This window comes from Acinetobacter sp. F-1 (genome assembly GCF_022869025.1).
In the GTDB taxonomy this organism is placed as follows: Bacteria; Pseudomonadota; Gammaproteobacteria; order Pseudomonadales; family Moraxellaceae; genus Acinetobacter; species Acinetobacter pseudolwoffii.
The window spans coordinates 1-57,671 of sequence record NZ_JAJKFX010000008.1 but is presented as its reverse complement, the minus strand read 5'-3'; the positions used below and the strand labels follow the sequence as shown (position 1 = coordinate 57,671).

The following is a 57,671-nucleotide window of genomic DNA, read 5'->3' as shown; positions in this document are numbered from 1 at the left end:
TGTGAAATTCAGAAAATCACAAGATATTTTAGGCGAGATTAAGAACGTCACAATCTCAAAGCATGTTGGTAAGTGGTATATCTCTTTTGGTGTTGAAAACACAATAGACGCACCAATCCATCCATCGAAATCAGCGATTGGCATTGATTTAGGTGTTAAAAAGTTAATTACAGCGTCTAGTGGTCAGGTATTCGACCCGATCAATAGTTTTAAAGCCAATCAGGTAAAAATAGCCAAATTCCAACGCAAGTTGAGAAAGAAAACCAAGTTCAGCCAAAATTGGAAAAAGCTCAATTTAAAGATCAATAAACTGCACCATCATATTGCCAATATTCGGCATGACTACTTGCATAAAGTCACCACAACTCTCAGCAAAAAACACGCAATGATCGTAGTTGAGGACTTAAAGGTAGCCAATATGTCGAAATCAGCACAAGGCTCAATCGAGAAAAAAGGAAAGAATGTGAAAGCCAAATCAGGCTTGAACAAGTCAATCCTAGATCAAGGTTGGTCAATGCTTGTTGGCATGTTGGGGTCCCCCACTTGAGGTAAAGCGAAAGTGGTGGGAGTATGTCAACAAGAATAGACCAATACCGCCGCAGAGCTGGGCAATAATTTCGAGCACAATTTCCCCAAGGTGTTTTTAGCATCAGCATACCGTCTGATCTAGGCGATGTCATTAACAACAATCCCAGGCATAGGCTTTGGTAGCAGGTATTTGGACCACACGCTGAGATCGAAGGCCCGATAGGACAGCAACAAAATACAATCCACACAAAAAATCACAAAATCTTCATCTTCGTTTTTTTAAGATGAGTTTGGTCAGCTTGATCTGACCCAGACAGAGAGAGATAGCGTTAAATTTTATCGCTCAATTTTTATTTTAAAAATGAAAGTAAACAGAGGTATGTGGTGCGTCAAGTAATTGAATATGTGGGAGCAGATCTGTCAAGGATCATTGAAATGGCCTGGGAAGATCGCACCCCATTTGAAGCCATCCAGCGTGAGTTTGGCTTGAATGAAACTGCAGTGATTCGCTTGATGCGGAAAAATATGAAAGCATCAAGTTTTAAAATGTGGCGTGAACGAGTCACCGGCCGAAAAACTAAACATCTGCAACTGCGTTCCCCCGATGTCATTCGGGCTTATTGTGCGCGGCAGTATAAACGTTTCTAAGCGCTTTGTTTTGAACGCCGTTTGGACTCACGTTTACATCGTTCAGAACAGTATCTGACTTCCTCCCAGCAGCGTTGCCATTTTTTGCGCCAAGTAAAAAGGCGCAAGCAGTGAATACAGGTTTTTTCAGGGAGATGCTGTTTTTTCATGGTTTATAACTCATCTATCTGGCTAAGAAGCTGTTGGGCATGGGTGGATTATTTGTTCCGCAACTTTAAGTTTATCCCGCTGCCGATAGAAATCACTAGCAAATCGTCCTCACGTGAACGCAAGTTCATTTATCTAGCTAAAATCTTACTCATTTTATAAGCCTTATTTTTAATGATTTCTTAACTCATAAACGATGTGAAAATTATGTGATTTTAATCAAAAAGATACAAATTATTATAGTTGTAATTCAGGCAGCCTGCGCCTAGTATCTTCCATGAAGTTACTCCATGTAAGCTTCCTTAGTTTTGTCCCATACACCCCTCTGTATGGGATTTTTTTTAATCCGGGGATTGTCATGAGCATGCATTCAAAAGCATATATTTTTAGACAGCAGCAATTGCTGGTGGATGATCATTTCCAGTTGCCGCAAGTGGAAAGACTGCAGCACGACCTGAACCTGTCGGAAAATGGCCAGGTCATTGCACGGGATCTAAAAGAAGATGAACCAGTACCCGAGGGTTATCAACTGATCCCGATTCGGCAACTGGTGCAGGTCTGGAGCAGGCCGCAGTTTGAACAGGCCAGCCTTGCCGTACAGTTACTGGAGTGGCGCCGTAATCACTGCTTTTGCAGCAAATGTGGCCATGCCACCCAGCAGCACGCCAGCCAGTATGCCATGGTCTGTCCATCTTGTGGCTATAACCAGTATCCCCGGGTGAATCCCTGCGTGATTACCATCATCACCCGGGGTATAGATGAAATTCTGCTGGCGAAAAATGCCCGCAATAAAACCCAGATGTACAGCCTGATTGCTGGATTTGTTGAAGTCGGCGAAACCTTGGAGGAGGCAGTACGCCGTGAGACGCAGGAAGAAGTCGGCCTGCAGATCAAGAATATTCAATATCTGGCCAGCCAGCCGTGGCCGTTTCCCAGCAACCTGATGATGGCCTTCAGGGCAGAGTATCACTCGGGTGAGATTCAGATTCAGGAAGATGAACTGAGCGACGCGCAATTTTTCAAGTTTGATCAGTTACCTGAGATTCCCTTCAAGGGCAGTATCGCTTATGCCATGATTCAGCATGTGATGCATGATACCCCTGTAGCAGATGACAGCAAAGAATGGCTTTAACCTAGAAAATAGCCTAGGGCTTTTCAGCAGCACGCCTGCTAGATCACATGATTTTGTCTTCACGCTTTGTTCACATCCACCTGGGTTATCTTAGTCCTGAAATCATTCAAGGCTTAAAAATGAATACTCTATTCAAGTCAGTTTTTGCGGTTACGGCACTGACCCTCATGAGCTTAAGCATGCTGACTCGAGCGGAAACGGTTGCGCCTCAGGCAGTCGATCAGGTGGATATCCAGCAGTATGCAGGCAAGTGGTATGAAATTTCGCATTTACCGATGTATTTTCAGCGTAAATGTGTATCGGATATCTCTGCACAATATGAGGTCAATGCCGATCAGACCATGAGTGTGTTAAATAGTTGTCGGATTGCCAATGGTGAGATGATTAGCTCTGAAGGAGTGGCTTATCCGCAAAATAAGGGCAACAGTAAACTCAAGGTCAGCTTTTTACCTCCAGGTTTAAGGTGGATCCCGTTTACTAAAGGTCATTACTGGGTATTACGCGTGGATCCAGAATATAAAGTGGCACTGGTCGGTGGACCAAGTAACAAATACCTGTGGATTTTGTCGCGTGAACCACAACTGGACGAAGCAACTTATCAGTCCTATCTGGAGACTGCGAGACACTATGGCTACGACATCACAAAGTTAATCAAATTACCGCATTAATCTGCTACCCTTTGGCCGAACTGCTTAGTCTCTTACAGTTCGGCTTTTTTTCACTTCACATAAAATTCATATCTGACTGATTAGTCTCATCAAATGGAATAAAGACAGTTGCTCGAAATAGGATGAGTCCATGTTGAAAAGTCTGATGCGATGGATAGATAGCTGGTCTATATCGACACCAACCGAAACACTGACGGCTGAAAATAGCAAGATTCAGTGGGTCCGGATTTTACCCTTTATTCTGCTGCATCTGGCCTGTTTCGCTGTGTTCTGGGTCGGTGTGTCATGGTTTGCGCTTGGCTTTATGGTCGCGTTCTACTTGATCCGCATGTTTTCCATCACGGCTTTTTTTCATCGCTATCTGTCGCATAAAACTTTTCAGACCTCACGCCCGATACAGTTCCTGTTTGTATTGCTCGGCACCATGAGTGCGCAGCGTGGCCCGCTATGGTGGGCAGCTCATCACCGTTATCACCACCGCTATACCGATACCTTGCAAGACCCACATTCATCCACGCATGGTTTTTGGTATAGCCATGTCGGCTGGTTTCTGAATGAATATAATTTTGCTACGCGTAAAGAGGTGATCAAGGACTGGCTGAAATATCCAGAACTGATTTGGCTGGACCGTTTTAGTTTGATTGTGGTGTTGCTGACTGCGGGCGGGATTTATGCACTAGGCGAATGGCTGGCCATCACTTGGCCGCAACTCGGGACGTCCGGCCTGCAATTGCTGGTCTGGGGCTTTGTGGTTTCCACGGTGTTATTGATCCATGCGACCTTGTGCATCAATTCATTGGCGCATCATTATGGCAGCCGTGATTTTGAGACGGATGACCACAGCCGTAACAATTTATTTCTGTCACTCATCACCTTAGGCGAAGGCTGGCATAACAATCATCATTACTATGCTGGTAGTACCCGGCAGGGTTTTTACTGGTGGCAGATTGATGTGACCTATTACTTGCTGAAACTCATGTCCTGGCTGGGACTGGTCTGGGGCCTCAAGCCCATTCCGGCACGGATTTATGAAGCCAGTAAAATCGCTCAGGCTCGAAAACATAAAAAAGCTGCTACTGCCGACACTCACACGATTCAATCGAAGGAATCACCATGAAAATTGCAATTATTGGTTCAGGTATTTCCGGTCTGTACGCTGCCTGGAAACTCAGCAAAGTGCATGAAGTCACAGTCTTTGAAAAGAATAACTACTTTGGTGGTCATACCGATACCCATCAGCTGAATATCGAGGGTGAACAGGTTGCGGTGGATAGTGGCTTTATTGTGTTTAATGAGCATAACTATCCGCTGTTTTGCTCGATGCTAAAAGAACTAGGGATTCAATCGCAAAGCAGTGACATGGGCTTTTCGGTGAATAATCAGGTCAGTGGCTTACAGTACAATCCTTCAAAAAAATTCTCGCTGTTGTTCCGACCTCAAAACTTTCTTAATACTGATTTTCGCGCGATGTTGTCGGATCTGTTCCGTTTCTATGCAGCCAATAAAGATCTGGATGTGGAACAGGTCGATACACAGCTCAGTATTGATGATTATTTAAATCAACATGGTTATAGCGATGCCTTTCGTCAGGAACATCTCTATCCGATGTGTGGAGCGCTGTGGTCCTGTCCGGTGGAACAGGCTGGACAGATTCCCTATAAATTTGTGGTGAGCTTTTTCCAGCACCATCGCATGTTGCAACTGAAAGACCGGCCGTTATGGCTCACGGTGAAAGGTGGATCGGCTCGCTACGTTCGTGCGATTCAGTCCCAGACGAATATTATTTTCCGCAAAACGGGTGTGCTCCATGTATCCCGTAGTGCCAATGATGTACTGGTTGAAACAGCACAGGGCAGTGAGCGTTTTGACTGGGTGATCTTTGCCAGTCATGCTGACGACAGCCTGAAACTGCTTAAAGACCCGACAGCGCAGGAGCTGGACGTGCTGGGCAAGTTCCGCTATCAGGCTAACCGTATGGTGGTGCATTCAGATACCCGCATCATGCCCAAATCCAGACGTCAGTGGGCCAGCTGGCATGTGCATGTGACCCCGAGTCAGGCAGCTGAACAGACACCTTTCCAGCACAGTGGTATGCACTATGGTTTCAGTTACTGGATGAACCAGTTGCAAAACCTGCAATGCAAGACTCAGGTCTTTGCCACTCTGAATCCTAATTTCACCCTCGATCCGAAAAAAATCTGGGTAGAACAGCATTACCGACATCCGGTGTTTGATGCCTCCGCGATTGAAGCACAACAACGCTGGGCTGAAATCAATAGCCAGAACCGCACCTCATACTGTGGCGCTTACTGGGGCTGGGGCTTTCATGAAGATGGTGCCCGTAGCGCTGCATGGGTGGTCGATCAGCTCTTAAAACAGGCCGAGCAGGCCGCCTAGGAGGATATGATGCAAATGTATCCACTGGCGATTGCCTCTGCCGAAATCCGGCATCGCCGTTTCTTGCCCAAAGCGCATGCTTTTGAGACCCGGCTGAACTATCTATACTTTGATCCTGATCAGCTCTCAAGCTTTACTGAAAAATCCTGGCTCTGGTCTTGCAATCGCTGGAATTTCCTGACCCTGGATGAACGTGATTTTCTGACCATGGAATGTGGTTCGATTCGGCAGAAGGTCGCACGTCTGCTGATCAAGCGGGAAAATTATCTGCTAGCGCATGCTGCGTCCATCCGGGTTCTGGCCTTGCCACGTACACTCGGATTTCGCTTTAATTCTGTGGTGTTTTATCTGGTCTTTGATGCCACCGACCAGCTGATCTTTATCCTCAGCGAAATTACCAATACGCCATGGAATGAACGTCAGGTCTATATCCATGACTGCCGGAACAATGTGACCGAACATACGCCGTACCAGAGCCACCAGTTTGATTTCAAAAAGGCCTTTCATGTATCGCCCTTCATGCCGATGGCGCTGGATTACCGCTGGCGATTCAGCTTTTCCGATCAAAGCAATGTGATTCATATGCAGCTGTTCCAACAGGGAATATTGCAATTTGATGCCACCATGCAATTTCCGTTGCAAGCCATCACAGTTCCTTCACAACAGCATCGCTATGCTGTGCTGAAAGTTCTTGAGCCCTTCAGGATGGTCGGTGGAATTTATCTGCATGCCTTTCGCTTATGGAAGAAAAAAATTCCATTTTACCGGCATCCTCGCAAAGAAAAAGGAAACACCTTGTTATGAAAACACTGTTTATGGGAGAAGAAAGCACACTGCCGGTGGTACTGCGCCATCTACTGAAATTACGTCATGGTCAGCTGATTTTTAAAGGCGTCTGGAACGGGATTGTGGGAGAGAGCAGTGATCTGTATGCCGTGATTCAGGTGCATGATAGCCGCCTGATGGATCTACTGTTCCGCAATGGTGTACTCGGTGCTGCAGAAGGTTTCATTCGCGGCTACTGGAGCAGTGAAGATCTGGTCAATGTGATTCGCATTCTGGCGCGCAATCGCGATGTGTTGGACCGGATGAATCAGAACACCTTGGCGAAAGCCAGCCAATTCTTCCTAAAGACTTGGTACAAATCCCGCAAAAACTCGATTGATGGCAGCCGTAAGAATATTGCCGAGCATTATGACCTGAGCAATGACTTTTTCAAGCTGTTCCTGGATTCCAGCATGATGTATTCCAGCGCGGTATTTAAAGAGCCGGGCATGAGCCTGGAACAGGCCTCCGATTATAAAAAAGAACTGATTTGCCAGAAACTGCAGCTGCAACCAATGGATCATTTGGTCGAAATTGGCAGCGGTTGGGGTGGTTTTGCCATTTATGCCGCGCAGCATTATGGCTGTAAAGTCACCACCATTACCATCTCCCAAGCACAATATGATGAAGCGGTCGCGCGAATAGAGGCAGCAGGATTATCCCATCGCGTGGATGTCCAGCTGAAAGACTACCGTCTGTTGAAAGGCAAATACGATAAGCTGGTCTCGATAGAAATGATCGAGGCCGTGGGTGAGCAATACTTAGCGACCTATTTCAACAAATGCCGTGAATTGCTGAAACCGAATGGTCTGGCCCTGATTCAAGCCATCACCATTGAAGATGCCCGCTATGCCAAAGCCTTGAATACCGTGGACTACATCAAGCGTTACATTTTCCCGGGAAGTTTTATTCCCTGCATCAGTATCATGACCCAGTCCGCTTCCGAGCAAAAACTGCGTCTCAAGCATCTTGAAGATATCGGCCAAAGTTACGCCCAAACCTTGCACTGCTGGCGTCAGCGCTTCTTGGAACAACGTGAACAGGTACTGCAACTCGGCTTCGATGAGCGCTTTATCCGTATGTGGGATTTTTATCTATGCTATTGCGAGGGTGGTTTCCGCGAAGGCGTCATCAGTGATGTACATCTGCTGTTTGAAGCCAGTGCTTACTAGGCCACGATAAAACAGGAGGACTGATATGCTGCTGGATTTATTTTTGCTGAATGTCTTCATCATGCTGTGTAGCTGGGTACTGGTGACCTATAACCGCAGAGCGGGTCTGGTGGATGTGGCCTGGAGTTTCAGTATTGCGCTTAATGTCATCATTGCGGCTTGGGTCATGGAAACTGCACCGCTGCTGGTTCGGGTATTTCTGGGTGTATTTAGCGGCATCTGGTTTTTACGCTTAACCTGGCATCTGCTGCGCCGTTATGCCAATGAAACCCGGGAAGATACCCGCTATGCCAATATGCGCCGTGCCATGGGCAGTTATCAGCATCTCGGTTTTCTGGCCTTTTTTATGTTTCAGGCCGGGCTGGTGGCACTGTTTTCCTACCCGATGCTGGAATTGCTCAATATTCCGGTCCAGCAGTGGAATGACTGGACACAGGCTACAGTGCTGGTGGCAGGCATGATCATGCTGTTGGCGCTGATCGGGGAAAGCACAGCCGACCAGCAACTCTACCGTTTCAAACTGAATCCACAAAACCAAGACAAAACCCTGGACCAAGGCTTATGGAAATATTCACGTCATCCGAATTATTTTTTTGAATGGTTGCACTGGTTTGCCTATCCGGTTCTCGGTCTGGCAGCAGGTGTGTATGGATTATGGGTTTATCCGCTGCTGATGTGGCTGTTTCTGTACTACATCACCGGAATTCCGTTTAGTGAACAACAGGCGCTGGCACATCGCGGCGACAACTATAAAGACTATCAACGACGAACTTCAATGTTTATTCCGTGGCCACCCAAAGAGTAGGTAAATACATGGACTTTATGATTCAAAAATCTTTAAAACTGATCGAAAGCGGCAAAGTGCCCGACCCGGTGATTCGCGCAGGCATTCGCACTTTAAGCAAAAAACGTTTGGCACAGGAAGGGCGCTTTGACCCGGCACTGGCGGCACAGCGTTATATGGATGTGCTGCATATGCTGAAAAACAGCGAAATTGCCATCGAGACCGACAAAGCCAATGAACAGCACTATGAACTGCCCACCGCATTTTTCCAGGCGGTGCTGGGCAAGCGGCTGAAGTACAGCGCCAGCCTGTTTGAACAGGCGCATACCACACTGGATCAGGCCGAAGAAGCAGCATTGGCCAGCTATTGTCAGCGTGCACAGTTACAGGATGGACAGGATATTCTGGAAATTGGTTGCGGCTGGGGCTCACTCAGTCTGTATATGGCCGAGCATTATCCCAAAGCCCACATCACTGTAGTGTCGAACTCCTCGACCCAGCGTCAGTATATTCAGGAACAGGCCCGTCTGAAAAAACTGGAAAACCTGACGGTGATCACCTGCGATGTCAATGTACTGCAACTGGAATCGGCTGCTTTCGACCGTGTGGTTTCGGTGGAAATGTTTGAGCATGTGCGCAACTACCAGAAACTGTTTGAAAATATCAGCAGCTGGCTCAAAGCTGATGGCTTGCTCTGGTGCCATATTTTCTGTCACCGTTTCCTGCATTATCCGTTTGAAGTCAAAAATGAATTTGACTGGATGTCGCAATATTTCTTTAGTGGCGGCCTGATGCCGGCAGCCTCAACTTTCCTGCATTTTCAGCAGCATTTGCAGCTGGAGCAGCACTGGCAATGGGCCGGTACCCAGTATGAACGCACGGCAAATGCCTGGCTGGAGAATATGGACCAAAAGCAGGCCGAGCTGCAGCCCCTGTTTCAGCAGACCTATGGCGCAGATGCGGCCATCTGGTGGCAACGCTGGCGGATTTTCTTTATGGCCTGTGCCGAATTGTTCGGTTATGAGCATGGACGCGAGTGGGTGATCGGCCACTTTCTGTTTAAAAAGAAAGCCGTATAATTGAACGATGAATCGAATGCGCCAGCGGGGAATTGATCAATGTTAAAGCTGTTTAGGGACAAACGCGATCATCCTCTCGGTGAGGTGTTTAACCGCTACTACTGGCTGCAAATCGGATTTATTGCCTTGTCGGTGGTGATCGGCATTGCCTGTAGTGCCTGGGTGATCAAAGGCTTTTTGCTGCGCACCGCTTTGGAACAGGAAATGTCACACTACTGGCAGCGGCTGGAACGCAATCCGGCCGCCGAACTTCCCGACACCAAAAACCTGTATGGTTATCGCTGGTATGATACCCCCCCTGTGCAGTTTCAGCACATGCAGTTCGAGCAAGGCGTAAATCGGCATTTTGTCGATGGTAAAGAGCGCATGACCGTCTACGGTGAAAAAGACAGGCAACATGTGCTGCTGGTCTTTGGCGAAAGTAACGTGAACAAGCTGGTCTGGCTGTTTGGTCTAGCACCACTAATGGTCAGCCTGTTCGTGCTGTATAGCGTATTGTGGTGGTGGAACCGTCGCGCCCGGCGTTATTTTTCTCCGATTACCCGGCTGGCCAATGCACTGGAACATATCGACTGGGAGCATCAGAAAAATCAGGCTTCGCCTTTTCAGGACATCCGTACTGACTCCAATCTGGAAGCAGAATATCTCAAGCAGGCACTGGAAAAATATCATCAGGTGCTCAGCAAGTTCATTCAGCGCGAACGTGAGTTTACCGGTGATGTCAGTCATGAACTGCGCACGCCATTGACGATTTTAAAAGGCAATGTGCAACTGTGTCAGGCACGCTATGGTGACAACAAATCCTTTACCCGCCTGCACAATACTATTGAAGACATGCAGCTGCTGGTCGATACCTTACTGGCTATCGCCCGAAATACCACCAACACCCTGACGGCCGAGCCCACTATGCTGTCAGAATGTCTGGAGAATCTGGTACAGGATCTGGACAGTGTCAGCCACAACAAAGGCATGCAGATCGACCTACAAAAAGACCTCGATGAGCAGCCACGTAAACTGTATCCATCGATGACCAAAATGGTCTTTGGCAATATTTTGCGCAATGCGCTGAATTATTCGCAAGGTACAGAAATTGATGTGATTCTACAGAAAAATACAGTATTGATCGCTGATAATGGAATCGGCATCTCTTTGCCAAATAATTCTAAAGTTCAGGAGCTGTCTGGCCAGCAGTTGCAACTGGAGATCAAAGGGCATGGTATTGGCCTGCAACTGGTACAGAAGTTGTGCAAACAGCTGGGCTGGCGGGTCGAACTCTTTGACCGGCAGTATTATCTCAGTACCCATCCAGAGATTGATCTGGCAATGACGACCGGTCTGATTGTGGTAGTGTATTTAAACTAAGTTTCAGCTTTGTACGTTTAGACTTAAGCTTCCAAAGCAATCTTTAAACCCACACCAGAAATGGTATGAATCAGTTTCTGCTCAAAAGGCTTGTCGACCATTTTACGTAAATTATAAATGTGACTGCGCAAGGCATCACTTTCCGGCTCTTCATCACCCCAGAGTTCCAGCATAATTTCCTGTTTGGTGAGGACTTTAGGTGAATGACGCATCAGCAGTTTCAGCAGTTTGAACTGAATCGGGGGCAGTTCAATCGTCTGTCCAGCCCGAGTCAGCTGCTGTCTTGCGGGATCCAGAATCAAATCATGAATTTGCAGGCGACTACTGGAAACTTCACCCAATGAGCGTTTGATTAAGGCTTTGACCCGAACCACCAACTCATTAAAATCAAAGGGCTTAACCAGATAATCATCCGTGCCGGAATTAAAGCCTTTGAGTTTGTCATCCAGAGTATCGCGCGCCGTCAACATCAGTACGGGTAAATCCAATCCTTCGTCATGACGCAGCCATTCACACAGTTCATAACCCGAACCATCAGGCAGATTAATGTCTAGAAGCAAAATATGATAGCGCTGCTGTTTCAGTAATTGGCGTGCAGCGTTCAGATTGCGGGCATGATCCACCACAAAATCATGTTCTTCCAGAAACTCGCATAAGGTAGAGGCTAGTTCATAATGGTCTTCGACCATCAGGATAAAATGTTTGGACATAACGGCAGAGACTAATTCAATAATTGCTGTTTTAATTTAGCACTAAATGGCTGCGATCCCAGCCAGATATTAAAATATTGTTGTGCTAGCGGATGCTGAAGATTGCCTAACACCTGCTGATTTAGCATCAAGGTCAGGGTCTGAGTCTCGGCTTGATAGCTTAAGCGATAGAGATCTCCCGGTTTTACCGGCTTATAAAGCTGGGTGATTCTATCTAATACTATTAAATGTTTAGACTCTCGCTCATTACGCTTCAGAAAATGGGTCGCTGCACGCTTGAAAGCCCATTCCGGAATATTTTTTGTATAAGAAAAATCAATCTGCATATTCTGGCCTTGCCAGGGTTTTGTACAGTTCTGAGCATAATAACGGGCGACGCCAACCTGTTTCTGAGCTACCAGAAGTGGACCACGACCACACTGATTCATATTTTTGGCATGTGCCCATGAACTGAAACTGCAGAGTATCAGTAGCCCAGTATTTAATCCTATTTTTTGAAAGGCAGTACCCATGAATAAGCTCCTCCGACATAAGGTAAAGAACGATACAGGCCATTTGCAGGATCCCAGAAATCCTGCTGAAAAATAATCTTATTGTCGCGGTTGACCTTCATTTCACTGATGCCATAAGAATCCATGCTTCGTGTTGTGCCAAACATTTTAAAATCATAGGCCATATGCCAGTGCACGTAGGCAGAGTCTTGATAATAGGAGGTATTTAATAATTTGACATTCACGTTACTGACACGCTTGTTCATCCCTTGAAAATGTTGGAGTAGATTTTGACGTGATGAAAATTGCGATAGGGTATCGTTAATAAACAGCTGATCGGCATAGAGTGATCCGGCTCGTTCAATAAATGCAGGTGTACCTAAAGTATTAAAAGCTGAAGTAAAGCGAATGCCGATGTCTTGGGCTTTAGCCTGATCCAGCGCAGTTCCCTGAATTTGGTTTCTGGATTTTGCATAATCACCTGAATAGCTGGGAATACTTTTACATCCTGCTAAAACTAGTAGCGGTAAGGACAAGGTAGCTAGCAGTATTTTTTTGATATGTTTCATATTGGCTATCCGTATTAGGTCTATGCTAATACTTTAGGCCGAAAGTCGTGAACAGAATGTGAAGAGGATGAAAGGCTGTTAAATGAGCAGTAAACAGAAGCTCTTTAATGATGGAGTAACGTGTATATCCCCAGTCCTGTCTAAGCCTTTTTTGACATTCCCCAACTTTTCGCAGAAAGCAGAAATTCATAATTTAAAGCCACGAGAATGCTTTGCATATTGAAGCTATTCCGGTCTTCGGGTAACTGTAATAGAAGTGGCAAACGTGTCACCCCATTTTCACCATTGGCAAAAGCATAATGGCGCACTTTAGCGTCAATCACCGGAATTAAATTCTTGGCTTCCAGATACACACTTTCCTGAGTGGCCTGCTTTTGCATGGCAATCATTCTGAGATAGCAATGATCGCGAACCTCAGTCAGATTCTTTTTGAGTTCATTGATCTTTAATTCATGATTTTCAGGTTTTTTAAACAGCCGTTTAAGAAAACCTCGATTTTCGGTATTTTGTATTTCACGTTCTAACTGGCGTATTTGCTGCTGGATCTGGCGAGTTTGTTCAAGCGCGTCATTCAGAAGCTCTCTAATTTCCTGGGTGGGTGCTGAAACGGCCCGCACCTGTTGCTGATAGTGAAACTCATCATGAAAAATCACAAAGATTTGGGTGCGACGTTGTTCCAGTAATTTTAAATAGGCAATTAAGCGATATTTGAACAGACGCGCATGCGGATTAAACTGCAGCATCGGTTGCTGCGATAAAATTTCCAGCTGATGCAGAAACTCATTGATTAATCTTAAAATATTTAAATAGCAATATTCTAGTTCATCAGTATGCTGCACACTGTTTTTCAAGCCTTTGAGAAAAGGTTCGAGAATATTTAAGGATAAATCTTTCTCCAAAATTTCCAGATGTTCTTTCACCAGATGATCGATGGCAAAACTTTGGATATTTAAAATTTCTTTTAAACTTGGGATGAGATTCTGCTGATTATATTGATGCAGCGATTCAACCAGTTCCACAATATGTGGATTCATTTTACGTTGAATACCAATAATTCGTGTCATCAGCTGTTTAAAATTTTCAACATAATCTGCTTGATCCAATTGTTCCGGGTCAAGCACCAAACCACTAATATAGAACCGATCTTCTTTACCAAAGCTTTCTTCAGTTAAAAAGCGACGAATGGAATAGGCAGATACTAAACTGTCATAAGAACTGTTCAGGACAAAGTAATATTGAAAGGTTTCAATAATTTCAAAGTCACGAACCTGTTGCTGCGGAATAAAATAATCCTGAAAAATCGCCAGTTCCTGTTCGGCATATTCGCTCGGCAAAATATGGGCAAACCAGCTGCCCAGAATTTCACTTTTCATGAAGACTTCAAAGATAAACGTTCGGACTTGTTCAAGATCCAAATGCCGGTGATTGGCAGAAATAGAAAAATCTAACTCTCGAATGATCAATGCAGCATCGTAGAGAAAAGCTTTTTTGATCAGTTGTTGTGCCTGAATATCGGCGGGATTGTCCAGATCGATTTGATTAATTTCACGGACAATGCTTTCCAGGTAGTCTGCAACCTGAAAGTCACTTTGATAGCCTTGCAGAAAGCTGAAAGTGCTATTGATGCGCTGTGCAAGTTGCACGAGTTCAGGATTTTGCGTATTGAGCTGCAGATCTTTCAGGCGGGTATGGCCGGTAAACTCAAAGGCTTTGGTCAGGTAGTTCCACGAGATATTCTTGGGTTTTAGGTACTGATCTTCTATTTTTTGATGTAGCGCTTGCGGTGTTGCAGAGAGGATCGACAGCAGTTGTTGTTGCCAATGCTTATCAAGAATAGGATCAATTTGTTTTAATTGTACCCGCAGCTGATAAGGAATGTATGTTTGCATGGGAATCCAAATCCATTTGTAGTGAATTCAATCTTTTAAGGAAGTAAAATAATGTGATTTATATCACAAAAACAAAGATTTTTTAGCCTTTCTCCATGAAAAAATGATAACAGGGTATTTTTTATTCGATAAAAGATCATCAGGCATCTTTAGCAGTCCAAATAATGGGAGCCAGCAATTTCAATTGATCTAGCCGTATTTACGGCCACCGATTTCTGCTTATTTTAATGATGCTGTTATTGGGAGGAATAAGCAGTTCATGTCAGTTTTTTATGATATAAGTATCATAAATCAACACTTAGGATTGAGCTATTGAGACAGGTTTTACTGGCGCCTCGTTTAAATCTGCGCAGCTTGATTTTACTTTTAACGATTCTAAGTGTGACCTGTCTGTTTGTCTTTGCTTTATTTTTTGTCAACTATACGGTGAAAGAGCGCCTGATCGATAATTCTCTGGCCTTGAATGCGGAATATTCATCCAGAATTGCTGCGCATACCAATTACCAGTTTGAAGAAATCTTAAAAAATTTAAGCTTTAGTGCGAAGTTACTCGGTAAAGACTTTACTAATACAAGCTTGAGAAACACGGAAGCGGCACGTCTCAAAAGCCAATCCGGTAATTTCAACAGTATTTTTCTGGCTGACCGAGAAGGACGCATCATTTCATTTTTCCCGACCACTTTAAATATTGATGCTAAACAGATTTATACAACCCACGGTATTACCGAGTCGATCAAGCGCAAGCAAACTTATATTTCTTCGCCGTACTGGTCTTCAACCAAAAAATTGATCGTGATTATTTCTGAACCGATCTTCGATGCCCAGGGGCAGTACTTGGGCTTTGTCGCTGGTACGATTTATCTGCAGAGCAAGAATCTGGTCAGTGAAATGCTGGCCTCCAAATATGGCTACAAGAAAAATTAGGCACTGTTGCAAATAACCACGAATGGTAAGCTGAAGACTGTTTTAGCTAAAGGTGCAGTATATGAATCCTTTCCATGGTCGGCATTTTCAGGGCGAAATCATTCTTTGGGCTGTGCGCTGGTATTGTAAATATGGTATTAGCTATCGTGAACTGCAGGAAATGCTGGCCGAACGTGGTGTGAATGTTGATCACACGACGATTTATCGTTGGGTTCAACGTTATGCTCCTGAAATAGAAAAACGTTTACGCTGGTATTGGCGTAATCCTACAGGTCTGAGCTCGTGGCATATTGATGAAACCTATGTAAAAGTGAATGGACGATGGTCTTATCTGTATCGTGCAGTCGATCAACGTGGCGATACCATTGATTTTTATCTTTCTTCTAGACGTAATACCAAATCAGCATATTGTTTTCTTGGAAAAATTTTAAATAATGTGAAGAAGTGGCAAATTCCACAAGTGATCAACACGGATAAAGCGCCCACATATGGACGTGCTTTATCACGGTTAAAACGGGAAGGTAAATGTCCACCAGACCTTGAGCACAGGCAGATTAAGTATAAAAATAATGTCATTGAATGTGATCATGGTAAGTTAAAGCGGATCATCAGGGCCACATTAGGATTCAAATCTATGAAGACAGCTTATGCCACAATTAAAGGCATTGAAGTCATGCGTGCACTACGTAAAGGACAAGCTTCGTCATTTTATTATGGTCAGCCTCAAGGTGAAGTGTATCTAGTGAATAGAGTTTTCGGTCTCTAAGCACGTTTTGAAAGGAATATCATCGACTCAAATTTCTATTTGCAACAGTGCCAAAAAATCAGCTTCTGAATAGCCACCTTTAAGGTAGCTTTTCTCTTTTCAAAAGAAAAATTTGCAAATAATGATCTGTTCGCTATTTTCTTAAAATTTCATAGAAGGTATGGCGTAGCCATTGATGACTAATTTTATGATGACAGGACATGTGCCAATATTGCTTGACTGAATATGACGGAAAAATAATCGGTGCATCAAAAATCTTCAGGTTGCCTCGTGATAGCAATACTTCGCTCAAATAATAAGGAACTGTAGCAATCGCATCTGTTTCCTGTACTACGAGACCCACCCCAAGATAACTCGGCAAACGCATCAGAATATCACGCTTGAGATTTAAGTTAAGCAATTCATTTTCAATATGGTAATGCCCCATGCCTGCATCAATATCAATATGGGTTTCGCGTAAATAATCTTCAGTCGTTAAACAATCGCCTGTCAGACGTGGATGGTCTTTTGCTGCAATAACTACATAATATTGTTCAAATAGTTTTTGCTGATAAAAACCATTTTCTAGGTTAGGTAAAAAGCCAAATGCCAAATCAATTTCACCATTGGCCATTTGATAACTGGTTTCTGATGTAATTGGTCGTACATTCAATCGTATACGTGAGGCATGCTGTTTAATATATTGAGAAATTTTAGGCAAAAATACCAAGTGCGAAACATCAGTCATAGCTAATGTAAACTGTTGCTGTGAAGTTGTTTGATCAAAATCAATACTAAAATTATTAATTGCTTCGACATTGCTTAGAGCTTCACTTACCAGTGGAAAAAGCTGTTTTGACAATTCCGTTGGCAGCATTTCATTGCCAATTCTCAAAAACAAAGGGTCATTATAATGTTGACGGACTTTATTAAGCAGATTGCTTACCGTTGGCTGGCCCATATTCAGATGCTCGCCAGCCAGTGATACGCTCTTAAATTTATAGATATAATAAAAGATCGTGAGTAATTTATAGTCAATATCAAACACAGCAACGCATTTCCTTTCGCTTTTCCATCATTCAGGCTGACTCATCATTCGCAGAATATTTCTGAATGCCAAAATAATAGTTATTACTGGTTGTTTTCTAAGCAATATTACAATGTCACCAACAGCTCCTGATCTGAAGATCTCCTAAAAAGTTTATAAGAAATGATTTCATAAACTTGATATTCACCAACTAACTCTTATCAATTAAACGATACGACTATAAGTTCTATACTCGGGTTTCCAGAAGTTATCTTCAATTTTTTGTTCTAACTCAATTAAGCTCATTTTCGATGCTATTTCATCATGCATTGCTGCTTGAGCAACTTTCAAGGCAATAATTTTTGAAATCTGCTGTATTTGACTTAAATCAGGCAATAAATCCGCTTCTGGATTTTGTAATTTTGGTGAGCAGTCAGCCAAAGCATTTGCTGCTGCCATTAGCATATTTTCTGTCACCCTTCTTGCTCCAGAAGCAATAACGCCGAGTCCTATACCCGGGAAAATATAAGAATTATTACATTGTGAAATATTATAGATTCGGTCTTGATATAGAACAGGGGCAAATGGACTTCCTGTTGCAATAAGTGCCTTACCTTTGGTCCATTCAATAATATCTGAAGGTACAGCTTCAGCTCGGCATGTTGGATTAGACAATGGGAATACTATCGGATATTCAGTATTCTCCACTAAAGCTTCAATAACATCTTTTGTGAAGAGACCTGGCTGCCCTGATACACCAATTAATACTGTCGGCTTCGCATGCTTTACTATATCTAATAGAGAAATAGCATCACTCTTATTTTCCCAAAGAGGAGTATTATCCAGTTTTTGTACAAGTTTATACTGAAAATCTAAGAGATTAGGCTGATTTTCTGTAATTAAACCATAGCGGTCAACCATGAATATACGTTTACGTGCTTCTGCTTCACTTAAACCCTCTCTCACCATTTGAGAGACAATTCGTTCTGCTATACCACAGCCAGCCGATCCTGCTCCAAGGAATGCAATGATTTGATCTTTTAATTGTTTTTTTGTAGCACGTGAAGCCGCAATTAGACTACCTATTGTTACTGCAGCGGTACCTTGAATATCGTCATTAAAACAGCAAATCTTGTCACGATATTTTTCTAGAAGAGGCATTGCATTCTTTTGTGCAAAATCCTCAAATTGAATTAATACGTTAGGCCATCTTCGCTGAATTGCTTGGATCACCCTATCTACAAAATTATAGTATTCTTCACCTGAAATACGTGGCTGCCGATATCCCATATATAGGGGATCATTAATTAATTGCTGATTATTAGTTCCTACATCAAGTGTAATTGGTAGTGTATATGCAGGACTGATTCCACCGCACGCTGTATACAATGATAGTTTACCTATCGGTATGCCCATTCCACCTATTCCTTGATCTCCTAGACCAAGAATACGCTCACCATCCGTAATCACAATGATTTTAACATTGCGACGGTTTACGTTGTGTAGGATTTCATCAATATGATCACGATCACGATCAGGATATGAAATGAAGATTCCACGATGACGACGATAAATATCAGAAAAACGCTGACAGGCTTCACCCACTGTTGGGGTATAAATAATTGGCATCATTTCAGTTAAATGATTACCAATTAAGTGATAAAAAAGTGTTTCATTCGTGTCTTGAATATTGCGTAAATAGATATGCTTATTGATTTCTGTGTTGAACGTAGAATACTGTTGATACGAGCGATGACTTTGCTCATCAATGGTTTCAATAGCATCAGGAATTAAGCCAAATAAGTTAAATTTACGACGCTCGTGAAGAGTGAAAGCAGAGCCTTTATTTAATAAAGGAAGCTCCAAAAGCATATTTCCAGCATACGGAATATATAACGGCCTTGTTAATACAGAACTATTTGTTTCCATTGTCCATCTCGTCAAATAAATTTAAAATCTTAAATCCTGTTTTTGAAACTCTATAAACTCAGCTCTACATAGCTACATATTGAGTTCATGAATTATTATTTTTATGAAAGATATTTGCAGATAACACACTCCAACTGAGTGTGTTATCTCTAATTAAAGTCTTATTTAATAAAACTTAATTGCTTACTGATACGATCAAGTACTGGTTGTTTCTTTTCTTGGAAATTAACTTTATTTTGTTGGATTAAATTATTTCCTTTAGTATCAATTGAAATAATTAAAGGACCAAACACTTTAACTCGATTTATCCAAAGTGTTTCCGGCATGCCTAAATCCAACCACTCTGCCCCTTCGATTTCCTCAACTTTAGTGGCTGCTAAAACTGCACAACCACCTGGGAAAATAGCATGTACAGCTTTATGCTCTTTGCAGCCTGCAGCTGTTTCTGGGCCCATGCCACCTTTACCAACAATCAGTTTTACGCCTGTTTTTTGGATAAACTCACGCTCAAACTTTTCCATACGCATACTTGTTGTTGGACCAATAGAAACCATTTCATATTTCCCATCCTCTATTTTTCGGACAATTGGACCAGCGTGGAAGATAGCACCACCTTCGAGGTTGACAGGCAGTTCTCGTCCTTGCTCAATTAAGCGACGATGAGCAACATCGCGACATGTAACTAAACGGCCCGTCAAATAGACAACGTCTCCAATTTTCAAATCTTCTAAGTCTTCATCTCTGAGTGGAGTGGTTAAAATTTTCTTCACAGTACAACTCCTTCGTGAGATAAAATTTCGTATGACATATCTGGATTGATTTTGATTTTTCCGCGTCGATGAGCCCAGCATCCTGTATTTACTGCAACACCGATAGTTGATGGATGACGCGCTGAGGACTCAATATTCACCCCCATAACACTATTATTTCCAGTCAACCCTTGTGGTCCAATCCCAATTTCATTCAAACCTTGTTCTAATAGATCTTCCATAAGCGCGGCTCGAGCATTGTCGCTTTTAGAATCTACAGGACGCATAATTGCTAGTTTTGAAAGTCGAGCTGCTGTTTCTACAGAGGTCGAAACTCCTACGCCCACCAGAAGCGGTGGACACGCATTGACTCCGCGTTCAGTAATAACATCCATAACAAATTCAGCTACGCCCTCATAACCTTGGCCTGGCATTAGAACTTTAGCCGCACCTGGCAAAGTACATCCTCCGCCTGCCATGTATACGTCTATCGTACAAGTATCTGAATCAGGTACGATTCGCCAATCCAACCAAGGAATTTGAGTTCCGGTATTAGTTCCTGTATTTTTTTCATCGAAAGTTTCTACAGCATTATGTCGTAAAGGACCAGAACGGGTTGCCTCTTCAGTTGCTTCTCTCAGGATGTCTTGTAATTCACCTAAAAGTGGAAAATTAGATCCTGCTTCAACAAAATATTGGATGACACCAGTATCTTGACAACTTGGTCGGTTTAGTCGGTCCGCAGCTTCTTGGTTCTCATCCATTGAATCATAAATTGATTTTGCCAATGGATTTGTTTCTAAGGTCCGCAGCTCAATTAATTTACGCTTAACATCTTTTGGTAAACGCTTACCAATATATGCAGTAAATTTCGCCATGGTATCAGTCAGAGACTCGACTGCAATATTCTTATCCATGTTGTGTTCCTCATTAAACATCTGAATAGTTTGAAATTAATTCTCTAAAACCTTAGACACATTCACTTTTGGTTTGTTCGTCATGCTGAGAATTAACGTTAATACGGTAGAAAGTACGAGTAAGCCAGCCACAAAGTAGAGACCGCCTGCATAGCTCCCTGTTTGATCTTTAATCCAGCCAATCATTACAGGTCCGGCAAAGCCGCCTAAATTTCCAATGGAGTTAATTGTTGCAATTCCTGTAGCGGCAGCAGTTCCCGATAAAAATAGTGTAGGCATGCTCCAAAGAGGTGGTTTAGAACAGCTAATACCAACATTAATAATGGTAAGTGCTGCAATTAAACCAACCATATTATGAGTGCCAGCAGCAATTACTAAGCCCACGGCTGCAAGCATGCACGCTATAGCTACATGCCAAGTACGCTCACCTGTTCGATCCGAATGTCTAGACCAAAGCACCATTGCGACTACAGAAATAATTGGTGGAATAGCATTTACTAGGCCAACTGTCATAGATGACACACCCAAGTCTTTAATGATTTGTGGGGCCCAAATACTTAATGTATATAGACCAGCCGAGGTGCCAAAATACACAAGTGCTAATGCTAAAACGCGAGGATTTAACAGACCACGAAGAATGCTATGGTGCTGATTACTATTCTTTCCAACATCTTCATCCTGCATTGTTTTAACGAGCCAGTTACGTTCATCTTCTTTTAACCATTTCGCTTTTTCTGGTCTATCAGTCATATAGAAAAATACGACAATACCTAAGATAACAGCAGGTATAGCTTCAATTACGAACATCCATTGCCAACCTGCGAATCCCCAAATACCATCCATTTGGAGCAATGCAGCGGAAATAGGTGAACCAATAGCAACAGCTATTGGGGCAGCAGCCATAAACATAGCTATTACGCCGGCTCGATGACGGGCAGGGAACCAGTATGATAAATAGAGAATAATTCCAGGGAAAAAGCCGGCTTCTGCTACCCCTAATAAAAACCGCATGACATAAAAACTGGTTGTGCTATCAACAAAGGCCATACCACCGGCTATTAAGCCCCAAGTAAGCATTACACGAGCAATCCAGATACGTGCTCCAACTTTGTGTAGAATGACATTTGAAGGTACTTCAAATAAAAAATAACCAAGAAAGAAAATTCCTGCACCAAATCCTAAGACTGAAGCTGTAAAGCCTAAATCTTCTTTCATAGTTAATGCAGCAAAGCCAATATTGACTCGATCTATGTAGGCAATTAAGTACAAAATCATGATGAAAGGAACGATACGCCAAGTAATTTTCTTGAGCGTCCTTTTTTCAATTTCCATATCCATCCGCATCTCCATATATTTACATTTATCGGTTAACCGTTTCCTATACAGTGGTACTTGATTAACCTGATGTCTCTGCTCTCCTCCCTAGTTAGTTACATTCCTTATATAACTAATTTTTGCTTATAAATTCAGCTTTCCTGAATCATTGGCTTATGTAGGGAGTAATGTCTGAAAAAATAATAGAGTCTTTGCAAAATGAATAAATCGATATAAAGTTAAAACACTATTGCAAAAATTTTACTAATCATGCAAACAGATAATGAATTAGCTTTCTTTTGTTTACTAATAAAGCAAGGTAGCTTAGTGGCAACAGCCAGAGAACTAAATCTGACACCCCCTGCAGTTTCACGTAGGCTCAGTCATTTAGAAGAACGTTTGGGTATTCGGCTCTTAAACAGAACCACAAGACGTATAAGTTTGACGCCTGAAGGAGAAATTTATTATGAAAATGCTATGCGTATCTTGAAAGAAATTAATGATATGGAACAACTGGTTGCAAGTAGCCGTACTTCACCTAAAGGGTTATTACGAGTAAATGCGCCTTTTGGTTTCGGTCGTAAATATATAGCAGCAGCCGTTTCATCTTTTATAAAAAAATTCCCTGAGATTGAGGTACAACTGCATTTAACAGATCGTCCAGTTCATCTCCCTAGTGATACTATTGATGTTTCTATTCATTTTGGGCAAATCCCAGATTCAAGATTAATAGCAAAACGAATCGCAGCAAATAAAAGGCTAGTATGTGCCTCACCGTTTTATTTAAATGCAGCTGGAACTCCCTTAAATCCACGAGACCTTACGACTCATCAATGTATAGTATTGAGACAAAATGATGGGGCTTATGCCAATTGGCGTTTTTCTAAAGGTGATAAGGAAGAAACAGTTAAAGTTCGTGGAAAACTTAGTAGTAATGATGGGCAGGTGACACTAGACTGGGCTCTTGATGGTCATGGAATACTAATGAGGGCAGAATGGGATGTCTTAAAGTATTTAAAAAGTGGAAGATTAATTCAAATCTTAAAAGAATATGAAACTCCGCCTGCTGATATTTACGCTGTATATGCAGACAGATTGGAGCATTCACCTCGAGTAGCACATTTTCTTGAGCATTTAAAAGACTATTTAAAAGATTATATTAATTCTCAAATGTAATTTTTAGGATTCTCTATATGTTCAGTTACTTATATCATCCGGTACTAAATGAAGACTTTTTCCTATTCCTCTCCCTCCTTTAAAAAGTAAGCAAGGAGTTAAATATAGATTAAGCAGAGGAGCTAATCAAAATCGTGAAACATGGGAAAAATATTAATCGTGGAACATAAAAATCAACAAAAAAGCCCACCTTGGGGAGGTTGGGCAAAAAAGGAACTACAGCTTTGAATTTTCAAGAGAATTATAACGCTGTTATTCCCAAGTAGAAATGTCCTACCTAATAACCAAATAGAAATGTCCTATACAGACATTTCCAAGTCAAGCACAGGATTCAGATTTCGTTGTTGAATTGCTGTTTTCTGTGCTCGTCTACGTGGCATAGATTGAGAACGACTTCGTTTGTTTTGCTGTTCTAGTTCTTCATGCTGTTGCTGGATATGGGCCAAGACTGAACTCAAACGTTTATTCTCAACAATCTCTCGCTGGTTCAGCTGACTTAATTTATCGAAGATGCTGTAATTGATTTTTCTTCCCTGATATTCAATGGCGACCGTACCGTCTGGGTATTCTAGAAATTCAATATATTTACCCATGAGAATCTGGTTTTCTTCTTTATTTTCCAGCAGATAGACGCATTTATCATAAGTAATCGTCAGGCTATTCGTGACTCTGCGAGGTTCACGCCAAGTAAAAATATCATCTAACTCTTCGGCTGTTTCCATGATAGGCCGATGTAGATTCTTAGGATTAAAAGCCATCTTGGCGAACTTCTGATTGAACTGCTCAATGAAGCAGGGTAGCCAGACATTAGCTTGCTCAATCGAACAGATGCCTTTCAGGCGCATCTCCTTGATCAGACGGTCCTGAAGGGTTCTGTTGGCCCGTTCCACACGGCCTTTGGCCTGCGGTGAATTAGCGAAGATGATATCGATATTCAGGGTGCTGAGTACACGTCCAAACTGGGTAATTTTGGTGTCTTTCTTGCTGCTTTGATTCACTCTAAAGACTGAATGTTTGTCGCTGTAAAACGCTAAAGGCTTACCGTGCTGTTCGATATATAAGCGTGTTGAAATCATATAGTCAAAGGTTGATTCTGACTCACAGAAGCGTAAATGCTGCAATTTTCCTGTAGCATCATCGATAAACACCAGCAGACAGCATTTAGCAGCGCGTCCTTCAAACCAGTCATGGTGTGAGCCATCAATTTGGATCAGTTCACCAAAGCAATCCCGGTTGTAACGAGGCTGATACGGTCGTTTCAGGCGCTTGGATCGCGGAATCCAAAGGTCATTTGCAGTCATCCAGCGCCGAACCGTTTCTACCGGGATATTCAGGTCAAACATGCTGCTGAGCTTCTCATGCGCCAAGGTAGGTCCAAAGCCCAGCAGATGTTCAGAAATAATGGAAAGACATTGCGATTTTAATAAATCGTCATGGCGATGATGGCCCGGTTGACCACGACTGGCATGCGTCATGCCTGAAACACCATCTTGATTGAGCTTCTGCAATAACCGGGTAATTTGACGGGTGGAAAGATTCAGGATTTCAGCAGCACGGACTTGTGTAATACGATGATCTCGAACGTCTTGCAGAACAGCAAGACGTTGAATTTCTTTGTCAGACATAGTGATCAGCATCTATATTTCATATCCAGTCCATGATGTTTAAACCATCATAAACTAGACATTTTTATTGGTGAGAATATAGACATTTTGAATGGTGAGTAACAAACGCATTTCGTATAACAACCATTATGTTAAATAGACTCAAAATTAGTGGAAGTTTTGCGATAGTTACTCTATTGATTAGCATTCCAAGCTTTTAATAAACGCCAAATATTTCGATCTACAGCTTTCCAATCTTTTAATAATTCATAAGGCATTCTCCATTCTATATTCACGTTAGGATAGAGAGGTGTTTCAGATTTTGTGGTTATTACGATTTGGTCTGTAAGATTACGAGTAATTTTCATTAAAAATTCAGAATGGTATGGATCTGATGCATGACCTAAACAATGATAAGAAATATCAGAATCCAAATTTATTGAATAGCATTCTAAATCAAATTTTTTAAATGAATCTTCATATTTTACAAATTTATGTGATGTTAAATAGTTTATCCATTCTCTTGGTGTTCGTTTATATTTAAAAGATATGGGATCAAGTGTACTGAAATTTTGTAGATGTACTTTTACTTGATCTTGATAACTCCTATCATAAAAGTTATTAATTTTTATATTCTTAGCATTATTCAAAAGTAGATTAAATTGCATAGGCTTTTGAAAATCGGCAACGTTCTCAATTTTATCATCGTCATTTAGTATTTCTACTGTAGGAATGAAGTTAATAGAAAACTGCCCAAGAAAAGGATTACTTAAAACTATGCCTTGCTCAATATTCTTTTTATCACCTACAACTGTTTTTATAATTAAATCCGATGAAATCCCCCAAGTCACTAAATCCCCTGATTTTGATATATCTTTATAATATTCGATATCCGATTTTTCTGATAAAGATTTAGACCTAGGTTCTGAAGAGTCAGTACATCCACATATAGCAGTGAAATGTATTAAAATAATAAAAGTTCTGATGGAATTCATAATGAAAGTCTTCTATTTATTAAATTTCCCTAAAATTAACATAATACACGTTATACGAAATCAGTCTGTAAGCCCAAAATAGAAATGTCCGGTTTCTCCAAAGTAAAAATGTCCGCTTTTAGAATATGCACTTTTGCGATTATTGAAGCGGACGGTTTGATATGTTGGTGTCTATGTCGGATAAAGAACTTAAACGATTGTCGGTCTTGCAGGAAATCTGCGATCAACGCATAACTCAATCCCAGGCTGCTCAGCTACTTCTACTTCATATTTCAGAATGTCAGGTCAGACGCTTACTGCAGAAATACAAAGTTCAAGGTCCAGCTGCATTAGCCCATACGGGTCGTGGCCAAACCAGCAATTCCAGGCTTTCTGAAGAACTCAGACTCAAGTGCCTCAATATTGTTTCTGATCAACTGCATGGTTTCGGACCAACCTTGGCGCATGAAAAGCTTATTCAACAGGAGTTATGGTTCATTCTGACCAAGGCAGTCAGTACTGTAGTCGTGCTTTTAGAGCACTATTATTGACGAATAACTGTATTCAAAGTATGTCACGCAGTCTTGCGCAGTACACTGCTCATGTTGGGACAATGCAGTGACTGAAAGCTTCTTTCATACATTGAAAGGTCATGTAATCCATGGCGTGTGTTTGCCACTCGAAAAGAAGCGAATGCTGTCTTGTTTGACTATATCGAGATTTATTACAATCGAATCAGAAGACATTCTGCAAATGGCTGGTTAAGTCCTGAAGCCTTTGAACAAAAATATTGTAAGAATTTAGAGGGATCGACTGTCCACAATACTGTCTAGGATCAGATAAAGGATTCTGCATCTGAAAAAGGCCTTTAGCTTAATTCTGAGCTTCGACTAATGACAAAATATAAGACTTCTACCTCTGAAAATTATAAAAAATCAATTGTTTTGATCTTTAAAGAATGAGGATATAGTATTTGTGAAATTACTTAGCTGCTTAAAACTTAATTCTAATTGGTTAATAGGTGAAAAATGAAATTAGCAGAAGCTCTCTTACTTCGAAGTGATCAACAAAAAAAAATTATTTCACTAAAACAACGTATCAATGCAAATGTATTGGTACAAGATGGTGATAAACCATCTGAAGATCCTAATGAACTATTAAAACAAGTATTTTCTTTAATTCAAGAATTTCAAAAATTAAGTTATGCAATTCATGAAACTAATGCTTTAACAAAATTAAATGATGGTCGTTCTCTACTTGCTTTATTGTCTTTGCGTGATGAATTTGTAGAACAGCACAAAACCCTAACTGCAGCAATAAGTAATACATCTCGTGAATCTGATCGTTATAGTACGCGGGAAATAAAGTGGCATAAAGTTATTCCAGTTTCATCATTACAAAAACAAGCTGATGATATTAGTCTTAAATTACGTGATTTAAATGTGTTAATTCAGTCGAATAATTGGAAAATTGATTTGATTGAAGCCTAATAGTCCTTTAGATATAATCAAGTTGAACATACTGGGCGAGTACAAGATCCCTTACTTCCACAACATAGGATTGTAAATAAAGTGTAGTGGCTTGCAAAGCAAGTGGATAAGCTTAAAATTTTAAGTACAAATCAATCCATCACTTGGCAGAACTCAAATCTTTGTGCAAACAAAGTTACACGTTACTTATAACTACCATGTACTGACAGTATGTTCACCTCAATTACTAAAAATAAAGAAATGAGCAAGCATCAGCTGAAGCACATTCCTATTTTTAATTCGGTTCGGCTTTGTTGCATAACGAGCTGAAAGACAGATTTTGAAAATAGCGGATTCAAATCACAAGTGCGACACATTTGTAGTTAGGTGAAAAAGTTAGGTGTATTCGTAGAATCATTAGACTTTTTCAACTCGCAATTGGAAAGCACGCAATGAAGAAATACACCCAACTCTCTCAAGATGAAAGTAAGCGTCCGCTGAGCCCCACTTTTTCTCACTCATGAATACCACGATAGTGTCCACTAAACTTTAAGTGGACACCTATTTATGGATTTAAAGACAGTTATAGACAGCACACCAATGCTAAAAAAGCCCCGTCGAACCTTCACGGCTGAATTTAAACATCAACTTATTCAGCAATGCCAGCAGCCAGATACATCAGTGGCTAACTTAATCGCTGCACTGGTAAACCGAATGAACTTGTAATAACGACTTTCGCAAGAGGTCTATTACTATCATTTAATTATTGCATTAAGTTTAATGATAGGTATTGTATGCGATTTGGCTCGTAATCATTCAGCTATACTTTTTTGATAAAGAAAAGCATGGCTGAAAGCCATGCTTTAGAATTTACTTAATATAATTATGTCAATTTTATAAATATTTAATACTTCTTATTTCTGAGAAATCTATAACTCTCTATACTGCTTAATCTCTATAGCTAGGCCTTAAATCAGCATCAATATCAAATAGGGACCAACAAATACCATTAAAATTCCAGATAAGATCATGCATAAACATGCTGCTACTCCTTCATCTGTATGACGCAAAAAAGCTTTTACTGTTCCAAAACCATGACCTGCATTTCCTAGTGCTGCACCTTGTGCGACATTATTCTTTAAGTTAATAAGTCCAAAAACTAAATTAGCTACTAAAACTGCTGCAATTCCAGTCAGCATAGTAAATAAAATAGATAACTCAATCGATCCATTAATTTGATTTGCGAGTTCCATTGCAAATGGAGTTGAAATAGAACGGGTCATTAAACTAAGTGTTAGTGTTCTATCTAAAGAAAAATACTGAGCTAAGGCGTATGAACTCAACACACCACTTAACATACCAAATACAATCCCTAAGCTAATAGAAATAAAATGTTTAGTAAGAATATGTTTATATTCATAAATAGGGAGAGCAAAAGCTACAGTAGTTGGTCCGATCATCCAAACTAGACCTTGGTTAAATTGCATATATTGCTGGTATTTAACCTGTAGCACGTACAATAATATAATTAGGATGAGTGGTACTGCGATACCTGGTGCTAATAACATATTAGGAAATTTATGGTAAATGCGTAGGAAAACAATGTAGCCAAATACCGTAAGTAATAAAAAAATTATACTTAACATTCGTTTTTTTCCTTAGCAAATTGACCTTCTAGTCTAATCCCCCAATAAACACTATATGCAGTGCTAATAAGGACACAGATAGTACTAAGAACTACAGTAATAATTACCTGAAATCCATAGAAAATAAATAGCTCTTTAAATTGGATCAATCCAACTACACAAGGGATAAAAAATAGTACTAGGTGCTGAATTAAAAATTTTCCGGCAATTTCAACTGATTGTAGCCTTAGAAAACCGGTTAATAAGAAAAATAGTAATAATATTAACCCTATAATATCACCGCTAATTTTAAGATGAAAAAGATGTTGTATACCCCCTCCTAACCCCCAAAAAATCATTATCAAGGACAATTGTAAAAAGAATCGTGTGAATTTCCACATAGCTAAGTCTTCCTAAATAAATATAATTGTATTCTTTTAATTATTTTCCTATTATGAATAATTCTATAAATATTATTCATAATAGGAATATTTTGATTTTGGAATTGAAGCTTCTTAGAATTTTTGTACAAGTAGTTAAATCAGGTAGTTTTTCAGCAGCCGCTGAACAACTCTGCTATACACAACCAACGATAAGTAAATCTATACAACAATTAGAACAACAAATTGGTGAAAAATTATTCATCACTGGGTATAGGAAACGTCACGTTAAACTGACCTTTATAGGGGAACATGTTTATAAACATGCACTATCTATATTGCAGCAACATGAGGATATGCTAGACAGTATTCAAAATATAAGATCTCTCAAAGCAGGAGAATTGAGTCTAGGTTTACCTCCATTAGGTGCAATTTTAATGCATCGTTTGATTGCGCGATATCATAGAAATTATCCTGAAATTAAGCTGAATTTTTTGGAAGTAGGCTCGTTAAAAATAGAAGAAGCCTTAGTGAATAAAAAAATTGATGTAGGAATAGTTTTAGGAAATCCACATAGTGATCTGTACTCAATAAAAATATTAAATTCCCCTTTATGCTTATTAGCAAAACAAGATTCACATTTAACGAAATACGAGAAAATTAATTTTGATGATTTAAAAAATGAGAATTTTATATTTTATACAGATGATTTCAGTTTAACCCCCATCATATTAAGTGAAGCTCAAAAAGCAGGATTTGAACCTAATATTGTCTGTAAAAGTAGCCAATGGGATTTCATAGTAAAAATGGTAGAGGCAAATATGGGCATAGCTATTCTTCCAGAAATTTACTGTAGAAAATTTAGTAACTTAAAAAAAATATACTTCAATAGTGATGATATGACCTGGCAATTACATATGGCTTGGCATAAAGGATTAGAGATCTCTCATGCAACAAAAGCCTGGTTAAATTTAGTAAATAAATATAGTCATGAAATAAGTCTTTAAAATTACATTTAGCATAAAATCTCTTATGCGAAGTCCAATATTAAATTAATCCCTTCACAAGGAAGAAGCTTGCTACAATGACCAATAAAACTGCAAAGCATTTCTTTAACATTGCTGGTGATAAAGCATGTGCCGCCTTCGCACCAAACTTAGCCGTAATGAAACTCATGATGCTAATGCCAATAAATGCATAAATATGCACATAACCAATGGTATTAGGTACATTAATCTCAGCATTTATACCAAAAATAATAAAACCTAATGCACCAGCAACAGCAATGGGGAGTCCACATGCCGCAGATGTTCCAACCGCCTTCTGCATGACCACACCATAGCGATTCAGGTACGGAACCGTCAGGCTACCGCCACCAATCCCAAAGATTGCTGATGCAACTCCAATCACACTACCAGCAGCAATTTGTTGACCTGATGAAGGTAAAGTTTTCGTTGGATCAATTACTTTTTTGGCACCTGTAAACATGGTATAGGCAACCCAAATCAGAAATAAGCCAACAATGATTTGTAGATGTAATCCTGATATCAAACCTGCAATACCCGCCCCAAAAAAGCAACCAATCGCCATGGGTGGTGCTAGATTTTTAAATACCGACCAAATCACAGCCCCATTTTTATGATGCGCCATCAATGAGCTAATCGAAGTAACAACAATGGTTGCTAAAGATGTGCCTAATGCGAGGTGCATAACCACATCGGGGTCATAACCCATTTGAGTAAAGACAATAAAAAGCAGTGGCACAATAATCGTACCACCGCCGACACCAAACAGCCCTGCTGCAAAACCAGCAAAAGCACCGATGACTAAAAAGGTTATAAGTTCCACAATAGACTAACTTTAAAAAATGAAAGGATTAAGGCGTTGAATTAAGCGTGTTCCAACTGACCCACTTGATGATAAGCACGGTTAAAATACACCAGGCTTTCTTCTTGATCGCTTTGTTGAACTTGAAGCACACGACACATGAAAATACTGTGTGTACCCACTTGCTGAATGTCCTGAATTTCACAGTCAAAACTGACCAAGGCATCTTGCAAAATAGGTGAACCAGTTTCCAACGCACTCCACTCACCTAAGTTGAAACGCTCTTCAGAACTGAATTTACTTGAAGCAAAAGCATTTGAAAGCTGTTCATGCTGAGTACTTAGTACGTTTACAGCCAAGACTTTATTTTCAACAAAATGGGCATGTGAACGGGAGGATTGATTCATACAGACCAATAACGTTGGCGGTGTATCCGTCACGCTACATACGGCAGATGCAGTAAATCCATGCATACCTGCTTTACTCGCAGTCGTAATAACATTCACTGCTGTGGTGAGTAAAGACATTGCATTTCTAAAGTCTGTTGCTTCAATCATCTCTTTCATCTCAAATGTACATATCACGTGCTCGTGCTTTAAGTAGAACAAATCATCTTGCAATAATTTGCCCCTGCTTCGCACGAGACTACGTTTGATTAAGCTTCTAGCTCTTTACGAACAATGGCAGCACCTGCGCTTAAAGCCTCAAGCTTGCCACGTGCAACTTGGCGAGAAAGTGGTGTCATACCACAGTTGGTTGAAGGATAGAGTTTATCTGCATCAACAAATTGAAGTGCTTTACGTAAGGTATTCGCCACTTCTTCTGCAGTTTCAACTTTGCTAGTTGCTACATCAATGGCACCCACCATCACTTTCTTACCACGGATCAATTCAATCAAATCCATTGGTACACGTGAGTTTTGGCATTCAAGTGAAATAATATCGAGCTTAGATTGTTGTAGTTTCGGGAATGACTCTTCGTATTGACGCCATTCATTACCTAAAGTTTGTTTCCAATCTGTATTGGCTTTAATGCCGTAACCATAGCAAATATGAACTGCAGTTTCACATTTTAGACCTTCAAGTGCACGTTCTAAGGTTGGTACACCCCAGTCATTCACTTCATCAAAGAATACGTTAAACGCAGGTTCATCAAATTGGATAATGTCTACGCCTGCTGCTTCAAGTTCTAAAGCTTCTTGGTTCAAAATTTTGGCAAATTCCCAAGCCAGTTTTTCACGGCTCTTGTAGTGTCCGTCAAAAAGTGTATCAATCATGGTCATTGGACCAGGCAACGCCCATTTAATTGGCTGACTGGTTTGGCTGCGTAAAAATTTCGCATCGTCTACAAACACTGCTTTTTTACGAGAAACTTCACCCACAACTGAAGGTACACTTGCATCATAACGATTACGAATACGCATGGTTTCACGCTTTTCGAAATCTACACCTTCAAGATGTTCAATAAACGTGGTTACAAAGTGCTGACGGGTTTGCTCACCATCACTCACGATATCGATACCTGCAGTGACTTGCTCATGTAATGATAATTTCAAAGCATCACGTTTAGCTTCTAATAATTCTTCGCCTTCAAGCTTCCATGCAGACCATAATTTTTCAGGTTCAGCTAACCAAGACGGTTTTGGCAAGCTACCCGCAGTTGAAGTTGGGAGTAAAAGTTTCGGTTGTGTAAGCGCCATGTCTAATCTTCTTTGTCTAAATTCGTAAATCTGTTTATCAATTTAATGGATTAAGCAGCTGTTTCGACTTCGAAATTTGCAGCCCATTCATTTAAAATGTCTTGATAAGGCTTAATGAAGTTTTCTTCTGTCCATTTACCTTGCTTAACCGCTAACTCACCACGTTCAACACGGTCATAAACGATACGTGTCAGTGAGTAATCGCCATAGCTCAAGCTTGGTTGATACTCCACACCTGCCGGAGAGTTGGTGTTGTAAATTTCAGGACGATAAATTTTTTGGAAACTTTCCATGGTCGCAATAGCACTGATCAATTCAAAATCAGTGTAATCACGGACCAAATCGCCAGCGAAATAGAATGCTAATGGTGCATTACCACCTTCTGGTTTAAAGTAGCGTACACGTAAACCCATTTTTGCAAAATATTCATCGGTACGTGAATATTCATCATTTTTGTATTCCACACCCAAAATAGGATGTACGTTGGCTGTACGGAAATACGTTTTAGAGGTTGAAACGCTTAAGCAAATGACAGGTTGTTTTTTAAATTCTGCTTTAAATACATCTGAATTGACTAAATGTTGATAAAGCTTGCCATGTAGATTGCCAAAATCTTCAGGTTTTTCACCTACACCACAACCCAATTGTGGCAATACCACGCTGAAGTCGTAATCACGCACATAAGATGAGAAGCTATTGCCGATCATGCCTTCAATACGCTCATTGGTGTGGTGGTCAAGGATGGTACTTTTTAAAGTTTCAATAAATGGAAAGGTTTGACCATTGCCTTCGATATCAATTTCAGCCGAGATGATATCGATTTCAAGTGAATAGCGATCACCTTTTGGATTGTCCACGGTGGCCAAGCTATTGAAACGATTGTTGATCATTGCAAGGGTACGAGCAAGGTTTTCTTGGCGGCTTTCGCCACGTGCCAAATTAGCAAAGTTGGTGGTTAAACGTGTGTTGTTTGCAGGCGTATAGTTCTCATCAAAACGGATACGTTTAATTGAACATTGAAATGCTGTACTCATGGAGATAGGCCACCCTAAATTTTTATAAAAAGCTAAATTTCTGTATGGCTGTATTTAAGCGTGAATCATAACATGAGTAAAACGATATAAATTCAGCTTAAGATGAGAAATACTCATCTTAATAAATTAAAGATGCTGAGGATTTTTAGTTATTCAGTAAGCTAAGCGGCTATCTAAAATCTTTATCTGAAATTGGTAATGTTTTTTGCAACTTGAACCGTACCGGGTTTGTCAGAGACCAACTTTCCTGCGATGAGAAGCGCATCGCTTCGCAAGGGAACATCGAGCAAAACGAGATCTACATGATTTTCATCATGCTAAGCAAATCAAACGAATTTGGAAAGAAAGTTCGGGCCGGTATGGCGTTCGTAAAGTCTGGCAACAACTGCAACGAGAAGTTATGTTATTGCGCGCTATACAGTTCTCGATTGATGCAAAATCTTGAAATACAAGGTGTATGGCGTGGTAAGAATACAGATATGGTGCTTGATGCGCTGAGTTATGTGTCGTCTTTTGAGCTTGAAGCAATGTACGATTATAAGATTAACCCGTTAGGTCAGGTGGCCTAACTTAAATAAAAGTCTCCGACAAACCCGGTACGGTTCATTGCAGATCGGCAAGGGCATGCGGTGATTCCACCTAGAAAAAATGCGAAACCATGGAAAGATACAAAGAGTAGCTCGCTAGAGCGAAATGAATTACTTCGAACAGTTAAGCGTTTAGGCAGGACACTATGGAAAAAATGGTCAGGCTATCATCGGCGAAGTTTGGTTGAAACTAAGATGCATTGCATCAAATTATTAGGAGATAAAATCAGTGCAAGGAGTTTTGATAGCCAAGTGAATGAGATCCATGCACGTGTAGCAGTCCTTAACAGATTTACGGAATTAGGTCGACCACTTACCCAAGTTACGCCTTAAATTTGGCTCAATTAGGGGCGCTTTGCATTTCAAATCTTTGTGCAACAAAGCCGATCGAAATGATAAAGTCATAAATTGCTTTTCAAAAAAAAAGAAACTAATATGTTTCTTACAGAACCTAAAAGCAATAAATGCATCTACAATGAATAAGTCTTTACTTCAGCAAATCAAAAAAAGACGAACCCAATTGGGCTTAAAGCAAGTTGATATGCAATCCCGTACAGGCATTTCAAGACAGCAGTACCAAAAACTGGAAAGTCAGGGCAACCCTCGATTAGAGACCTTAGAAATTATAGCGGCAGGATTAAATGCTCAACTGATGCTCATCCCTGATGATAAGGTTCATTTGATCAGACAATTATTGAATGATGAAATTAAAGTCACTATTGAAGATCAGGATGACTTAATGACTAACCCATGGAAGGGTCTTCTCGGAGGAGAGGAACCATGAATACTGTTGCCGTCCTGAAATTAACATTACATCACGGTATCGTTGGATACTTGGCAGGATTTCAGAGCGGAAAAAATATTCTGGTTTTTACAGATTCTTTCCGCTCTGATCAGCAACGCCCGACCTTGAGCCTGCTGACTTCCCCCTTGTATCCTCAAGTGGATAAAATTTTAGAAAAGACCTATGTTACACATCAGCGTTTACATCCCTTGCTATCAAACTTGCTACCAGAAGGTGCATTACGCGAACTGATTGCACAAAGCCTCAAAGTACATATAGACAATGAATTTCAGTTATTGGCAGCTTTAGGTCATGATTTACCTGGAGCACTCATTGCGACTCCATTAGATCCAGAAGAAATTCCAGATGAAATAAAATTCAAACTGCAGATCTCTAATCCAGATCAGATCTTAAAGCAAGAGATTCGAACAGATAATAAGTTTTCCTTGGCCGGCGTCCAAATGAAGTTTTCCATGAAAGCCAAAGATGGGCGTTTTACACTAGTCCAGGCAACGGAATCGTCTCTACTCGGGGACTGGATTATCAAAACTCCTTCTTCCAGACATGCTTTTGTTCCGCTAAATGAATATTCTATGATGAGCCTTGCCAAAACGGTCGGAATAGATGTCCCTGAGATTCGCTTGGTGGATATGGCCCTTTTACAAGACCTTCCACCATTAAATTTACCCCAAGAGCAATATGCTTTCGCAATCAAAAGATTTGATAGACAGAGTACTGCTGATACTACAGAGCTTATTCACATCGAAGACTTTGCTCAGATCTTCGGTGCATATCCACAGCAGAAATACAGCACCACAAATTATGAGCAGATAGGAAAGATCATTTATCAATTTTCAGATAACAAAATTCTTGATATTCAGCAATTTGCCAGCCGCTTACTTGTCAACATTTTGCTCGCCAATGGAGATGCACACTTAAAAAACTGGAGTATGATTTATCAGGACAAAAGAACACCAAGATTATCTCCCGCATACGATATATTGATGACTAGTGTATATATTGAAAATGAGCTTCATTTCGCATTGAATCTTGCCAAAAATAAAGATTGGTATTTAGCTGAGATGAAACACTTTGAACAATGGGCTGAAAAAGTCGGTGTTCCATGGCGTGTTATTGAAAAACAACTTCACGCCATTATGGACAAAGCACGGTCAGTATGGCCAGCGCTATTACTAGACTTACCTATGATTTCTGTTCATAAAGAAAAATTAAGAGAACATTGGAAAAAATTGCATCCAGACTTTCAGATACTTACAGATGATTAGAGGAAACCTGTAACCAAGCTAAAATTTCTCAAACAATTTCATCACATCATTTTCCGTCAGTTTCGCTTCTCCCTCATGATCTGTGCTTAGAATAGACTGTGCCAGTTCTGTTTTATTCTGCTGCAAGGCAATAATTTTTTCTTCTATGCTTTTATTGGTAATCAGCTTATACACAAATACCGGCTTGTCCTGTCCAATCCGCCATGCACGATCTGAAGCTTGATCTTCAGCAGCAGGGTTCCACCATGGATCATAGTGAATGACCGTATCTGCGGCAGTTAGATTCAGACCGACCCCTCCTGCTTTCAGACTGATTAAAAATACCGGCACTTGTCCAGACTGAAATGCTGTAATGACTTCATCTCGCTTTTTGGTCTTTCCAGTCAGCTTCACATAGCCAATTTCTGCGTGATAGAGCTGTTGTTCAATCAGTTCCAACATTGAGGTAAACTGAGAGAAAATAAGAATTTTTCGTCCCTCTTCCACCATTGGAACAACCATATCCATCAACTGTTCAAGTTTGGCAGAATACGCCTGCCCGGTTTTAACTGAATCCAGTTTCAGCAAGCTAGGATGACAACAGACCTGACGCAGCTTCAGCAAGGCATCTAAAATTTGGATTTGACTACGCTTAAAGCCTTTTTCTGCCACAATTTTCTGAATATTTGCCTGCATCGTGGCGCGAACAGCCTCATATAGCTTGGATTGCTGCTCATTCATGTCAATATTGACTTCAATCGTGGTTTTTTCAGGCAATTCCTTGGCAACGTCAGTTTTCAAGCGACGTAAAATAAAGGGTTTAATGCGGTTTACCAACTTTTGCCTTAACTGCTGATCGCCGCGTTTTTCAATAGGATAGCGGTACTTTTTATTAAAGATTTCTTGTGAATATAAAAATCCTGGCATTAGAAAATAAAATAGTGCCCACAGCTCACCCAAATGATTTTCCATAGGTGTACCAGTTAGACATAGACGATGTCGCGCTGTTAATTGCCGTACTACCTGTGCAGCTTTGGCACGCGGATTTTTAATATTCTGCGCTTCATCCAGAATGAGTTGATGATATTCATATTGCTTCAGTTGCTCTTCATCTCTCGCCAAGAGCGGGTAGGTGGTTAACACAATGTCATAGTGTGAAATCTGCTCAAAATACTGATGGCGGTCGGGGCCTTGTAGCAGCAGTACCTTGAGCTCAGGGGTAAATTTTTCCGCTTCTTTGAACCAGTTATGCATCAGCGATGTGGGTGCAACAATTAAGGCGGGTCTGTCCTGCAAATGACCAGCCTGCTTTTCCATGAGTAAGTGGGCTAAAGTTTGTGCTGTTTTACCCAAACCCATATCATCCGCCAGAATCCCGCCATGCTGGGTTTCCCTTAAAAACTGTAACCAGCCTAGGCCCTGCTGCTGGTATGGACGTAATTCCCCCTGAAAATCTTGTGGTGTCGGCAGTTGTTGCTGATAGCCTTGTTTGAATTTCTGCGCAAATTGCTGCAGGCGATTACTGACCTGCCACACCATCCCCAGATGATGCTGTAATTCTAATAGTTGACTCGCATCATAGCGATCTATGCTACGCTCTTCTTGCTGTAAAATGCTCTGCAGATGCAACAATACCGGCTTAATGTCCTTTGCGGATAAAGCCAAATCTGGTTGATCCGCTGCAGTTTTCAGGGTGAAAATTTGACTGTCATTCAGATGACCAAAAATCCGTGGATCAAGTAAATCAGGCTGTTCTTTCACCAAAGCCACAAGTGCATCGAGTAAATCATAGCTATTGCCTGCACTGTCCTGAACGGTCGCCCCGATATTGAACCAGTCTTGTTGGCTTTCAGATTCAGTGATGGAAATATTTAAATTTTCAACATATTGCAGCTTAAATGGGCTGTGTTCCAGATGCTCTATCTGCCATCCAATCAATTCAATTTGATTGATGGGCATCAGCTGTTTGATCCAGTCTCCATAGAACGCAAAAACCATAGAATCAAGACGTTGTTTATCCAGTTTTAATTGCTGGTAATAATTAAGATCTTTCACCCACTTCAGTGATTCGACCAATAGCTGTAAACGCTGGATTGACTGTTGTTCCTGAACTAAGTCCCGAAGCTGTCGCACCATTTTGCCATGCTGCTCACCAATAAAACTGTCACCTGATGTACCTGCTTTTATTCGTCCGCCTACATAGGAGAATTCAATTTCGGCACAAACAGACTCTTCCCATTTCCAATCAAATTTATCTAAAACACCGAAGCGTAAAATTGGCTGGGGACTTCCCTCAAGGACATCAATATGCTGAATAGACTCGGGCTGAGGCAGATTTTTCACGTCTGAATATTGATGAGTCAGTTTCTCAAACTCTGGCAAGAGCATAGATGGAAGATCAGGCATCTGTAAAAAATGGTACAGAAGATTTGCCGTATATTCACCATATAACTGGCCCACCGTGTTCTGTTGAATATCCACATAACATGGGGGATGGCTCGCGAGAATCTGAATATGTGGATTTGATTTCAAATCGAGTCGAATATCACCATTGACCAATTCAATGTTTAAATGCTCTGTCTGTTTGTTTACACCTTGTTGCCAGATCAGTTCGATGTGATAGCCTTGTTCTGACCATTGAAGTGCAGTATGGCTCTTTTTTTGCCAGTACACATCGCCACTTTGAATAAAAGATTTGAAATGTTCCAATAAAATTCTGGAGATATCAAGATTGCTTTGATAAAAGCGTTCGTCACTGTTTATTTTGGCATAATAATAAATCTGGTTAAATAATTGTCGTTTTTGTTCAGGTAAAGTCAGATGCTTTCTGGTGATATTTTCATATTGGGTATAATAACTTTCCCCCGCAATTGAGCCGTTTTTATTGCGTCTGGCCTTCTGAACATCAACTGTCAATTTCTTTAAGCTGACAGACTGATCTAGCAGGTAAATTAAATAATTGTTTGTTTTGACAGATTGCTCTGGTTCAGTCTGTTGTAAATACCGTTTAAAATCATTCAACCAGCGCTGCGCCTGATCATCCCCCCGTTGGCGTTTTGCGATTCCCTGCGAGGATTGAGATTCAGCATAACGCTGTTGAAATTCCTGACGATATTCTTGAAAGAATAATCGCGCTAAAGCAGCAGCATGTTTACAGTTATATCCAACCGGACAAGTGCAGTCGTCATCGATTAAACGGTCTTTTTTAAGATTATAGGTAATCGCGGTATCGTAATAATCTGTCCCTTCAATTTGAGCATACATCGTGACATCATCATTTTCTTCAAAGAACTCAATTGTTTCTCTATCAATGTGTTTAGCATAGCTCAGACTGCGCTGAAGAGTTGCAGTACTAAAGCGAGATAGAAAATTGATCAATGAGGACATAATTACCAGAAACCAAAAATGTTTATACAATTATAACGGACAAAGCTGTCATTTCAGAACAGTAGTGCTCGCCAACGTATCAAAAGGAAATAAATCCATGCTCAAAAACTTAATGTTTACTACAATGGATGGGGTGAATATTGGCTTTGGGGTACATTGGTCTCCTCAACCGCAATCACAGGTCGGCCATTAATCGCCTTTGAATACAGTGCAGAAGCGATCAGTAAAGGTTTAGAACTTTCCTGCACATCAAATGGATATCATGGGTGAGGCACTGAATATTCCTCGACAAGCTCTTGTGAAACTTGGTACTCAGGAAGCGGAACTTTGTGTCCAAGAAGTCGATGAAATTATTGGCTCGATTTGTAAGGTTGCAATCCGATTCAGCAATATCGCTCATGACCTATTACCTGGACAAATTCAAGCAGAGACTCTCCAACTGATCCAAAATAGGATTGAGCATAATATTCATTTATTGCACTAAATAGCCTTCACAAAGCTTCTATGAAGGGCTTACTCTAACCGTTGTTTTATCACGGCATAAGCTACACCAGTCACCACACTTCCAATCGCAATCGCCAATAAATATTTTAATGGATAATTCATCGCATTCGGAATGATCAGTACCATTACACCGCCATGAGGAGTGACTAGTTCACATTTAAATAATGCAACCAAAGCCCCAGTTACAGCACCACCTGCGATCGCGCATGGAAGCACTCGAATCGGGTCTTTGGCAGCAAACGGAATAGCCCCTTCCGAAATGAAACATAGGCCCAGAACTACAGCAGCCTTCCCTGCATCTTGCTCAGGTTTGGCAAATTTATGCTTTGCCAGAAAAGTTGCAATTGCCATACCCAATGGCGGTACCATACCCGCAGCCATGGTAATCGCCATCGGTCCGTATGTTTGTGACGTAAGTAAGCCCACCGTAAAGGCATAAGCCGCTTTATTTATTGGCCCCCCAACATCAATACACATCATACTCCCAAGGATAATCCCCATGATCATGGCATTGGTCGTCCCCATATTGGCAAGGAAGTGTGTGAGTAATTCAAACAATTGTGCAACAGGCTGTCCAACCACATAAATCATGATTAAACCAACAGCTAAACTCGCTAATAGTGGAATAATCAAAATTGGTTTTAATGCTTCTAGGCTACTTGGGAGTTTAAGCTGTTTCGATAAAAATAACGCAATATAACCTGCAATAAAACCTGCAACTAATCCACCGAGAAAGCCTGCCTCTAATTGTGTTGCAAGTAAACCGCCAATCAAACCTGGAGTTAAACCCGGACGATCCGCAATAGAATAAGCAATGTAACCTGCCAGCATAGGTACCATAAGAGTAAATGCTGCAGCACCTATTTGCTTTAAGGATGCGGCAAAGCTTCCTTCAACAGGGTTGAGGCCAAACATAAACGAGATGGCAATGATCAAACCGCCCGCCACCACCATCGGCAGCATGAAAGACACCCCTGTTAAAAGGTGTTTATAAATTCCAGTTTTTTCTTTGTTTTCATTTTCTGTCTTAGTGGCTGTTTGCTTACCCGTTTCAAGCACTTTGGCTTCAGCAATTGCATTTGCAAAAGTCTTATCCGTTTGCTTAAGAGCAAATCCTGTACTGCAGCGATATACACGTTTGCCTACAAAGCGATCTGTATTGACCTCAATATCCGTTGCTAAGATCACGACATCTGCTTTGGCAATACTTTCTGCCGATAAAACATTTTTAGCCCCAACCGATCCTTGGGTTTCAACATCAATCTGATAACCGTACTTTACTGCACCTTGTTGTAAGGCTTCGGCCGCCATAAACGTATGCGCAACACCAGTTGGACATGCTGTAATGGCGACAAACCGTGTAACCCCTACATTGGCTGCAATAGTTTCATCTAAAACATCTGAATGCTCAAGAACTTGTTGCAAAAGCATGATCGCATCGTGTTGTGCGTTATTCAAACCAATGACTTTCACAACCTTGTCACGCAGTTGATCCGCTTCTGCCGACTTCTGTCCTACAAAAACAACCGTATCAATAACATTTGATAAATCGAGATGCTCGACTGATGTCGCCACATGATTGGAAATACCAAGTGCTGTCGCTGCTTTGGACAGTTTTTTGGACAAAATCACTGCATTAATCGGCTGCTCGGGACTATGTGGCACAAATAAAATATGTTTTATCTCTGGCATCGTATTAACTCAATGATTGGACTGAGATTTGCGATTTCAAATCTTCAATAACAGCAAAGTCTGGAAGGGCAAACCCAATTTGGGTCACAGCATTACTCGCAATTGCGGTTGCTGTTTTCAATGTTTCTTCTGGGGAAGTTGAACTCAACAAGCCATGAATCATACCTGCCAGCAAGGAATCTCCCGCACCCACCGTACTTTGGACGGTGACCTTCGGTGCAGTAGCATGCAGGGGTTGCGTGCGGTGAAGCCAGTTCACCCCGTTTTCACCCATCGAGACCACAATATGTTCGATCTGACTATTTAAACTGGCAAAAAGATGCTGCTGTTCTGCAAACGTTTCTGCTGGCAAATGGTAGGTTTCCGTCAACTCATCTGTATTAGGCTTAATCAACCAAGGATGGGCAGCAATTGCTGCTTTCAACGCAACACCACTGGTATCTACTGCGACTTTTTTACCCGCAGACTGTAACCATAAAATCAGTGTCGAAAGCTCTTCTGCAGAAAACCCTTGTGGCAAACTGCCAGCAATCACAATCACATCAACCTCTAAAATCAGTTGAGATAAACGTTCACATAGTTGTTGTTTTGCTGAGGTATCTACAAAAAAGCCCTTGCCATTGATGTCAGTCATCTGACCAGAAGCTTCTGCAACTTTAATGTTTTGTCGTGTTTCACCTGCAACATAAATAAATTGGTTATCAAATTGCTCTTGCTGGATATGATGGTCAAAAATTTGACGGTTTTCTTGCCCCAAAAAGCCACTCACAATCAGTTCATGTCCCAAATCCTTAAGGACCTGTGCCACGTTTAAGCCTTTACCTGCTGCATGGCTTTGGGCCGTTAACTGACGATTGACCTCGCCAACTTTTAGTTGATCCAATTGCACGGTGAGGTCAATTGCAGGATTCAGAGTAATGCTTAATATCTTAGCCATTCGTAATTACTCCACCAATGCACGTACGGCAGACGCACTGTCACAACTTAAGGCTTGCTGTGCGACCTGTTTGCAATTTATATAGTTCAAACCACGAATTTGCGCCTTCACCAATGGAATACTGGTACTCGACATACTCAACTCATCCACGCCCAAGCCTATCAATACAGGCACAGCTTTTGGATCAGCAGCCAATTCACCACAAATGCCCACCCATTTACCATGCTGATGTGCTGCCCGAACAGTTTGATCAATCAATAGCAAAATACTCGGATGTAAGCCATCAGCTTCAGCAGACAACAGTGGATGACCACGGTCAATCGCCAGAGTATATTGAGTCAAGTCATTGGTTCCAATACTAAAAAAATCAACTTCTTGAGCAAGAATTGGAGCCAACAATGCTGCCGCAGGAACCTCAATCATAATACCGACTTGTAAGTTTTCACATGGATGCTGTATGCGAACCTCATCCAAAATTGCTTTTGCTGCTCGCCATTCTTCAACCCGCCCAATCATCGGAAACATAATTCTTAATGGGCGATTATCCGCTGCTTTAAGTAAAGCAACCAATTGCTGACGTAACAACTCTGGCTTACGTAAAGTCAGACGAATACCACGTAAGCCCAAGAATGGATTTTCTTCCTTTTCAATAGGCAAATACGGCAAAGGTTTGTCCCCGCCCACATCAAGTGTACGTACCACCAATGGACGACCTGCCAAAGCATCTAACACCACCCGATAATCGGCTTCCTGTGTAGCCTCATCAGGCGCACTGCTGTGTGACATAAAGACCAATTCTGTGCGTAGCAAACCAATTGCTTCTGCCCCATCGGCCACAGCCTGTATCGTAGCGCCCACTTTGCCAATATTGGCTGCGATTTCAACTTGATGTTGATCCAGTGTGATGGCAGGTTCTAAACAATGCTGTTCCGCTTGTTCTCGCAACTCACGCTGGCGTTGGCGCTCTGCAATGGCATGATCAATCTGATTTTGCTCGGGTGAGACCACATACTCCCCAGTATCCCCATTAATTAGCACGGTGGCATGGTTCTCAATATTTAAAACAGCTACACCTGCACCTACGACTGCTGGAATAGCCAGAGCACGTGCCACAATGGCGCTATGGGCACTCGCTCCACCAACCGCGGTCAAAATGCCTGCAACACGATCTTTATTCAGACGCGCTACATCACTCGGACCAACATCATGCATAATTAAAATATAAGGTTGCTCGGGTTCTGTGACATCGGCCACACCACACAAAGCAGCCAAAACACGCTCACCAATATCCCTTAAATCAGCCGCACGCTCTGCCAGTAAACGATCGCTAAGTGCAGCCTGTGCGGTAGCAGCTACTTCAATATGATCATGCCAAGCTGCAGCAGCAGACAACCCTTGTTTTAAACCGCGTTGTACACTTTGGAGGAGGTCTGGATCATCCAGCATTTCCAAATGTGCCATGAATATCTGTTTAATGGCAGTAGATTCAGTATGTGCAATGAATTGACGTAAGCTATTTTTCACCTGATGAAGCGCAATTTCAAGCTTTTCATTCTCAGCTTTAAAGCTCTGTCCGCGACGTTCATAACTAAATTCACGTGGCTTCACCACATGTGCAGGACCAAAAGCAAGGCCAGTTGATGCAGCAATACCGCAGCTACCCGTATCGCCATGTGATTCAAAAGGCATTAATTCCAAAGTATTTACGACTGGGTCACTACTGCTATGCTGATGAGATACAAGGTCAACAGCTTCAACCTCTTCTCCTAAGCCCTGTTGAACTGCATCAATAATCTGTTCTAAGCCTGCTACAGCATCGGTATCAGGTTGTGCAATAAAAGTCAGAGTTTGACCACGACGGCATCCCATGGCTAATAATTTGGTTAAACTTTTTGCCGAAACGTAAGCCCCCTCATCTACAGCAACGAGAATATCCCCTGCAAATTTCTTGGTCATATTGACCAAGTGTGTCGCGGGACGCGCATGTAGACCATGAGCGTTAGCTAAGACAATACGACGAGATGGCCAATCAGGAATCAGTTCAGCACCAATTAACTGCGCCAATTGGTGACTATCTTGCTCTTGGTTGAGGGTATGAACTTGTTCAGTATCAAACAAAATATCCATTAACCGTTGAAACCGTTGCATATCCAGTTGCTCATTACTGGCAATACACACCAAAGTCTTGAGCATTTCCTGCTGATGGCTTAAAACCTGTTCCGCTTTTACCAAACTTACAGCTGGGCTCAAAACATGCTGGTTAGAAGTGATCGACCAGACCGCCTCCCCTAAATGAATCATGCTGTTTAGATTTAAACCCGACAGAAAACCACACTCCACCATTTTTTGCTGTTTCAGCAACTGTGTTGCCTGCCAAATTAAATCTTCTACATCAAGTGCGGGAACTTGGGTGGCGATTAAATTTTCATGCAATGCCAAAGATGCGGGTTGGGCTTGTAATAATGAAATAATTTGCTCTGCAGATTGAGCCTGTTTCACTTGATCAGCGACATCATTAATTAAAGCTCGCGTCAAAATTTGTAAGACTTGCAAATGCTCATCTGATTTCGCAGCAATCACCACTGCTAAATAAATTTTATTTTCACCGTCCCAAACAACTCCTTCAGGAAAGTGTGCCAGACGAATACCAGTTTTTAAAATACATTGGCGAGACTGAGGCGTCCCATGCGGAATGGCAATTCCTTGCCCTAAATACGTTGCACTTTGTTGTTCGCGCACGGTCAACCCATGAATATAATCAGGTGTAACCAATTGGTCTTCGACCAAGATATCGACTAGACATTGCAACGCTTGTGCCTTATCAGTGGCGTGTTGTTTCATTCGAACATGTTGTATATCTAGCGCGAGCATAAAACGTCCTTGCAAAGCAGCATAGTGAGAAGATGCTTTTTTACTGCAGAAAAAATAAGTCGAATTCTACTCAGGATTTACACAAAAATCTGTATTTTTTGATTTTATCTTCATGATCATCATTACGATTCTTGCGTACCACACCATGGGCACGTGAAAAAGTAGAAAGCTTATATTTGTACGTCTTACGCCAAAAGGCCAAACAGAAACCGTAACCTCAGGCAACACCCCTCTCATCATAAAATTATACCAGTCAGTAAAATACCCTTAGATTAAGCATATGTATGTTGGTTATTATTGTTGATTATCACAATAAATTAGTGACCAAAAATCAAAGTATCCGACCCCACCTTAAATTACGTCACACAAAATAAAAACTCTATATAACTGTTATATATAGAGTTTATTAACGTACCAATTATGTTATTTAGTGTATTTTATGTCGGTGACTCTTGCCAAGGTTGGTTTTTTTCAAAAGGAAGCTTTGTTTACCCAAATTATTCAGATAAAAATCTCTTTTTTCAAAGGAAAGTTGGCAAAGCCTTAGTAATGTGAGTAATTAAATCGCTTACTCTTTCTCTAGCTTGACCAGGCAATCCGATGTAATATCTGCAATGGTTCTTGCACCAGTCAATGTCATTGCCACACGCATTTCTTTCTCAATCAAATCTAGTAAATTACTTACCCCAGAACCGCCGGCAGCACCAAGTGCGTATACAAATGCACGACCAAGCATGCAAATATCTGCACCCATAGCCAACATACGTACCACATCAAGACCGTTACGAATCCCTGAATCTGCTAAAATTTTGATGTCACCTTTGACCGCACTTGCAATTGAAGGAAGCGCACGAGCAGAAGACAAAACACCATCAAGCTGACGACCACCGTGATTGGAGACCACAATTCCATCTGCTCCGAAACGTACCGCATCCTTGGCATCCTCAGGATCTAAAATCCCCTTAATAACCATGGGACCCTCCCAATAATCACGAATCCACTCAAGATCTTTCCAAGAAATTGAAGGGTCAAAGTTATTTCCCAGCCAACCGATATAATCTTCCAGACCTGTCGGCTTACCTAAATATTTCGAAATGTTACCCAAATCATGCGGACGACCCAATAAACCGACATTCCAAGCCCAGTGTGGGTGCATACACGATTGCATATAACGACGTATTGCAGCATTTTTACCACTCATTCCTGAATGTGCATCACGATAACGCGCACCTGGAACAGGCATATCGACTGTGAATACTAAGGTAGAACAGCCTGCGGCTTTAGCACGTTCCAAGGCATTTTTCATAAAACCACGGTCACGTAGTACATACAGTTGAAACCACATCGGACGTTGAATCGCAGGTGCCACTTCTTCAATTGGACAAACTGAAACTGTTGATAAGGTAAATGGAATGCCCTTTTTATCTGCGGCAACCGCGGCTTGAACTTCACCACGACGCGCATACATACCCGTTAGACCTACAGGTGACAATGCCACTGGCAACGCCAAATTTTCACCAAACAATTGCGTTTCTAAGCTCAGCTCAGACATGTCATTTAACACACGTTGACGTAAAGCGATTTTTGATAAATCGTCTACATTACGCTTTAAAGTATATTCCGCATAGGCACCACCATCGATGTATTCAAATAAAAATGGCGGTAAACGACGTTTCGCAGCTTCACGATAGTCATTTGCAGAAGAAATAATCATAACTTATGTCCTATTTAATCGACTCGAACGTTGACGACGAGCTTCTTCTTCATCGATCATACGTACGCGTTGAACAACAAATTCAATATGCCCACAAGCTGCCTTACGTGCAGTCTCTGAGTCTTGACGTTCAATTGCGTCCATCACCTCAAAATGCTGGTCATGCAATTGTTCAAAATGTTGTGGTGTGGTGTAAACTTTACGTCGCCCTAACATCACGTTGTCTTGCAATAAATCAAACAAACTACGCATCATTTGGATCAGCACTAGATTGTGGGATGCTTCTGCAATCGCCAGATGAAAATTCGCATCCGCTATTGCTGCGTGGGCATCATCACCTAAAGCCTGAAAATGGCTAATCTGCTCAAAACATTGACGAATATTGATCAAATCACTGGGTGTGGCACGTTGTGCGGCATACCATGCTGTACCACCTTCAAGCACCATACGAGCTTCTTGTACATCAAAACGATATTCAGGATCCTGATCCATCAAACCGGATAATGGCTCAACGATTTGATACTGTGACCAATGTGCAGGCAACTGCTTTAAATAGGTGCCTGCACCCGCTTTGCTCTGAATAATCCCTGCGGTAATCAGTTGTTGAATCGCCTCACGTAAAGAGCTACGAGACACACCTAACTGTTCACAGAGTTGGCGTTCAGCAGGCAATCGCTCTCCGACTTGCACATTATTTTTTTCAATCAACAGACGTAAACGCTGTACCACTTTGTCGGAGACTTTCATTTTTTTCCTTGACCCGTTTACGGAATCATCCACGGGAAAACATAAGCTTGTAAGGTCACAATAATACCAATCATCACCGTAAAGATAATGCTGTGTTTTACTGTAAATCTAAATAAATCAGATTCTTTACCAACTAAACCCACTGCTGCACAAGCAATCGCGATTGATTGAGGGGAAATCATCTTACCTGTTACTCCACCACTGGTATTGGCAGCAACTAACAAGACTTCAGGCACACCGATTTGCTGTGCTGTAGTTGCTTGTAACGCTGAAAACAATGCGTTAGCTGAAGTATCTGAACCTGTAAGAAACACTCCAACCCAACCCAAGAATGGTGAGAAGAAGGTGAAAGCCTGACCCGTATGTGCCAGTGCTAAAGCAAGCGTTGCTGACAGACCTGAATAGTTTGCAATGAACGCAAAAGCCAGTACCATACCAATCGAATAAATTGGGGTTTTTAGTTCATTCACGGTTTCAAAGAATGTCGAAACTGCCTCTTTAGGTTTCATGTTTAAATAAATAATCGTGATCAATGCCGCCAATATAATCGCCGTACCCGTTGCTGATAACCAATCAAACTTATAAATCGCATCATAATCTTTAATTTCAGGCACGACAGGTGGTAGCTTTTGAATCAATTGATGCAAATACGGCACTTTAATTGAAACTACTAAATCACTTAATGGGCCGTCCTTAACAAATAAATCTTTAAAAGGTTTGATGCTCCAGATCGTCACCATTGCTGTAAGTATCAGAAATGGAGACCAGGCTTTGGCTATCTGTGCCACACTATATTGTTTACGAGCTTGCTTGATAATAGTTTCATCTACCTGTATATTTTTGTCCTCAAAAAGAAAAATATGTTTTGGTTTCCAATACTTAAGTAAGATAGTTAAACTGATTAATGATGCAATTGCAGCAGTGATATCGGGTAACTCAGGCCCAACAAAATTTGATGTTAGATATTGCGCTAAAGAAAAAGATAAGCTGGCAACTAAAATAGCAGGCCAAGTTTCTTTAACCCCACGCCAACCATCCATGATTGCCATGATCCAGATCAATACAATTGGCACCATAAAGGGTAACTGACGACCAACCATTTGACTGATTTCCATGGTGTCAACACCTGAAACCTGCCCAGCGACAATGATCGGAATTCCCATTGCACCAAAAGCAACAGGTGCAGTATTAACTATCAGGCATAGCCCAGCCGCATATAAAGGCTTAAAGCCGAGTCCCACCAACAGTGCCGCAGTAATTGCGACGGGCGCACCAAAACCTGCCGCACCTTCTAAAAACGTACCAAAAGCAAACCCAACTAATAGCATTTGCAGACGTTGATCTTCTGTAATTGACAGAATAGACGAACGAATAACATCAAACTGTCCTGTTTTTACTGAAATCTTATATATAAAAACTGCACCGATAATAATCCATGCAATTGGCCACAGGCCGTAGAAGAATCCATAGACCATTGATGCTAATGCCATTCCAATTGGCATTTTGTATAAAAATAATGAGACCAGAAAGGCTAAAAAAACGGTAATTGTAGCGGCTACACTACCCTTCATGCGAAAAATAGCTAACGCTAAAAAAAAGAAAATAATTGGAACTAGCGCAATAGCACTCGAAATCCAGATATTGCCTATAGGATCATAAATTTGTTGCCACTGTTGAAGCATTGTCTACTCCTTGAAATGCTTAACTACTAGATTGAACAGTTTATTGTACTTAAACACTAAATTGGTATGACCAATTTAGTGTTTAAGAGATAAAATGTGCATTTTGTATTGGCGATATTAGTAATATTAGCCCAAAAACACAATATAAAAGATTTAATTTATTTTTTGGTATGACCAATTTTTATAATCTCTTAAAATTTTATATATTAGATTTCTTTCATAATTCACTTTTTACTCAGCTCAAAATTATAGATTCCCACAATTAAATTAAATCTTAATCCTAGTCTTTTGCCAGGGTTGCGATATCGCTCGGCAAGGATTTTGAAGGTTTTCAAAGTTCCAAATACCTGTTCAATCCCAATTCTTCTTTTATTGATTTCTTGGTTATAAAGTTTTAGCTCGAGATCTGGTTTTTAGTGCTTTTTTGCTTTTAATGGCCATAAACTATTTGGATACAATGTATAAATCCCTTGATAGCCTTTATTTGCAAGAGGCTTTGTTGCACAAACCTACCACTGAAAGCTTCTTGGGGAATATAATTTCTAAATGAAGAGGTCTGCACCCAAGATCTATCGTACAACCAGTTGATCTACCTACAATAAAGCCTTGCTCAGTCAAGGAAATACATCAATTTGGTTTGATTCAGCCATCCAATGGTCGCTCGATTGACTCAACAACTGCCGATGCAAAACTTGGATGAAAATGTACTAGCCCAACAACTTCATTCCACCAATCAAGAGCAGTTGATTGCCTATAAAGTGTCTTTATTTGGCTCTGACGTCAGTGTCGTTCAGCATGTGGTAGCAAAAACCCGAGGTGCACCGAAAGATTTAAGCCACCAAGTAGTTGGCTTTAGTACAAAGCAACAAGGTGAGGCTCAGTTATGTGTTACGTCGTGAGGATATTCAAGTGGTGGTAGCAGAGCGGATGTTCCTACGTGGATAATTGCTCAAAAAGATTTTATAATCGGTATTAATACCAATAATTTTGTCTTTATTGCTATGTATAGACTTAATCGTTTTGATTATTCGTCGAGAGCTTAAAGCCTTAGATGAAGTTTCAACCTTTTAAGTCAGCCAAATTTATCAGTGAATGATGCTACTCACTATTTAAAAACCTTAGATGCCAAAGTAATGCCTTCCAAGGTACAGTCCTTTGCTCAAAACTCTAAGCACTTAATACATAAACTGCATCAAAATCCGGAAAATGAAAAAGTATTTAGTTCATACGCCGCCCATGAATTGCGTAGTCCTTTAACCGCGATCAAAACTCATATTCAGCTTGCACAACTGATAGCAGAACAACAGGCAAGCTCGCCCAAATTGCAACAGAGCTTGCAGCAGGTACACCTTGGTATCCGCCGATGTACCCAGCTACTGGAACAGCTTCTAGCACTTTCATCTACCGATCAAGTACTGAGTGATATCTAGTACAGTATTGAAATTCCACGGCTCCTGACTCAGGTGATTGCCGATTTACAGTCGCTTTATCCGGAAATTGAACCCAGTTTAACAATTGACTGACCGAGCCTGACCCGAGTTGCCCTACCCGATTTTGAACTAGATACCGTCTTTAAAAACCTACTTAACAATGCTCTATTGCATGCACAGGCAAACACCATTTCAATTGCTATGCTGCATGTGTGCTGATCATTCATAATGATAATCAAAGGTTGAAGATATGCATAATTGGGACAGCGTTTCTGGCATAAATCTCCCTAGCAAAATGGGCATGGGCTAGACTTATATTTGATGAAAATGGTGTTAAACAAATATGGCTATCAGATTCAATTTACAGTGGCGCAACCTCAATATTTAAGCATTCACATCAGCCTCGCTGCAAGCGGATCACTTACTTATGAGAAGACAGGGCTAAATTTAAAGCTGGAATATCAACCCATGTCGTATCAGCAAAATCACGCTGCAAATACTGTTTTAAATAAGCAATGGTATCTTCAGCGATCAAGGGATCTTTGGAGTTATCTGCATGATTAAAAGCAATGGCATATAATTGAACCCCGCGGAGTTTTAACAACTCAAGACTCAGTAAGGTATGATTAATACTGCCTAAACGCCCTGAAGTGACGAGAATCACCGGATAATTATGTGTCTGAATATAATCAATAGTCAGGAACTCTTCGGTTAAGGGCACCATCAGACCACCGGCACCTTCCAGCAAAATACAGTCGTAGGCCGCAGCCAGCTGTTCGGTAGCCTGATGAATCTGTTCAAAGTTAATGGCTCGCCCATCCAGTCGCGCAGCAAGATGCGGTGAAGCCGGATACGTAAAAATTTCCGGCATGGTCAGTTTTTGCTGGTCTTCCTGTAACAATCCACAACCCATAATTGCACGATGCTGTTCGATATCTTCTGATATATCGACATTTCCGGTCTGGATCAGCTTTTGGGTTATGGTACGAATGCCCTGCTCATTCCAATTTTTGGCCAGAAAACCAGTAGTAAAGGTTTTACCAATTGCGGTATCAATGCCGCTGACAAAATAAATCTGTGCGCTCATGCTGTCTTCCGTGCAATGACATAAACCGGATGATAGGTCAGTGCATACTGTTTGCTTTCAGGGTCTTGGAATTGTTGATAGCCGGTATAAAAATCCTGTAAGGACGATTTTGTCCACCGAAACCCCTGTGCCGTCGCCTGTACACCAGTGGCTTTGATATGCTGTAACACCTGTTTCGGATGCTCAAAATGCAAGGTCATCTGTTCTTCTGTCTGCAGCAGAATGTCAAAGCCTAAGGATTCAAGCAGTTCACAGACCTCCGCTAAAGACAGATAATCCAGGCCTTGTCCGGTCAGTGCCTTAATTTCCTTTAAATTATTGTCCGTATAACTGGCAAAACACAGATGCCCAGAGGGATTTAAGGCCTGCGCAATGTTGAGCAACAATGCTTTTAAATCCGAGATCCATTGCAATGCAGAACACGACAGCACCATGTCCAGAGACTGCGGCAGTGGCAAGGTTTCAATATTACCAATCCCCCACAAAAGCCGATCATCTTCCGGGAAATGCTGCTTCACTTCGGCATATAGATCATTTAAAAATAAATGATCAAAGCTGTAATACTGCATAAAAAGCCGGGTAAAAAACCCTGAACCGCAGCCAATTTCCAATACCCGTTGCAAATGTGGTTGTGCTACATGCTGCTGCATGAACTGCATCAACTCTGCCGCTACGGCACTTTGTACCAGCGCATGCTGCTCATAACTGAGATTTGCCTGAGCAAAACGCTGGGCAATCTGTTTGCTGTTCATCGCGGCAAATTCCTCAGCACCTGCAGACATGCGTCCAGCTCATCCGCAGAAATGTTCTGATTCAGGCAGATTCTGAGTCTGGAGGTGTTGGCAGGAACCGTTGGCGGACGTACTGGTAGCACATAAAATCCCTGCTGTTGCATAATTTCAGCCGCCTGAATGGTGCGTTTTGCCTCACCAATCAGTACCGGCACAATTTGCGAGGTTGACGGACAGTGATATCCCAAGTCTTGAATGCCCTGCTGACAGCGTACAGCCAATGCTGCCAAATGTACTCGTCCCGCCTGAAGCTGCTGTACCTTCTGAAAAATAAATCTAGTCCAGGCCATACATAGTGGCGGCTGGGCGGTACTAAAAATTAAAGGTCGCATGCTATTAATCAGATAGTCACGAATCACTGGCGCACAGACCAGATAACCACCAACTGAAGCCAAAGCCTTGCCAAAGGTACCGACCAGGAAATCAATCTGGTCCAATACTTGATACTGTTCTGCGCAGCCCAATCCACGTTCACCGCGCACACCAATTGCATGTGCCTCATCGACATAGAGCATGACTTTTGCAAACTGCTGTTTTAATGCCACCAAAGCAGCTAAATCTGTTTCATCCCCATCCATACTGAAAATTGATTCAGTTACCACAATGATGCGCTGGATAGATTCATCTGACTGATATTTTTCTAAAAACTGAGTCAAATGCTGCAGGTCATTATGGCGGTAACGCACATAGCCAGCTTTGGATAAACGAATCCCGTCGATAATACTGGCATGTACTAGTTTGTCAGCAATGATCATGGTTTTAGCATTACTGAGCGCAGGAAGAATCCCGATATTCATGTGATAACCACTATTAAACAGCAGTACTGAACTTCCAAAAGCCTGTGACATCTGTGCTTCAAGTTGTTCAAAATTGGGAAAGTTTCCCGTCAGTAAACGTGAAGAGCTTGAACTCATATGTCGCTCAGACATCGGCGTGAGGTCAAAAAATTCCTCACGTAGCGTTAAGTTGGATGCCAGACCTAAATAGTCGTTGGATGCCAAATTCAGCATCTCTTGACCATTGAGTTGCAATCGTGGCTGGCTAGAAATATTGGACTTAAACTGGCGATATTGCCCTTGCTGTTTCAAGTCATCTAGCTGCTGCTGGAAATGCTCAAGATGGTTCATGCTACTGTCTCTATCTGCTGAATCATCTCCCGCATATGCTTTAATAAAGTTTCAAGTTGCTGTGTTGAAATTACATATGGCGGCATGACATAGACCAGACGGCCAAAAGGACGAATCCAGACGCCACGGCATACACATTCAGCCTGAAAACGAGCCAAATCAACAGTTCGATGTAGCTCAACCACGCCAATTGCGCCGAGGACACGCACATCTTTGACTTGTGCCAAGGATTTTAAATCCAGTAAATATTGTTCTAGTGTACTTTCAATCTGTTGAATACGCGTCTGCCAGTCTTGAGCCAGTAACAGCTGGGTACTTTTCAATGCGACCGCGCAGGCCAACGGATTAGCCATAAAAGTTGGGCCATGCATAAACACACCCGCTTCACCACTTGAAATCGTCTCTGCTACATGGCGAGTGGTTAAGGTCGCTGACAGGGTCATATAACCACCAGTCAATGCCTTACCGATACACATAATGTCTGGTGTGACCTGAGCGTGTTCATAAGCAAATAGTTTTCCAGTGCGGCCAAAACCGGTGGCAATTTCATCTAAAATCAGCAGTACATCGTACTTTTCACACAACAACTTAGCTTGCTTTAAATATTCTGGATGATAGAAACGCATCCCCCCTGCACCTTGCACAATCGGCTCGATGATCATGGCAGCAATCTGTTGATGCTGCTGTACCAGCAGGCGCTCAAGTGGCTGTATATCTTCGGGTTGCCATGCCCCATCAAAACGGCTTTGAGGTGCCGGAACAAATAAACGGTTCGGCAAACTCGAACCAAAAATTTGATGCATACCAGTTACAGGATCACAAACCGACATGGCATTCCAGGTGTCGCCATGATAGCCAGAGCGTGTGGTAACAAAGTTAGTTTTTTGCGGTTGCTGACGCGCATGCCAATATTGCACAGCCATTTTCAACGCTACTTCAACCGCGACCGAGCCGGAATCAGCAAAGAAAATTTTATCCAGTTCAGGCGCCGTGATCTCGAGTAGCAGTTTAGACACATCAATCGCAGGCTGATGAGTCAAACCACCAAACATGATATGTGACATCGACTCTAATTGTTTTGTTACAGCCTGATTGAGTTCTGAATGATTATAACCGTGAATTGTGCACCACCAGGACGACATGCCATCAATCAGCTGGGTACCATCTTCAAGTTCAATGACTGCACCATGTGCAGCTTTAACTTTGTAACATGGCAAAGGTTGTGTCATAGAGGTATAAGGATGCCAAATATGCTGTTGATCAAAAACGTCCTGCACAGAATTCACCCTAATTATTAAAACTAAAACTGATCTTAGCGCGTTAAACCTGAAAATGAAATGTCAGGAGCTACTAATCTCTTTGTGCTTAAGCCAGATCGGCTAAAAATTTTAAAATTGGCTCAACGAGTAACTTGGAATCAAAAAGGATGGCATCGTGTGTGCCCTGTATTTTTACCAAATTCAGATTTTGGGTTGTTAAAAACACGGATTCTTGACTAATTTTGCAAGGAACCAACATATCGTTCTCGGAAAATATAAATAGCATCTTGACTGAATGATTTTTTAGGATATCCACCAGATTTAATTGATGCAAGAGATAAAGATGCTTAATCTGATAGTTTAAATCAATACTATTTAACTGTTGGTGCAATAATTTTGCACGTTCACGCGCTGCTGCACCAGCTAAAGTGACCAAGGTACAGAAGCGCTGCATCCCGCGTTTTGGATCAGCCAGTATGGAAGATTTAAATTGTGTATATTGTTCAACTGGCATCGCCTGTGGCCATGCTTCATTAGCCACGAAACAGGGATTTGACATACAGCAAATCACTGGCTTGGCAATTTTCAGTTGTTGCTGGATTTCATTAGCCAGCAAAAGTGCCAACTGTCCACCCAAAGACCATCCCATCAAGACATCAAACGAACTCGCCTGCCTGACTTTTTCGGCCAAAAGACTTTCCACGTTAGGATCAAAAATATCCCATACTTCAACTTGATGCTGCTGCCGCAACTGTTCTACAAACGGGGTTAAGACCGCTGTTCCTAGCCCCCAACCCGTAATCATCAGTATCTTCATTTTTGTCTGTTCCAATAAAAAAGGGACCAATTCAAGTTGAAATGATCCCTGTTTGTTACACGATTAATTAAGCAGGTTGCATCGCATCTACAGCCAATTCTTTAGCTGTTTTCTTGGCAGCTTCAGCTTTTAAGCCTAATTTAGCAAACAAGGCTTTGTCTTTACCTTCACCACTGTTCGGGGCAGTAAGCAATTTATCACCTGAAAATAATGAGTTAGCTCCAGCCATAAATGCCAGTGCCTGATCAGAGTCAGAGAGAGATTCACGACCTGCCGACAAGCGGATATAACTCTTCGGCATAATAATCCGTGCTACCGCAATAGTACGAATCCAGTCAATCACATCCAGTTTTTCAACATCGGCCAGTGGTGTGCCTTCAATAGGAACCAGCATATTTATGGGCACCGAACCCGGGTGAATCGGCATAGTCGCTAGTTCAAACAACAAACCGACTCGGTCTTGTACGCCTTCGCCCAAGCCGACAATACCGCCACTACAGACATTAATTCCGGCATCACGTACATGATCAAGCGTATTTAAGCGGTCATCAAAGCTACGTGTACTGATGACATTGGCATAATATTCACGTGAGGTATCAAGGTTGTGGTTATAATAATCTAGCCCTGCATCTTTCAGACGTTCCGCTTGTGAGGCATTCAGCATCCCTAGAGTCATACAGGTTTCCATGCCCAGTTTCTTGACTTCCTGCACCAGTTCTAGCACATACGGCATATCGCGTTCATGCGGATTACGCCATGCTGCGCCCATGCAGAAACGGGTCGAACCGGAAGCTTTGGCCTGTTTGGCTTCAGCAATCGCCTTTTGTACTTCTACGCGTTTTTCAATTTCCAGATCAGTATCATAATGTGCAGATTGCGAACAGTATTTACAATCTTCCGGACAACGGCCCGTTTTAATTGAAAGCAGAGTACTGACCTGAACAGTATTCGGTTCAAAGTTTTGGCGATGAATTTGCTGTGCCTGAAACAGTAAATCCATTAAAGGCAAGTCATAAATTTCTTGTATTTCGGCACGTGACCAATCATTACGGATCATCTTGTCTGCATCATCTAAAATTCCATTGAGTAAATCATACGCTGTTTTTTTTATTTTTCTTTAGCGTTTTCTTTCATATTCATTGCCTGCTTAAAATAGCTTTAGTGTATCAAGCTATTTTTGAAAGCTTATTTAACCT

General features: G+C 41.5%; 50 protein-coding genes and 9 pseudogenes (1 of these 59 running past the window's edge). 27 read left to right on the top strand and 32 right to left on the bottom strand.

The window, feature by feature from the left end:
• Both LOZ91_RS09080 and LOZ91_RS09075 read left to right on the top strand, forming a co-directional pair.
• Positions 1-532, top strand: a pseudogene (locus LOZ91_RS09080) (transposase); its annotated part reaches 497 nt to the left of the window's first position; the annotation flags it as partial.
• A gap of 380 nt (positions 533-912) precedes the next feature.
• The gene (locus tag LOZ91_RS09075) at positions 913-1,176 is read left to right on the top strand and encodes a TIGR03643 family protein (protein ID WP_100535556.1); all 264 of its coding nucleotides are present in this window, start codon (positions 913-915) and stop codon (positions 1,174-1,176) included.
• On the opposite strand, the gene LOZ91_RS09070 is transcribed toward LOZ91_RS09075, so the two are convergent.
• Entirely contained in the window at positions 1,173-1,325 is a 153-nt protein-coding gene (locus LOZ91_RS09070; RefSeq protein WP_100535555.1) for a DUF2256 domain-containing protein, read from the bottom strand. The two genes, LOZ91_RS09075 and LOZ91_RS09070, sit on opposite strands and share 4 nt — an antisense overlap.
• 356 nt (positions 1,326-1,681) lie before the next feature.
• On the opposite strand from LOZ91_RS09070, the gene nudC reads away from it, so the two are divergent.
• From nudC to LOZ91_RS09025, 9 genes are all read left to right on the top strand, one after another.
• Positions 1,682-2,455, top strand: a complete 774-nt coding sequence (gene nudC, locus LOZ91_RS09065) for an NAD(+) diphosphatase (protein WP_244783070.1) — start codon at positions 1,682-1,684, stop codon at positions 2,453-2,455.
• Positions 2,456-2,574: 119 nt separating this feature from the next.
• Complete coding sequence (locus LOZ91_RS09060) at positions 2,575-3,123, top strand: lipocalin family protein (RefSeq protein ID WP_100535594.1); 549 nt, start codon at positions 2,575-2,577, stop codon at positions 3,121-3,123.
• 130 nt (positions 3,124-3,253) lie between these two features.
• Entirely contained in the window at positions 3,254-4,240 is a 987-nt protein-coding gene (locus tag LOZ91_RS09055) for an acyl-CoA desaturase (RefSeq protein WP_071852181.1), read from the top strand.
• Positions 4,237-5,520: an FAD-dependent oxidoreductase gene (locus tag LOZ91_RS09050; RefSeq protein WP_244783069.1), complete on the top strand. Its 1,284-nt coding sequence runs from the start codon at positions 4,237-4,239 to the stop codon at positions 5,518-5,520. The genes LOZ91_RS09055 and LOZ91_RS09050 overlap by 4 nt, the downstream gene beginning before the upstream one ends.
• A 9-nt stretch (positions 5,521-5,529) precedes the next feature.
• Positions 5,530-6,324 carry a DUF1365 domain-containing protein gene (locus LOZ91_RS09045; RefSeq protein WP_244783068.1) on the top strand — a complete coding sequence of 265 codons (795 nt, stop codon included), beginning with the start codon at positions 5,530-5,532 and terminating at the stop codon, positions 6,322-6,324.
• The gene (locus LOZ91_RS09040; RefSeq protein ID WP_100535551.1) at positions 6,321-7,517 is read left to right on the top strand and encodes a cyclopropane-fatty-acyl-phospholipid synthase family protein; all 1,197 of its coding nucleotides are present in this window, start codon (positions 6,321-6,323) and stop codon (positions 7,515-7,517) included. The genes LOZ91_RS09045 and LOZ91_RS09040 overlap by 4 nt, the downstream gene beginning before the upstream one ends.
• 25 nt (positions 7,518-7,542) lie before the next feature.
• Entirely contained in the window at positions 7,543-8,322 is a 780-nt protein-coding gene (locus LOZ91_RS09035) for a DUF1295 domain-containing protein (protein ID WP_244783067.1), read from the top strand.
• An 8-nt stretch (positions 8,323-8,330) separates the two neighbouring features.
• A complete protein-coding gene (locus LOZ91_RS09030) occupies positions 8,331-9,380 on the top strand; it encodes a class I SAM-dependent methyltransferase (RefSeq protein WP_100535549.1) in 1,050 nt (349 codons plus the stop codon).
• Positions 9,381-9,419: 39 nt separating this feature from the next.
• Positions 9,420-10,742 carry a HAMP domain-containing sensor histidine kinase gene (locus LOZ91_RS09025; protein ID WP_180000481.1) on the top strand — a complete coding sequence of 441 codons (1,323 nt, stop codon included), beginning with the start codon at positions 9,420-9,422 and terminating at the stop codon, positions 10,740-10,742.
• 23 nt (positions 10,743-10,765) lie between these two features.
• Here the strand turns inward: LOZ91_RS09025 and LOZ91_RS09020 are convergent, their stop codons facing one another.
• The 4 genes from LOZ91_RS09020 to LOZ91_RS09005 form a co-directional block, all read right to left on the bottom strand.
• Positions 10,766-11,452: a response regulator transcription factor gene (locus LOZ91_RS09020; RefSeq protein WP_071852188.1), complete on the bottom strand. Its 687-nt coding sequence runs from the start codon at positions 11,450-11,452 to the stop codon at positions 10,766-10,768.
• Positions 11,453-11,463: 11 nt separating this feature from the next.
• Positions 11,464-11,964, bottom strand: coding sequence for a chalcone isomerase family protein (locus LOZ91_RS09015; protein WP_225554372.1), 501 nt, complete (start codon positions 11,962-11,964; stop codon positions 11,464-11,466).
• Entirely contained in the window at positions 11,940-12,512 is a 573-nt protein-coding gene (locus LOZ91_RS09010) for a nuclear transport factor 2 family protein (protein ID WP_074382671.1), read from the bottom strand. The genes LOZ91_RS09015 and LOZ91_RS09010 overlap by 25 nt, the downstream gene beginning before the upstream one ends.
• 140 nt (positions 12,513-12,652) lie before the next feature.
• Positions 12,653-14,401 carry a hypothetical protein gene (locus tag LOZ91_RS09005; protein ID WP_159138907.1) on the bottom strand — a complete coding sequence of 583 codons (1,749 nt, stop codon included), beginning with the start codon at positions 14,399-14,401 and terminating at the stop codon, positions 12,653-12,655.
• 312 nt (positions 14,402-14,713) lie between these two features.
• On the opposite strand from LOZ91_RS09005, the gene LOZ91_RS09000 reads away from it, so the two are divergent.
• Both LOZ91_RS09000 and LOZ91_RS08995 read left to right on the top strand, forming a co-directional pair.
• Positions 14,714-15,325: a PDC sensor domain-containing protein gene (locus LOZ91_RS09000; protein ID WP_244783066.1), complete on the top strand. Its 612-nt coding sequence runs from the start codon at positions 14,714-14,716 to the stop codon at positions 15,323-15,325.
• A 61-nt stretch (positions 15,326-15,386) separates the two neighbouring features.
• The gene (locus LOZ91_RS08995; protein WP_001067786.1) at positions 15,387-16,091 is read left to right on the top strand and encodes an IS6-like element IS1006 family transposase; all 705 of its coding nucleotides are present in this window, start codon (positions 15,387-15,389) and stop codon (positions 16,089-16,091) included.
• 133 nt (positions 16,092-16,224) lie between these two features.
• Here the strand turns inward: LOZ91_RS08995 and LOZ91_RS08990 are convergent, their stop codons facing one another.
• From LOZ91_RS08990 to LOZ91_RS08970, 5 genes are all read right to left on the bottom strand, one after another.
• Positions 16,225-17,118, bottom strand: coding sequence for a LysR family transcriptional regulator (locus tag LOZ91_RS08990; protein ID WP_100535628.1), 894 nt, complete (start codon positions 17,116-17,118; stop codon positions 16,225-16,227).
• Between the two features lie 204 nt (positions 17,119-17,322).
• Positions 17,323-19,026 (bottom strand): NAD-dependent malic enzyme, encoded by a 1,704-nt coding sequence (locus LOZ91_RS08985; RefSeq protein WP_244783065.1) that lies wholly within the window; start codon positions 19,024-19,026, stop codon positions 17,323-17,325.
• Between the two features lie 161 nt (positions 19,027-19,187).
• Positions 19,188-19,796 (bottom strand): L(+)-tartrate dehydratase subunit beta, encoded by a 609-nt coding sequence (ttdB, locus tag LOZ91_RS08980; protein ID WP_100535626.1) that lies wholly within the window; start codon positions 19,794-19,796, stop codon positions 19,188-19,190.
• Positions 19,793-20,692 (bottom strand): L(+)-tartrate dehydratase subunit alpha, encoded by a 900-nt coding sequence (gene ttdA, locus LOZ91_RS08975; RefSeq protein ID WP_244783064.1) that lies wholly within the window; start codon positions 20,690-20,692, stop codon positions 19,793-19,795. The genes ttdB and ttdA overlap by 4 nt, the downstream gene beginning before the upstream one ends.
• Before the next feature lie 36 nt (positions 20,693-20,728).
• Positions 20,729-22,030, bottom strand: a complete 1,302-nt coding sequence (locus LOZ91_RS08970; RefSeq protein ID WP_244783063.1) for an MFS transporter — start codon at positions 22,028-22,030, stop codon at positions 20,729-20,731.
• A gap of 246 nt (positions 22,031-22,276) precedes the next feature.
• On the opposite strand from LOZ91_RS08970, the gene LOZ91_RS08965 reads away from it, so the two are divergent.
• Positions 22,277-23,182, top strand: coding sequence for a LysR family transcriptional regulator (locus LOZ91_RS08965; protein WP_244783062.1), 906 nt, complete (start codon positions 22,277-22,279; stop codon positions 23,180-23,182).
• 299 nt (positions 23,183-23,481) lie between these two features.
• Here LOZ91_RS08965 and LOZ91_RS08960 read toward each other — a convergent pair whose 3' ends face one another.
• Entirely contained in the window at positions 23,482-24,819 is a 1,338-nt protein-coding gene (locus LOZ91_RS08960) for an ISNCY family transposase (protein WP_244783061.1), read from the bottom strand.
• A 161-nt stretch (positions 24,820-24,980) separates the two neighbouring features.
• Positions 24,981-25,781 carry a hypothetical protein gene (locus tag LOZ91_RS08955; protein ID WP_244783060.1) on the bottom strand — a complete coding sequence of 267 codons (801 nt, stop codon included), beginning with the start codon at positions 25,779-25,781 and terminating at the stop codon, positions 24,981-24,983.
• Between the two features lie 173 nt (positions 25,782-25,954).
• Between LOZ91_RS08955 and LOZ91_RS08950 the strand changes: the two are divergent.
• The 3 genes and pseudogenes from LOZ91_RS08950 to LOZ91_RS08940 all read left to right on the top strand — a co-directional run.
• Positions 25,955-26,236, top strand: a pseudogene (locus tag LOZ91_RS08950) (helix-turn-helix domain-containing protein); the annotation flags it as partial.
• An 8-nt stretch (positions 26,237-26,244) separates the two neighbouring features.
• A pseudogene (locus LOZ91_RS08945) lies at positions 26,245-26,593 on the top strand (IS3 family transposase); the annotation flags it as partial.
• A gap of 195 nt (positions 26,594-26,788) precedes the next feature.
• On the top strand, positions 26,789-27,250 hold the full coding sequence (locus LOZ91_RS08940; protein ID WP_004733111.1) for a DIP1984 family protein: 462 nt from the start codon (positions 26,789-26,791) through the stop codon (positions 27,248-27,250).
• A 947-nt stretch (positions 27,251-28,197) separates the two neighbouring features.
• On the opposite strand, the gene LOZ91_RS08935 is transcribed toward LOZ91_RS08940, so the two are convergent.
• Together LOZ91_RS08935 and LOZ91_RS08930 are read right to left on the bottom strand one after the other, a co-directional pair.
• On the bottom strand, positions 28,198-28,875 hold the full coding sequence (locus LOZ91_RS08935) for an LrgB family protein (RefSeq protein ID WP_074382655.1): 678 nt from the start codon (positions 28,873-28,875) through the stop codon (positions 28,198-28,200).
• Positions 28,869-29,255, bottom strand: coding sequence for a CidA/LrgA family protein (locus LOZ91_RS08930; protein WP_005093813.1), 387 nt, complete (start codon positions 29,253-29,255; stop codon positions 28,869-28,871). The genes LOZ91_RS08935 and LOZ91_RS08930 overlap by 7 nt, the downstream gene beginning before the upstream one ends.
• 98 nt (positions 29,256-29,353) lie before the next feature.
• Between LOZ91_RS08930 and LOZ91_RS08925 the strand changes: the two genes are divergently transcribed.
• Entirely contained in the window at positions 29,354-30,241 is an 888-nt protein-coding gene (locus LOZ91_RS08925; RefSeq protein ID WP_035337435.1) for a LysR family transcriptional regulator, read from the top strand.
• A gap of 40 nt (positions 30,242-30,281) precedes the next feature.
• Here LOZ91_RS08925 and LOZ91_RS08920 read toward each other — a convergent pair whose 3' ends face one another.
• From LOZ91_RS08920 to LOZ91_RS08905, 4 genes are all read right to left on the bottom strand, one after another.
• Positions 30,282-31,082 carry a sulfite exporter TauE/SafE family protein gene (locus LOZ91_RS08920; RefSeq protein ID WP_005093808.1) on the bottom strand — a complete coding sequence of 267 codons (801 nt, stop codon included), beginning with the start codon at positions 31,080-31,082 and terminating at the stop codon, positions 30,282-30,284.
• Between the two features lie 41 nt (positions 31,083-31,123).
• Positions 31,124-31,618 (bottom strand): flavin reductase, encoded by a 495-nt coding sequence (locus tag LOZ91_RS08915; protein WP_005093807.1) that lies wholly within the window; start codon positions 31,616-31,618, stop codon positions 31,124-31,126.
• A 98-nt stretch (positions 31,619-31,716) separates the two neighbouring features.
• Positions 31,717-32,760: a methionine synthase gene (locus LOZ91_RS08910; RefSeq protein ID WP_004733166.1), complete on the bottom strand. Its 1,044-nt coding sequence runs from the start codon at positions 32,758-32,760 to the stop codon at positions 31,717-31,719.
• Positions 32,761-32,810: 50 nt separating this feature from the next.
• Complete coding sequence (locus LOZ91_RS08905) at positions 32,811-33,794, bottom strand: putative oxygenase MesX (protein WP_074382654.1); 984 nt, start codon at positions 33,792-33,794, stop codon at positions 32,811-32,813.
• A 277-nt stretch (positions 33,795-34,071) separates the two neighbouring features.
• Between LOZ91_RS08905 and LOZ91_RS08900 the strand changes: the two are divergent.
• From LOZ91_RS08900 to LOZ91_RS08885, 4 genes and pseudogenes are all read left to right on the top strand, one after another.
• Positions 34,072-34,267, top strand: a pseudogene (locus tag LOZ91_RS08900) (IS3 family transposase); the annotation flags it as partial.
• Between the two features lie 132 nt (positions 34,268-34,399).
• A pseudogene (locus LOZ91_RS08895) lies at positions 34,400-34,714 on the top strand (transposase); the annotation flags it as partial.
• A 142-nt stretch (positions 34,715-34,856) separates the two neighbouring features.
• Positions 34,857-35,165 carry a helix-turn-helix transcriptional regulator gene (locus LOZ91_RS08890; protein ID WP_004282130.1) on the top strand — a complete coding sequence of 103 codons (309 nt, stop codon included), beginning with the start codon at positions 34,857-34,859 and terminating at the stop codon, positions 35,163-35,165.
• Complete coding sequence (locus LOZ91_RS08885) at positions 35,162-36,451, top strand: type II toxin-antitoxin system HipA family toxin (RefSeq protein WP_100535629.1); 1,290 nt, start codon at positions 35,162-35,164, stop codon at positions 36,449-36,451. Before LOZ91_RS08890 ends, LOZ91_RS08885 begins: the two co-directional genes overlap by 4 nt.
• Positions 36,452-36,469: 18 nt before the next feature.
• Here LOZ91_RS08885 and LOZ91_RS08880 read toward each other — a convergent pair whose 3' ends face one another.
• Entirely contained in the window at positions 36,470-39,817 is a 3,348-nt protein-coding gene (locus LOZ91_RS08880; RefSeq protein ID WP_244783058.1) for a DEAD/DEAH box helicase, read from the bottom strand.
• 247 nt (positions 39,818-40,064) lie between these two features.
• On the opposite strand from LOZ91_RS08880, the pseudogene LOZ91_RS08875 reads away from it, so the two are divergent.
• A pseudogene (locus LOZ91_RS08875) lies at positions 40,065-40,301 on the top strand (hypothetical protein); the annotation flags it as partial.
• A gap of 29 nt (positions 40,302-40,330) precedes the next feature.
• Here LOZ91_RS08875 and LOZ91_RS08870 read toward each other — a convergent pair.
• The 3 genes from LOZ91_RS08870 to ptsP are packed head-to-tail and all read right to left on the bottom strand — an operon-like array spanning position 40,331 to position 45,821.
• Complete coding sequence (locus LOZ91_RS08870; protein ID WP_244783057.1) at positions 40,331-42,013, bottom strand: fructose-specific PTS transporter subunit EIIC; 1,683 nt, start codon at positions 42,011-42,013, stop codon at positions 40,331-40,333.
• A gap of 4 nt (positions 42,014-42,017) precedes the next feature.
• A complete protein-coding gene (pfkB, locus tag LOZ91_RS08865; protein ID WP_244783055.1) occupies positions 42,018-42,950 on the bottom strand; it encodes a 1-phosphofructokinase in 933 nt (310 codons plus the stop codon).
• Between the two features lie 6 nt (positions 42,951-42,956).
• A complete protein-coding gene (ptsP, locus tag LOZ91_RS08860; protein WP_004733121.1) occupies positions 42,957-45,821 on the bottom strand; it encodes a phosphoenolpyruvate--protein phosphotransferase in 2,865 nt (954 codons plus the stop codon).
• A gap of 116 nt (positions 45,822-45,937) precedes the next feature.
• Between ptsP and LOZ91_RS08855 the strand changes: the two are divergent.
• Positions 45,938-46,036, top strand: a pseudogene (locus tag LOZ91_RS08855) (VF530 family DNA-binding protein); the annotation flags it as partial.
• Positions 46,037-46,389: 353 nt separating this feature from the next.
• Here the strand turns inward: LOZ91_RS08855 and lldD are convergent.
• The 4 genes and pseudogenes from lldD to LOZ91_RS08835 form a co-directional block, all read right to left on the bottom strand.
• The gene (gene lldD / locus LOZ91_RS08850; RefSeq protein WP_004282143.1) at positions 46,390-47,535 is read right to left on the bottom strand and encodes an FMN-dependent L-lactate dehydrogenase LldD; all 1,146 of its coding nucleotides are present in this window, start codon (positions 47,533-47,535) and stop codon (positions 46,390-46,392) included.
• A gap of 3 nt (positions 47,536-47,538) precedes the next feature.
• Positions 47,539-48,282, bottom strand: coding sequence for a transcriptional regulator LldR (gene lldR, locus LOZ91_RS08845; RefSeq protein ID WP_004282146.1), 744 nt, complete (start codon positions 48,280-48,282; stop codon positions 47,539-47,541).
• Between the two features lie 17 nt (positions 48,283-48,299).
• Positions 48,300-49,964: an L-lactate permease gene (gene lldP, locus LOZ91_RS08840; RefSeq protein ID WP_004282148.1), complete on the bottom strand. Its 1,665-nt coding sequence runs from the start codon at positions 49,962-49,964 to the stop codon at positions 48,300-48,302.
• 224 nt (positions 49,965-50,188) lie between these two features.
• A pseudogene (locus tag LOZ91_RS08835) lies at positions 50,189-50,350 on the bottom strand (transposase); the annotation flags it as partial.
• Between the two features lie 160 nt (positions 50,351-50,510).
• Between LOZ91_RS08835 and LOZ91_RS08830 the strand changes: the two are divergent.
• From LOZ91_RS08830 to LOZ91_RS08820, 3 genes and pseudogenes are all read left to right on the top strand, one after another.
• Positions 50,511-50,606, top strand: a pseudogene (locus LOZ91_RS08830) (IS5/IS1182 family transposase); the annotation flags it as partial.
• Between the two features lie 23 nt (positions 50,607-50,629).
• Positions 50,630-50,863 carry a hypothetical protein gene (locus LOZ91_RS08825; protein WP_225554309.1) on the top strand — a complete coding sequence of 78 codons (234 nt, stop codon included), beginning with the start codon at positions 50,630-50,632 and terminating at the stop codon, positions 50,861-50,863.
• A 234-nt stretch (positions 50,864-51,097) separates the two neighbouring features.
• Positions 51,098-51,394: a histidine kinase dimerization/phospho-acceptor domain-containing protein gene (locus LOZ91_RS08820; protein WP_244783054.1), complete on the top strand. Its 297-nt coding sequence runs from the start codon at positions 51,098-51,100 to the stop codon at positions 51,392-51,394.
• A gap of 421 nt (positions 51,395-51,815) precedes the next feature.
• On the opposite strand, the gene bioD is transcribed toward LOZ91_RS08820, so the two are convergent.
• From bioD to bioB, 6 genes are all read right to left on the bottom strand, one after another.
• Positions 51,816-52,481 (bottom strand): dethiobiotin synthase, encoded by a 666-nt coding sequence (bioD, locus tag LOZ91_RS08815; protein ID WP_004733123.1) that lies wholly within the window; start codon positions 52,479-52,481, stop codon positions 51,816-51,818.
• Positions 52,478-53,263, bottom strand: a complete 786-nt coding sequence (bioC, locus tag LOZ91_RS08810) for a malonyl-ACP O-methyltransferase BioC (RefSeq protein WP_004733124.1) — start codon at positions 53,261-53,263, stop codon at positions 52,478-52,480. The genes bioD and bioC overlap by 4 nt, the downstream gene beginning before the upstream one ends.
• Complete coding sequence (locus LOZ91_RS08805; protein WP_074382703.1) at positions 53,230-54,399, bottom strand: 8-amino-7-oxononanoate synthase; 1,170 nt, start codon at positions 54,397-54,399, stop codon at positions 53,230-53,232. Before LOZ91_RS08805 ends, bioC begins: the two co-directional genes overlap by 34 nt.
• Positions 54,396-55,676 (bottom strand): adenosylmethionine--8-amino-7-oxononanoate transaminase, encoded by a 1,281-nt coding sequence (bioA, locus tag LOZ91_RS08800; protein WP_244783052.1) that lies wholly within the window; start codon positions 55,674-55,676, stop codon positions 54,396-54,398. Before bioA ends, LOZ91_RS08805 begins: the two co-directional genes overlap by 4 nt.
• A gap of 88 nt (positions 55,677-55,764) precedes the next feature.
• On the bottom strand, positions 55,765-56,475 hold the full coding sequence (locus LOZ91_RS08795) for an alpha/beta hydrolase (RefSeq protein WP_244783051.1): 711 nt from the start codon (positions 56,473-56,475) through the stop codon (positions 55,765-55,767).
• A gap of 67 nt (positions 56,476-56,542) precedes the next feature.
• Complete coding sequence (bioB, locus tag LOZ91_RS08790; RefSeq protein WP_005093784.1) at positions 56,543-57,532, bottom strand: biotin synthase BioB; 990 nt, start codon at positions 57,530-57,532, stop codon at positions 56,543-56,545.
• Positions 57,533-57,671: the final 139 nt, after the last annotated feature.

What these genes read in the sequence shown, in the direction of transcription:
- LOZ91_RS08885 (WP_100535629.1), top strand. Translation starts at nt 35,162, where the DNA reads ATGAATACTGTTGCCGTCCTGAAATTAACATTACATCACGGTATCGTT.
- LOZ91_RS09030 (WP_100535549.1), top strand. Translation starts at nt 8,331, where the DNA reads ATGGACTTTATGATTCAAAAATCTTTAAAACTGATCGAAAGCGGCAAA.
- LOZ91_RS08970 (WP_244783063.1), bottom strand. Translation starts at nt 22,030, where the DNA reads ATGGATATGGAAATTGAAAAAAGGACGCTCAAGAAAATTACTTGGCGT.
- LOZ91_RS08985 (WP_244783065.1), bottom strand. Translation starts at nt 19,026, where the DNA reads ATGGAAACAAATAGTTCTGTATTAACAAGGCCGTTATATATTCCGTAT.
- LOZ91_RS08910 (WP_004733166.1), bottom strand. Translation starts at nt 32,760, where the DNA reads ATGGCGCTTACACAACCGAAACTTTTACTCCCAACTTCAACTGCGGGT.
- bioC (WP_004733124.1), bottom strand. Translation starts at nt 53,263, where the DNA reads ATGTCTGCAGGTGCTGAGGAATTTGCCGCGATGAACAGCAAACAGATT.
- ttdA (WP_244783064.1), bottom strand. Translation starts at nt 20,692, where the DNA reads ATGGATAAGAATATTGCAGTCGAGTCTCTGACTGATACCATGGCGAAA.
- LOZ91_RS09050 (WP_244783069.1), top strand. Translation starts at nt 4,237, where the DNA reads ATGAAAATTGCAATTATTGGTTCAGGTATTTCCGGTCTGTACGCTGCC.
- lldD (WP_004282143.1), bottom strand. Translation starts at nt 47,535, where the DNA reads ATGATTATTTCTTCTGCAAATGACTATCGTGAAGCTGCGAAACGTCGT.
- LOZ91_RS08940 (WP_004733111.1), top strand. Translation starts at nt 26,789, where the DNA reads ATGAAATTAGCAGAAGCTCTCTTACTTCGAAGTGATCAACAAAAAAAA.
- lldR (WP_004282146.1), bottom strand. Translation starts at nt 48,282, where the DNA reads ATGAAAGTCTCCGACAAAGTGGTACAGCGTTTACGTCTGTTGATTGAA.
- LOZ91_RS09060 (WP_100535594.1), top strand. Translation starts at nt 2,575, where the DNA reads ATGAATACTCTATTCAAGTCAGTTTTTGCGGTTACGGCACTGACCCTC.
- LOZ91_RS08965 (WP_244783062.1), top strand. Translation starts at nt 22,277, where the DNA reads ATGCAAACAGATAATGAATTAGCTTTCTTTTGTTTACTAATAAAGCAA.
- LOZ91_RS08805 (WP_074382703.1), bottom strand. Translation starts at nt 54,399, where the DNA reads ATGAACCATCTTGAGCATTTCCAGCAGCAGCTAGATGACTTGAAACAG.
- LOZ91_RS08795 (WP_244783051.1), bottom strand. Translation starts at nt 56,475, where the DNA reads ATGAAGATACTGATGATTACGGGTTGGGGGCTAGGAACAGCGGTCTTA.
- LOZ91_RS09040 (WP_100535551.1), top strand. Translation starts at nt 6,321, where the DNA reads ATGAAAACACTGTTTATGGGAGAAGAAAGCACACTGCCGGTGGTACTG.
- LOZ91_RS08960 (WP_244783061.1), bottom strand. Translation starts at nt 24,819, where the DNA reads ATGCTGATCACTATGTCTGACAAAGAAATTCAACGTCTTGCTGTTCTG.
- LOZ91_RS08935 (WP_074382655.1), bottom strand. Translation starts at nt 28,875, where the DNA reads ATGTTAAGTATAATTTTTTTATTACTTACGGTATTTGGCTACATTGTT.
- LOZ91_RS09025 (WP_180000481.1), top strand. Translation starts at nt 9,420, where the DNA reads ATGTTAAAGCTGTTTAGGGACAAACGCGATCATCCTCTCGGTGAGGTG.
- LOZ91_RS08915 (WP_005093807.1), bottom strand. Translation starts at nt 31,618, where the DNA reads ATGATTGAAGCAACAGACTTTAGAAATGCAATGTCTTTACTCACCACA.
- LOZ91_RS08820 (WP_244783054.1), top strand. Translation starts at nt 51,098, where the DNA reads ATGCCTTCCAAGGTACAGTCCTTTGCTCAAAACTCTAAGCACTTAATA.
- LOZ91_RS09020 (WP_071852188.1), bottom strand. Translation starts at nt 11,452, where the DNA reads ATGTCCAAACATTTTATCCTGATGGTCGAAGACCATTATGAACTAGCC.
- nudC (WP_244783070.1), top strand. Translation starts at nt 1,682, where the DNA reads ATGAGCATGCATTCAAAAGCATATATTTTTAGACAGCAGCAATTGCTG.
- LOZ91_RS09070 (WP_100535555.1), bottom strand. Translation starts at nt 1,325, where the DNA reads ATGAAAAAACAGCATCTCCCTGAAAAAACCTGTATTCACTGCTTGCGC.
- LOZ91_RS08955 (WP_244783060.1), bottom strand. Translation starts at nt 25,781, where the DNA reads ATGAATTCCATCAGAACTTTTATTATTTTAATACATTTCACTGCTATA.
- LOZ91_RS09055 (WP_071852181.1), top strand. Translation starts at nt 3,254, where the DNA reads ATGTTGAAAAGTCTGATGCGATGGATAGATAGCTGGTCTATATCGACA.
- LOZ91_RS08870 (WP_244783057.1), bottom strand. Translation starts at nt 42,013, where the DNA reads ATGCCAGAGATAAAACATATTTTATTTGTGCCACATAGTCCCGAGCAG.
- LOZ91_RS08905 (WP_074382654.1), bottom strand. Translation starts at nt 33,794, where the DNA reads ATGAGTACAGCATTTCAATGTTCAATTAAACGTATCCGTTTTGATGAG.
- pfkB (WP_244783055.1), bottom strand. Translation starts at nt 42,950, where the DNA reads ATGGCTAAGATATTAAGCATTACTCTGAATCCTGCAATTGACCTCACC.
- LOZ91_RS08880 (WP_244783058.1), bottom strand. Translation starts at nt 39,817, where the DNA reads ATGTCCTCATTGATCAATTTTCTATCTCGCTTTAGTACTGCAACTCTT.
- LOZ91_RS09045 (WP_244783068.1), top strand. Translation starts at nt 5,530, where the DNA reads ATGCAAATGTATCCACTGGCGATTGCCTCTGCCGAAATCCGGCATCGC.
- LOZ91_RS08930 (WP_005093813.1), bottom strand. Translation starts at nt 29,255, where the DNA reads ATGTGGAAATTCACACGATTCTTTTTACAATTGTCCTTGATAATGATT.
- bioB (WP_005093784.1), bottom strand. Translation starts at nt 57,532, where the DNA reads ATGATCCGTAATGATTGGTCACGTGCCGAAATACAAGAAATTTATGAC.
- ptsP (WP_004733121.1), bottom strand. Translation starts at nt 45,821, where the DNA reads ATGCTCGCGCTAGATATACAACATGTTCGAATGAAACAACACGCCACT.
- bioD (WP_004733123.1), bottom strand. Translation starts at nt 52,481, where the DNA reads ATGAGCGCACAGATTTATTTTGTCAGCGGCATTGATACCGCAATTGGT.
- lldP (WP_004282148.1), bottom strand. Translation starts at nt 49,964, where the DNA reads ATGCTTCAACAGTGGCAACAAATTTATGATCCTATAGGCAATATCTGG.
- LOZ91_RS09015 (WP_225554372.1), bottom strand. Translation starts at nt 11,964, where the DNA reads ATGGGTACTGCCTTTCAAAAAATAGGATTAAATACTGGGCTACTGATA.
- LOZ91_RS08995 (WP_001067786.1), top strand. Translation starts at nt 15,387, where the DNA reads ATGAATCCTTTCCATGGTCGGCATTTTCAGGGCGAAATCATTCTTTGG.
- LOZ91_RS08890 (WP_004282130.1), top strand. Translation starts at nt 34,857, where the DNA reads ATGAATAAGTCTTTACTTCAGCAAATCAAAAAAAGACGAACCCAATTG.
- LOZ91_RS09005 (WP_159138907.1), bottom strand. Translation starts at nt 14,401, where the DNA reads ATGCAAACATACATTCCTTATCAGCTGCGGGTACAATTAAAACAAATT.
- LOZ91_RS09010 (WP_074382671.1), bottom strand. Translation starts at nt 12,512, where the DNA reads ATGAAACATATCAAAAAAATACTGCTAGCTACCTTGTCCTTACCGCTA.
- LOZ91_RS09035 (WP_244783067.1), top strand. Translation starts at nt 7,543, where the DNA reads ATGCTGCTGGATTTATTTTTGCTGAATGTCTTCATCATGCTGTGTAGC.